The sequence below is a fragment of the Mycobacterium persicum genome, assembly GCF_002086915.1.
Taxonomy (GTDB): Bacteria; Actinomycetota; Actinomycetes; order Mycobacteriales; family Mycobacteriaceae; genus Mycobacterium; species Mycobacterium persicum.
In genome coordinates this window covers 5631077-5679079 of the sequence record NZ_MWQA01000001.1, presented here as the reverse complement: position 1 = coordinate 5679079, position 48003 = coordinate 5631077, and the positions used below count along the sequence as shown (strand labels likewise).

Here is a 48003-nt window from a genome sequence, read left to right as displayed (position 1 = left end):
GCGGAAATGGTGGCCCAGCCGGGGGACACTGTTCGGTTCCGATCCTCGGCGCCGAGCAAAGCCCGGCGCCGCAGGCCACCAACGGCGCATCGTTACGCAGCAGCGTGTTCCGATCCTCGGCGCCGAGCAAAGCCCGGCGCCGCTTTTTGGCTGGCTGGGTGGTGCCGCCTTTGTCGGGGAAGTTCCGATCCTCGGCGCCGAGCAAAGCCCGGCGCCGCCTGGTCGGCGTACAGCTGATCGGTGGCGTCCTCGTCGTTCCGATCCTCGGCGCCGAGCAAAGCCCGGCGCCGCCCTTCGCGAACAGCTATTTTTCGGCGACCGCGACAATCATCAACTTATCAACAAACCGTTCTGCGCTTTGGGAGCCCGAATCCTCGGGCGGATCTACTACGGGTCGCACGTCTAACCCGGGTCCGCCCCTTCACAAAATGACTGGGTGCCGCCAGTCGACCTCTGGCCCACGGCCAAGGGTCACCACGTAGCGACGGTACGGCTCACGCAGTCTATAGACGGCTACCCGATCGGATTTCGGGTCGATAACCTTCTCAACGTCATTTATCAGCAGGCGGACTTCGCGCATTTCCAGCTGACATTCGAAAACTGACTTTTGGACACGCTGACCGTACCCCTCGCAAACCTTCGCTATCCCGCGAAGACGACGCTCCCCGTCAGGTGACGCCGTGCTGATGTCATAGGCCACTAGTATCTCCATCTCACCGCCCTGTCGTTCTATATGGGAAATAATGCGTCAGATCGCCGCGAAGGTGCCGTGCCAGAAGAAGCGCCTGAAGTCCCGGCACTTTCCGCCGTTCAACGTCCTGGTCGACCACGCGATGCGGAATTGCCGTCCGTAGATGAGAGTCGAAGGCAGCAAGAAATGTTGTACGACTGTCGTCCCTCAGCCGCCATGCACCAGTGGGATCAACGCTGAAGGACTTCGTGCTCAACTGCCGGCGGTTGATGAGGGTCAGAACCAAACGATCAACGAACGGGGCCCGCAGTTCCTCCATCAGGTCGAGCGCAAGCGATGGCCGTCCGGGCCGGACTGGGTGAAGGTAACCAACCTGTGGGTCGAGCCCTACATGCTCAGCTGCGGCCACACACTGAGTCCGAAGCAATGCATAACCAAAGGACAAGAGCGCGTTGACAGGGTCCAGTGGCGGATGCCGTACTCTACCCGGGAACGTGAAGCCTTCGGGTGAAAGGAGACTGGACCATTCCGCGAAGTATCGTTTAGCTCCGATGCCCTCAATCCCTCGAAGCGAATCGAGATCGCCTGCAAATCTTGCCCTTTCGGCAAATATAGCGAGTTCGTCACCAGCCTCACGAAGCGCCTTGCTATGCGATGATCTATCCTTTGCCGCGTCAAGCAACACAACACGGGAGTTGAGCAGTTTAGCCGCAACGATGGTCCGCGCGATGTCGACGGATCGGTCGGTATCCACTGCAGCACGCCACTGCTCCATTCGCAGTAGGACATTTCCATGAGTGGGCGCACATAATCCGAACCGGAATCGACCACCGCTCGTCAACCACGAAACGTCAATTCCGTCTTCAGCACACCTGGCCATCACCGCTGTAGACAACGTGATATTTCCGAAGCAGACAATTGACTCGATGCTGCGCACTGGTGCCCGCACCGTCGGCTGGTCGGGCCGACGTACCTCGAACGAGTCGTGGTCGAGCGCGACAAACGTCCCCACCGTGGTGAGATAGAGACTGCGGCGCTTGTCGGCGATCAGGGCCACCAGGTCGCTCCGTGAAGACCACGCTGACGGTGTGAATCGCCAACCAACCTCGGCATGCACCACGCATTCAGCGAACATGCCGGGCACCGAGCATCATTCGCCGGTCGAGGAAGCGACTTCTGTTCGCAACGTGCGTCGCGGATCTCAGCCGCCGCGCGGTGTACGGCGGTTCTCAGCTCCTCGCTGGAGGTATCGACATCGCAAAATGTGTTGGTCGCGGCCAGGTAGATCCGTCCATACATTATTGGTATCGCGAGCATCTCCTCCAAGCAGATCGCCTGTCCCACAAGCTGTATCGCCGCCGCGTGATGTGACCGCCTTCCCGACTTGTGCTCGATCGGAATAGCTCGCTTGCCCTCCACTACGATGCGGTCACAACGGCCACGCAAATGGTGAACATGTGACGCAACCGCCACGGCCCAGTAAACCTGGACGCCGTGGCGGCTCTCATGGCCAACGGTGTCGACACGTTGATGCTCAAGATGGCCACGGGTCGTGTCATCGTTGTCGGTGAAGTGCTGCTCGTGATGGATAATGGCCCACTGACGCGGACAGTAGACCCAATGCTCGATTTCAGATAGCAGCACCCAGTCGCCGTCAATCACCGATCAGTGTATGGGTGACGCCAAGTGAATCGAGACCGTCCACGTCCACATCGACTTTGTAGTCGCTGAACTGACGTGCGGGGCCTTCCACCTTGCGTGTGATTGATATACGACCGAACAGCCGGTCGGGATGGCATCGCCCGTAGCGGTCTTCATGGCTGAAGATGTGGATTCCCCGGCAACCCGTCATACCCCGCGACGACGACCGATCGAGTGACCACATGCGCTGCAGCGCATCCCAGAAGACTTCGAGGTCTTCCTCGCCGAAACCCGTCTTGTCAGCAAGCGAGGGAGTTACGAACCCCTGTACGCGGAAAAGCGCGTACGGCACGATGTGTTTCGAGCCCATCTCACGATCCTTGCCGCCCTTCTCGCCGGTAGCAAGCTTCTCCAAATCCGATTCCTTTGTCACCGCGACCCGGGTAATCGTCAATTCAGATGGCAGAACGGGTTCGACGCTTCTGCTGATACCGGTAATCTGAATCGGGCCGCGAAGCTGACCCGCAGGATGGTCGCCTGTCGACATTACAGCGCCGAAGGCGCGGACATCGTAATAGCGCCGGGCAAGTTCAGCACCAACTTTCTGTTGTTCGGCCGCAGGGCGCTTGTTATTCGGCTTCATGCCAAGAGCTTCCGATGCGACGCGGTGCCGCTGATTGAGGGCAACTGCCTCGCCGACATAGATTTCGAAGCCCTCGCGGCCTACATAAGCATCCCCAATGAATGATCGGACTTTGCGCTTTACCGCCACATCGCTGACCCAGGCGTAGCCGGTTTCGGGATCACTGCGCGGCGCATTCCCATTGTCCGGGTCTCCGTTTGGGTTGCCGCCGGTGACGTCATATAGCATCAGGAAATCGTGTCGCCTCCCGATATCGAGATGAGCGGGCTTTGTCATATCACTCCTCCTTAGCGGTTGTTTCATCGGTATCTGCCTGCGCGCGATGGAAGCGCGCTTGTCGTTCGTCCCAATAGCCGAGCGCGAAGTCGGCTTGTTCCTCCAGCCTGAGTGTGACAGGCCAGCCCCCCGCCTCGATCAGCAATGCGACCAGGTCCGCTAACCGGCGGGAGATTGCGATCTGGGCGCCCTTGCCGCGGTCCGATCGACCGGCCTTCGCCAGATGGTGATTGGCGGTTTTGAAGAGACCTGCGAAGACTCTTTTCGGCGTCGTCGAGGCGCTGGCATAGTAGCGGTCGACGATCGTGCGGTTAATGTCGTAGCCGAGTGCGGCGTGCTGCGCAGCTTCGAGCTGTGCAAGCATTCGGCCGCAAAGCACCGCAGCCGTGTTGGGTTCGCCCATTCGATCCTCCTTCAGGTTCACGTAGAGATTCAGACATGCGAGGCGGCCGCCGACCGCAGTCCAGTCGATGTTGTCGCCGTTGCGAGGGGCTGGTACGGCCCTGCAACGGTCAATTAGCGCCGCCAACACGGAGCGCGGCAGTGGCGTCCCGGCCACTGCTGCGCGGACGAGCGCTTCAACAACCCGGTCCTTACGCGCCTTTCGCGCACTACCTTCGCCGGGCGGAACAGCAGCCTCGGCAAGATGCCAGATCGCGGGCCACCATGTGTGTCCGTCTCGCCCAGGTCGGGCGATGAGGTCAAGCCAGCGTTGTGTGCGCCTCTCGATCTCGGCGAGCGTGCTGACATGGTCAAAGCGGACAACAACACGACCCTCGGTCAACGACAGCCCAAGTAGGCGAAAACTATCCGATGGCGCGAGTCCAGGCCGGCCGGTCCAGGGTCTGCCGAGCAGAGCCGCGACATCGTCTTCATGCGGCGCGGCGATGATGTTGAACGGATCGAATGCCACGTCGGCGGCCAGCCACCATACGAATGTCAACTCGCCAATTCGCCTGTGGTGATGGTCATCCGCCAACAACCAGTTGAGTGCCTGGTGGCTGCGGATCGCCACGGGAACGGAGATCTGAGACCCACTGGACTGCTCGGCGTTGTAGCGCAATGCGGAACGAAAGTTTGCTGAAATCAGCTTTTGCGCCGTTCCACGCTTTACGAAGACATCCGGCGTTTTCCTCACCAAGGCTGAGTAGGTGTTCGAAACCTGGCATACGCCCTCGGTGCCGCCGCTGAGGTCGCCGCTCGTGATTTCCGCCCACCAATTACGGACCGTGGCCAACTCGTTCGGATCAACGCCGTTGACTCTGAAGCTGATAAGGGCGCTCGCTTCCTTTCTCTCGCCTCTGGAGTCGGCCTCAAATCTGAGACCCCGACTGAGAAACTCACCAATCGCGCGGTCGCGGTCAGAGACAAAACGAGCAATCGCATCAAACACGTACGCTACTGAGCTGTCTTGGTTCCGTAGCGCTTTCGCTGCTTCATCGAGCCGATCGATGAATGCGACACGAGCCTTCTGCGCGTTGCTCTTTGCCCTCTCGCTATCGTTCTTCGGCAGGCCAAGGACGTATTGGCCATTGTCGCATGCCAACAATGCGCGGATGCCACTCGTTCGGCCCAGCTCTGGAACAACTCGCACCGTTTCATCCGGACCGGTGTCGGTGATGCCCAAGCACCGCCCCGCGCTGTCAAGATCGACGATGAATCGAACTCGCTTGCGCTGATAGCCGATTGGAGGCAATCGATCCTCAGCTACAAGCCGACCGTAAAGATCATCAAGGCTTCGCAGGAGCATCATCGATCCTTCAGCCGCAGTGGAACCGGAATTTCATCAAGCACCCCATCGGTAACGGTCGCATTGAAGAACTCTGGCTTGGTTAGACTTCCGTCATCGCCGTGATAGCCCAAGTCGAGGCTCATCGGGCCGATTGGAATGGTCAGGCCCGAAAGTGGTCGCGTTATAGTCAGATCCGCAGGAGCAAACGATGCGGCGTACTCACGTAACCCGAGATATGGCGGCGAAAAGAAGGCACCACGCTCAACCCGTCGACGGAACTGGTCACGGTACTTGGCAACTGGGTCTGATGTGTGGGCCCGAAGGGATGGCCTCGCGAAGATGACATAGTCGACGTCTCTGAGGAAAAGGTTGTGTCGTTGTGTCCGGTCTTCCAGCACATCGATTCTGCCGTCGCGGCTTGCGCGCTTCTTCACCTCGTTGCGGGTCATCGAAACCCATTTCGGCTCGGCGAGCACCCAGATCCTGGTTACAATCCAGTCGAACTCTGGCTTCCAGAAAATCGATGAGAGCACACCTACCGCAGCGGGTGGTGTCATTACTGGGTAGGACACTCGTTCCGTGGCGTACTCGGGCCGCGTGAAGCAGGCAAACGGACCCCATACACGTACCGCGACTTCAAACGGATGACGGTTCACCAGATCAAAGCCTCCATTTCCTTATCGACCGAAAGCCCAAAGACACTGTCATACGGGCCATGCCAGACCAACACGCCAGCTTCGCGTTCTTCCACGAGCCCGGTTTCTTTGCAGCGGTTCAGCTCTCGGTCGCGAAGCGATACTGTGAACGGCTGGTGCTGCCTCAGAAAATGGCGCCGCGATGGTGGATCGTCCGGTAACATGATCGCCGTCGGATCGAAATCTCCATAGGGTACGAGCACAGGGGTAGTTTCCTGGGCGATCACGCGGTAGCTCTCGGCTACCTTTGTAAAATTCAGCGACTCGCGCTCGCGTTGAATTTCCAGTCTGTCCAGCTTGTCACGCGTGGCATGAATCAGCCGGTCGTAGTACGTTTCCAGCGTCTCGGGCGCGAATGGGTCGGCCCCCGAACGCAGAAGGTCGCGGGTGATTTGCGTGCCGATCTTGTATTCGTCAGGCGGAACATGGCCGTCGACCGGATCGATGAGAACCAGCTCGCCCCGGTCCGCGAGCCCATGCCGATTAACCCGCCCTGCGACCTGCACAACGGCAGGCAACGGCCCATACGCCCGGATGGCAACCGGGAAGTCGACATCGATGCCTGCTTCGACAACCTGCGTCGACACCAACGTGCACGGCCTACCTTCTCGAAGTCGCGCCAGGACCGCGTCGAGCACGTCGACCCGATGTTTCGGGCATAACCGACTCGAAAGGTGGGCCAGCCCAGCCCGCCCAACTAAGCGGCCACAGACCTCCCGGGCATCCGCGATGGTGTTAAGGACGACAAGACATTGCCCGCGGTGTCCGTCGCTCTCCGCGGCAACTCGTGACGCAAAGTCGTCCCATGAGAGCCGATCTGGGACAACGTGCGCGTCGGTGCGGTCGAAGACTTTGTTCCGATTTGCGACGTCGAGCAAGGCTCGGCGCTCGACTCCCTCGGCACTGCCAATCTTGTGGAACGGCGGCTGTGTTGCCGTTGTGAGGATAACCGAGCATCCGTACAACCTGACGAGTTCTCTGAGGACATCGAGCGTTGGGTCAAGCAATCGCCACGGCAACGACTGCACCTCGTCCAAGACGATGACGGATCGCGCCAAGCGATGCAGTTTCCGAGTCCGACTGGGATTGTTGCCGAACAGCGACTCCAACAACTGGACTGTCGTCGTCACGATGACGGTTGCGTCCCAATTCTCAGCCGCGAGGCGAGACCAGAGGCCGGTGCCGGATTGCGACTCACCCCGTGCGAACACTCCGGTGTGATGTTCAAGGACCACGGGCGCACCAGGCCCATCGTCAAGCAGTGTGCGGTAGACGTTTGCTACCTGCTCGGTCACCGAGACGAAGGGAACGGCGGTCACCACACGGCGAAGTCGGTTGACGTTCGCATGCCGCAGAGCGAACGCCAGCGCTGCAATCGTCTTGCCCGAACCCGTCGGTGCTGTGAGCTCGAACCATCCCGGGGGGGCAGAAGCCTTCGACGTCACCTCGCCGAACATCGCGGTTCGCGCCGGGGTCACCGGGTCGTGTTGACGTTCCGCCAGCGTGAGTTTGCGCCTGGCCTCGCAGCGATCGTCGAGAGCGCTGAGCCCGAGTGGCTGTGGGAATTCCCACCGGCCCCCCCGAAAGTGCTCCTCGGTGTCGAGCCTGTCGGCATCCACCAACGCAGAGAACACCATGCGAAGCCAGAACTCCATCCGCCGCATGCCAACCGCATCAGCCCGGGATCCGGGACGGAACTGCGGCGGTATTAGCGCCTGCGCCTCGGGACGTGTCAGGCCGAGCGTCTCGACGTGGTCGATCGCGGCTTGCTGGCCCACAGTCGGCTCATTACCCATTCTCGAGCCCACATCGGTCGCGTCCGGTATCCCACCGTGATGACCGACGATTACGGGCGCGAATGTTCCTAGTCCCCAAGTGGTGCAGAGGAATGCGCCCGCGTGCTTGTGATCGACCGTCGACAGTTTGTTCCCGGCATCGGCCGCAGCAAGGTACCGCTGCCACGCAGGATCAGCTTTGCCAAGATCGTGCAGCTCCCCCACCAATCGGCAGGCATCAGCCGAGCCGAATGCCTCGCCGAATGCGCCAGCCCGTCGCCCGGTTCCCACCAGATGGTCGGCCAACGAATGCCACAGGCCGCTGTCATTGCGCGAGTGTGCCGCGAGCACAGGTGGCGTGTGACCGTGCTCGGCTGGCCCGCCCATGGTTGGGATCGTTTGAGCCATGGCCGCAGCGTAAGGCAAGGGTGTGACAAGTCGTGCCGGATTCGCCTGGGCCGGGTTTCACCAGGTGACGGCGCGGAGAACGTTCGATCACACCGCTGGCGGCTCGATCCGCTCGATCGTGGTGCTCCGGTCGATAGACCGCTCGAAGGACGCGACCTTGCCGACACCGGTGCTCTCAGCGCGCGCGACGAGGTAGGCCTGCGCGACGTCGATGCGCTCGCTCTCGTAGACCTCGATCGCGCGCCGCAACAGGGCCGGAGTCCACGCTGAGTATCGAGCCGTTGCCGACGAGCGACCGTATCGCCTGAGCAATCTGGTCACGCGGCGGTTCATAGAACGACTCCACCACGTCCACCGTTTCCGCGACCACCAGGTCGGTCAGGAGTAAGCCCGGTTTGGTCGCCAGGTAGGCAGTCGCGCGTGCCGCTATGCCTGGCGGGTCGCCAGTCAAGTGTCGGACCACGACGTTCGCGTCGACGAACGCGCTCAACGTCGACCCGCCGCCCGTTTCGTCCTGGTGCGGCGGATCACCGCATCCCAGGCAACATTGCGCTTTGCCGCGGGTACGCGGATCGTGCCGGCCAGGGCGAGAAAGTCCGGTGCGCGGGCAACCACCGCTCGACGGCCCTCAAGCCGGAAGACGACCTGATCGCCCGGCTTCAGGGCCGAGCGCATCACCCACCGCTTGGAGAACCGTCACCCGCCCTTTCGACGTCATCGTGGCCGCAGCGTCCATCGCGCTTACCTAACCAATAAAGGTAGGGATACCTCCCCGCGATACCCGCCCCCGAGCCACCCGTACCCTCATAACCTGTGGAGCTGCTCGTCGCTGCCAATCCCGACACCGGTTCCCGACTTCCGTACCTGATCCGGGTGCCGGTGGGAGCGGGCCTGGTCTTCGCCACGTCGGATGTGTGGCCGCGCACCAAGGCGCTGTATTGCCATCGGCTCGACATCGCCTGGCCCGACGACGCCGTCATCGTCGACCGGGTCGAGCTGCGCAGCTGCAGTCGCCGCGGCGCGGCCATCGACGTCGTCGCTGCCCGCTCGCGGGAGAACCGATCCCAACTGGTGCACACGATGGCTCGCGGCCGCGAGGTGGTGTTCTGGCAAAGCCCCAAGACCCGCAAACAGTCCCGCCCGGGCGTGCGCACCCCCGCGGCCCGCGCCGCCGGTATCGAAGAACTCGACATCATCGTCGATTCCCACGAACGCTATCCCTACACGTTTACCGACAAGCCCGCGCGGACGACACGCGAAGCCCTTGCCTGCGGCGACTACGGACTCAAGGTCGCCGGGCAGCTCGTCGCAGCGGTCGAGCGTAAAGCGCTGTCGGACTTCACCTCTGGCGTGCTCGATGGCACGCTGAAATATCAGCTCACCGAGCTGGCGGCGCTGCCCCGGGCCGCGGTGGTGATCGAGGAGCGGTATTCGGAGATCTTTGCGCTGAGCTATGCCCGCCCGGCCGCGGTCGCCGACGGACTCGCCGAGTTACAGATCAGCTTCCCGACGGTGCCGATGGTGTTCTGCCAAACCCGCAAGCTCGCCCAGGAATACACCTACCGCTATCTTGCCGCCGCTCTGGCCTGGTTCATCGACGACGCCGGCGCCGCAACGGTTTTCGAGCCGGCCCCGGCCAATCCCGAGCCGAGCAGTGCCGAACTGCGCGCGTGGGCGATAGCCGTGGGTCTGCCGGTGTCCGACCGTGGGCGGCTGCGCCCGGAGATTCTGCGGGCGTGGCGGCAGGCTCATGAAGGGTCAGTCGCCGCCACCAGCATCGGACTTCGCGGCTGATCCCGTGGTTCTCGGGCCCACCGCACCATGCAAGAACTCGTCGAAAACAGCGTCGTGCTCGACGGCGAAGGCCTGCTCGAACGTCGCGCTGGGGCTGCTGGTCAGGTACCGCTTTGTGCACTCGAGCGCGGCCTGGGGCGCTTCGATGATGGTGCGTGCCATAGCCAAAGCGTCGTCCAGCACGCGGGCCGGTTCGCTGATGCGGTTGACGAGGCCGATGCGCAATGCCTCATGGGCATCGATGCGTCGTCCGGTGAGACACAGGTCGCGTGCGATGCCCATGCCAACGATCCACTGAAGCGGCGTAAACAACGGCGGTGCACCGAATTTGATCTCGGGATGTCCGAATACCGCACTGGCCGAAGCGATCCGAAAGTCACATAGCACACAGAGGTCCATGCCGCCGGCCACCGCCGGCCCGTTGACGGCGGCCACCAGCGGCTTGGGGAAGTGCCACACCGCCAGGTGGTAACGACGCGAGCTGTCCCGGATGCGCGCCGCAAGGTCGGCTTTCGCGAACTCGTCGAGGTCGAAGCCAGCGCAAAAGGTCGATCCCGCGCCGGTGAGCACTACCGCACGGATCGCCGGATCCGTCGCCCAGCCATCGAGCTGTTCGGTGATCTCGTTGCGAAGCTCGATCGACAACGCGTTACGCCGCTCTGGACGGCTCAGGGTCAGCGTCGCGACGCCGTCGTCGGCTAGCTGGGTGACAATGTGCCGGGTCATCGCTCCTCCACAGGTATCTAAACTTGCATCATGCCACTTGGGAGTGACTACCAGGGTCAAGATTGCGCGCTCGCTCGGGCGCTGGCGATCCTCGGCGAGCGCTGGACGCTGCTGATCATCCGCGACGCCTTCCACGGATTGACCCGCTACGACGAGTTCCTGCGCAGTCTCGGGCTGGCAACCAACATCTTGAGTGCCCGGCTGCAGAAATTGCTGGAGCACGGCGTGCTGGAGCGGACGGGGCCACGCGGTTCCTACCACCTGACCCAGAAGGGCCGCGACCTGTTTCCGGTGGTGTTGACGCTGATGGCCTGGGCTGACCGCTACGAGCAGGGACCCGCGGGGCCCGAGGTGGCGATCCTGCACACCGGCTGCGATCAGCCGGCCGGCGGCGGGCTGCGGTGCGAGCACTGCGGAGATCCCATCACCCTGCGCGATCTGCGGGTGGTGCCGGCGCCCGGCGCGGTCGGACCGGACGGCCGGCCGACCACCCTGACGCCGCCGCAACTGGCGGCGTGGGGGGCTCGTCCGGCACCAGATTGAATCCTGCGCCGCGGGTTGCCCTTTAGCTTGCACCATGCAAGTATTGGAGAACAACGACCACCGCCCGGAGAAGCTCATGTCGATCAGTCCACAGCTCGGCCGGGCGCACCGCGTCGACGTCCCGGCGGGCACGATCAACTACCGCGACCGCGGTAGCGGCTCACCGATGGTGTTCGTCCACGGCGTAGGCGTCAACGGCGACCTGTGGCGCCACGTGGCGCCACGGCTGGCAGCCAGCCACCGCTGCATCACCCCCGACCTGCCGTGGGGCTCCCATTCGATCCCGCTGAAACCCGATGCCGACCTGTCCTTGCCCGGCATGGCGCGAATCACCGCCGACTTCCTGGACGCCCTGGACCTCGACGACGTCACGATCGTCGCCAACGACACCGGTGGTGCCGTCGCACAAGCGCTGGTGAGCAGCCACCCCCAGCGAATCACCCGCCTGATACTCACCTCGTGCGACGCGTTCGAGAAGTTCCCACCCACGCCACAGAAGTACCTGAAGCTGACGTCACGCTCGCGGCTGCTCACCTGGATCGTGGCATACACCGTGCGGTTCAAGCCAATTCAGCGACTTCCGACCGCGTACGGGTTTGTCACGTCACGGGCGATGCCCAGCGACATCATGCGCTCCTTCACCGGCCCGGTGCGCGCCAACCCCGGCGTCAGGCGTGATTTCCGGCGCATGCTCCGATCGGTCGACACGAGATACACCTTCGAAGCCGCGGCTCGACTCGCCGGCTTCGACAAACCCGCGCTGGTGTTGTGGGCCAGCGACGACAAGATCTTCCCGCGCCAGCATGGACAACGGCTGGCAAAGCTGTTGCCGCAGGGCCGATTTGACCTGATCGCCGACAGCCGCACCTTCATTCCCGAAGAGCAGCCCGACCGGCTGGTCGCCGCGATCGAAAACTTCCTCGCCGCACACCCGGTTGTCGCCGAACCGCGGTCGGGCTAGCGCCGACCCGCAGCGACCTGCGCGCCCGCCTACCGCCGGGTCTCACGCTTCCTCGGCGATGGCCCCCACGACGCCGTCGCCGTTCAAAGCCGACGCGTCCGGCGGCACCTCGAACGACGGCAGTGCGGCTTCGGCCGAGGCAAACGCGTTGCGCGCCGCCTCCATCCGCTTCAGCGCAGCGTCGGTGAACACCGACAACCCGAGTTCGTGGTTATAACCGTGAATTTCTTTGACGTCGAGCTGGGCCAGGAAGTAAACGATCTCCTTGGACACCACCTGCCCCGGCACCAGCACCGGGAATCCTGGCGGATAGGGCACCACGAACGTCGTCGACACCAGCGTCCGTCCTTCAGCAAGCCGCCGCCCGGCCATGCCGATCTGCACGTATTCCCGGTCGGACTCTTCGTAGCCGGCGTAGAAGGCGGCTCGGGTGTCGCCGTAGACACTGTTGTCGTCGGGGCGGAAGGCCACGTCGAACTCGCTGAAGTCGGGTAGGTGCGGCAGATCCTGGGTGACCTCCTCGACCCGGCGCTGGTGCAGCGCCCAGTCGGCGGCGCTGGCCGCCTTCTGGGTCCGGTCGAAGTCGATGGCTATCCGGCGCAGCACGTCGAGCAGATAGTGCACACTCGACCACGTCACGCCGATGGTGAAGATCAGCAGCACACTGTTGATCGACGTCTTGTTGATCTGAATACCGAACCGCTCCATCAGGATCTTCTCGCGGAAGTCGTACCCGTTCATCCCGGTCGCACCGATGAACAGGGTGACCCGCGTCGCGTCCAACACGAACTGATCAGACCGCCACGCCTCGTTCCATTCGGCCAGCGCCCCTTGCCGGACCTGGCGGTAGGAGCTGACCGAGGAGGCCCGGAATTCCTCCGGAACCAGGTCGGACTCGTCGAGGATGCGGAACCACTTGCTGATCAGCCGGTCTTTGCGGACCCGGTGCCGAAAGACCAGCGCCATGTCGTAGACCTGCCGGACCAACTGGAAACCCTCGATGTCCACCTGCCGGCGCGCCAGATCCAGCGAGGCCAGCAGCTGCTGGTTCGGCGACGTCGAGGTGTGGGTCAAGAACGCCTCACCGAACGCGTCCCGGGCCAGTGCGTTGAAGTCCTGATCGCGGACGTGGATCATCGACGCCTGCCGCAGCGCCGACAACGACTTGTGGGTGGAATGCGTCGCATACACCCTTACCCGCGCGCGAGCAGGGTCGGGCAGCAACCGGCGATCCAGCCACTCCGACCGGTCGACCCCTTCCATCGACGCCGACCATTGCCGGTATTCCTTGGCGTATTCCTCCGAGGCCAACATGTCCTCGAGGTGCTCGGCGGCCACCATCGCGGTCCGTTGCCGGGCCCACGGCACGGCGGTGGCAAACGCGTACCACGCCTCGTCCCAGAGGAAGCAGATGTCCGGCTTGATCGCCAGCACCTCCTCCATCACCCGCCGCGGGTTGTAGACGACACCGTCGAAGGTGCAGTTGGTCAGCAGCAGCATGCGCACCTTGTGCAGCTGCCCGGCCGCTTCCAGGTCCAGCAGCGCCTTCTTGATGGTGCGCAGCGACACCGCTCCGTAGATGGCGAACTGCGGCAACGGATAGGCGTCCAGGTACAGCGGGTACGCGCCGGCCAGCACCAGCCCGTAGTGATGCGACTTGTGGCAGTTTCGATCGATCAGCACGATGTCGCCGGGCCGGGTCAGCGATTGGACGACGATCTTGTTGGCCGTCGACGTTCCGTTGGTGACGAAGTAGGTGTGGTTGGCGTTCCAGGTGACCGCGGCCTTGTCCATCGCCTTCTTGATGTTGCCGTGCGGGTCCAGCAACGAGTCCAGGCCGCCTGAGGTGGTCGAGGTCTCGGCCATGAAGATGTTGCGGCCGTAGAACTCACCCATATCCTGCAGCGACTTGGAGTTGAAGATGCTGGCGCCGCGCGCGACGGGCAGCGCGTGGAATTGTCCGACGGGCGCGGCGGCGTAGGCGCGCAGCGCGTCGAAAAACGGTGTCGCGAACCGATTCCGGAGCCCGGCAAGCACCGTGCTGTGCAGGTCGGTGACGTCGTTGAGCCGGTAGAAGGTCCGGTCGTAGACGTCGGGCTCGTCGCCATCGCCCGCCGCGATGGACTCGTCGGTGAGCAGGTAGAGGTCGATGTGGGGCCGCAGCTCCCTGATCCATTCACCACATTCGATCCAGTCATGCGGGCGATCGGGAATCACTACCGCGCCCTCGGCGTCGTTAGGCCCCAGCAGCGTGTTCATCAGCGGCAACCGGTCCCGGGACCGCAGCGGCAGGTCGTGGCGGATGATCGCGGCCTGGATCTCGCCGTTGAGCGCAACCGCGGTGATGGCGTCCTCGACGCTGGGGGCCACCAGGATCTCGAACTGGACGTCGTCGGCGGGGTTGCGCAGCTCCCGCAGACACTCGACGAGGCTCTCCGGAGCCGTGGGGGGCGCGTCGTCGGCCAGCAACACCGTGTAGAACTGCTGCTGTTTGGCCTGGGCCACCAGTTCCTGATCGGCCAGCGGCGCCGAGATGTCGAACAACGCTGTCCGGTCGCCGTACTCACTGAGCAGGCGCACGGCCAGCGATACCTCTTCGGTGAGCCGCACGGTGGACTTGCTCTCGAGATGGGCGCGGAAGGTCGCCAAATTGTCCGCGCCCGGATACAGCCAGTACCGCTCGTAGGCGCCGATGCGGTCCATCAGCCGCTTGACCTTCGCCATGTCGTGGGTGATGTCCAACCCGGCGAGGTCCACCTCGGCCAGGTGGCGGCACGCGTCGTCGAGCAGGTTCCATGTGTCGATGCGTGCGTACGACGGGTTGGCCACTGCCGCCAACGCCGAGACGCGAAGTCGTCGCGGGCGGGAGCTGTCTCGGTACATGTCGTCACCTGTTCTTGTGGTGCGGTAGCGCCATTCGGTGCAACTTGTCATTATCGCGCGCGGGACGGACATAGTGGCCGGTACCAACACACCGGCAGTTCGACGGTGTCCGACTGCGGCAACGCATGCCGCGAGGTTACGCCGAAGACGCCGCCGGCGGGAGGGCATTGCCCGCCGTGGCGGCTCGCGAACCGGCTCCGGTGGCCGCGTCAATCCCCACGGCGCGAACAGTCCGCCGACGTCTCGTAACCACTTGAGCCGTCTACTGTTTGCTTCAGGTGGCCCCGGCCATGTGGACACCGTATGGTACAGCGCTCACGAGCGTGACCGTCAAGGTGGCGCCACCGGGCAGGGTGAAGCTGCGTTGCTCACCGGGGAGCGCACCGGTGACCGCGGCGCCCAGCGGGGAGCGGGGCGAGTAGACCTCCACGTCGCCGTGCTCGGCGCCGCGGGCGCCCAGCAGGAATGTTTCGGTGTCGCCGGTGTCGCCGGTGTCGCCGGTGTCGTGGTAGCGGACCGTCAAAACCATGCCTGGTTCGGCGATCCCGTCGTCGGGCGGGTCCTCGCCGACGTCGGCCCTGACCGACAGGTCGTGAATCTGGCGAATCCGGGTTTGCCACGCTCGGTGCACGTCAGGGGGACCGGCCCGCACCGGTTCGCCCAGCCGGGGGCCGGCCAGTTGCGGAAACTGTGCGCCGGTGGCGATCACGGCGGCCTCGGTCATCAACGGTGCGCGGCGGCGCCCGCGCACCGCAATACCGTTGGCTGCGTTGACAATTTCGGCTACTTCCAGCGTGCGCAGCGTCGCCCCGCGGTTCAGCACCGCGCGACCCAGAGCCGCCACGAAGCGGGCTGGGTCGATGAAACGCTGTCCGTTGACGCTGAGCCCGACCCGGACCGCCCGGGACGCCAACGGCACTTGCTCCCGCAGTGCCGCACCCGTCAATACGGTGATATCCGTTGTCTGGCCGGCTTTTCCGAGCTCCTGCAGGTCTTCCCGGAATCGTTGTGCCGCTGCGGTCGAGTCGAATACCGCGGTGTCAATCCGCTCGACGCCGGCCATCACACACCTCCATGAACTGAACTCCTGCTTGGTATTTCCCATGCTGGCGGAACGGGCGCCGCGGCACTTGGCGTAGCCGGTCAATCACCCGAGGAGCCATTGCGGTTCTGCGACAACACGCCTCAACGAAGCGCGGCCCTCGGACCGATACGGCGACAGCTCCTTGCCGACGGCTGCGGCCGGCCGGAGGGTGCGCGGTCGGCAACCACCCAGACGCCGGCCAGCAACACCGCTGTCACGGCGGCCATGCTCAGCCACGCCGACAATCCGGCCGCCACCGCATCGTCCAGCGCGGTCCTGACTGGCAGGCCGACGTGGTAACCGTTCTCATCTACCCAGATGTCAACGGAATCACCGGCTTTCACGCCCCGCGGCGCATCCACCGGACCTGCGTGCTCGACTCCCCCGGCAACCCAGCGGGCCGGCACGCTGACCGTCTGCGGATCGGCAAGCTCCTGATGGTCCGCCTTGTCGCTGGTGACCACCGCGGTGACCGACTGACGGGTTTGCGCCTGCTGGGCGTAGAAGCGGCTACGGGATTCGTGCTCTTCGGTGCCCACGGCCACCGCGATCGGCAGGCCGCCCAGCACCACCACCGCGACCCAAATCGCAAGCAGCACCTGGAATCCGCGGCCGGTAGGCATGCGACGGGCCCACGCCACAAGCGGGTGCGGCCGGCGCAGGATGTAGGTGTCCATCGAGGCGTCGGCGCCTGATGCACGGCCGGCGAGCCGGCGCCGGTCGGAACACGGGGTGGTCATCGGACATTCCTATCGACGGGTTTGTCGGAGGGTGACAACTCCAGGGTGGCGTCGACAGGCGCCGCACTGTTTGCCGAAGTTCGACAACCAGGCCGGCGCGCGTTGTCGGGTTGCTACAGGGGCTGGTCAGGATCGGTGGCCGCCAGCTCGATCGTCATGGCCAACCGCTTCTTGGCGTCGTCCAGCGACAACGTGGTGATCTCGGCCATCTTCCGCAGCCGGTAACGCACGGTGTTCTCGTGCACGCCCAGACGCTCACCGGCCCGTGCCGGGTCGCCCTGCTCCTCCAGCCAGGCCCGCAGCGTGGGCACGTACTCGGTGGCGTTAGCTCGGTCGTGGCGGCGCAGCTCGGCCACCGGCCCGCGGTCCGGCAACCTCCCGGACCTGGCCGCGGTGCGCAGCCGTTGCAGCAGGATGTCATCCCAGGACTGGTCGTATGCCGGTGAGGCGGCGCTGTCCGGGGACAGCTGGTGCAGCGCCAGACACTCGTCGGCCTCCTGGCGCGCCGCGACGAGATCGGCCACCTCGGCCGGTCCGCTGATGCCGGCCCACACCCGCATCCCCTCGGGCAGGGCCGCCCGGACACCGCTGACCCAGCGCCGCGCGGTTGCCGGCTGATCGCCGGGCAGCACGGTATAGACGGTGTTGCCCGCCAACGCGCTGCGTCCCGGCCGAGACCAACCGAACCCCGTGGTGGCCCGCTCGAAAGCCAACAGCAGCGCGGCATCACGGTCGGCGCCGACGAACGCCCGCAACGCAACAACCCGCAGCGGACCGCGCGGCAATCCCAGCCTGCTGGCGACCGTGGCGGCGTCAATGGTGCCCTCCAGCAGTTGAATCACCAGTTCGGATTCGACCTGGCGCTCCAAGTCGGCGCTGGCCCGCGACCGCAGCAGGTGCAAGGCCACGGTATGCGCGCCGTCGGTCAATGCGGCGCGCTCGGCGCCGCTCAACGGAGCCGAACACGCCACCCATACCGACCCCAGGACTTCGCGTCCGGAGCGCACGGCCACCACCATGCGCCCGGTCAGGCCATGTTCGCTGTCTGCGGCAACGTAGAGCGGATCCCCGGACGTGGCCAGGTGAGCCAAAACTCCGTGCTGGTCCAGGAGCACGCGCAGCTGCTCCGGCGTCTGGCGCCCCAGGATGGTGGCGACCCGCGCGGGGTCGGCGCCTTGCTGCAGCCGCGAGTACGCCAGTACCCGCAACAGCCGATCTTCGATGGTCACCGCTCCACCGGTAGCCTCGGCCAGGCTGTCGGCCAGCGCGAACAGATCCGTGGGACCACGACCAGACGCTGTTTCGCGGCCCTCCAACACCAACCCGTAGACGACCGCGGCGACCTCGCTCCAGGACAGCGACTCGTCGAGCACCATGACCGCTCCCGCCTCGAGGTCACCCTCCAACGTCATGGGCCGTTCGCCGTCACGGGTCAACACCACCACAGCCCGGGCCGACGCCGCCCACTGAACCGCTTCCCCGACGGAGCTCGCGCCGATCGCCAGCAACACATCGCCGACTACCGGACGGGTCGCGGCTGCCTCGTGGATCACCACACTGCGCAATTCCGTCGACCTGGGCAATGACGACCACCGCAGCCGGACCCCGTAACCACCCAAGACGTTCACCAAGCGGTCCAACGTGATCACGAGCCGCCCCTAAATTCGGACTGTTCACTCAGCGTAATTCGGAATCGAGCGGATCCCGAAAATGGCCTGCACATAGGATTTCGGCCATGGCGGCCGACCAACAGGAACAGACATGCGACCAGACATTCGACGTAGTGGTACTCGGGGCGGGGCCGGGGGGCCAGAATGTCGCGGACCGCGCTCGGGCGGCCGGCCTGGACGTCGCAGTGGTCGAACGTGAGCTCGTCGGCGGCGAGTGTTCATATTGGGCCTGCGTGCCCAGCAAGTCGCTGCTGCGTCCGGTCCGCGCGGTCTCTGACGCGCGCCGGGTCGAGGGGGCGCGCGAGGCGGTCACCGGTTCGATCGACCCGGCCGGTGTCTTCGGCCGCCGCGACCGCTATGTGAACGACTGGGACGACACCAGCCAGATCGACTGGGTGGCCGGTATCGGAGCGACGCTGGTCCGTGGACATGGACGGTTGGACGGTCCGCGACGAGTTGTGGTCACCACCCCCAGCGGCAGGGAGGTGGCGCTGGCCGTCCGGCACGCGGTTGTCATCTGCACCGGAAGCCGGACGGCGATTCCCGACTTGCCCGGCCTGGTCGAAGCTCGACCCTGGACCAACCGCGAAGCCAACGACAGTAGCGATGTCCCGAACCGGCTCGCCGTTGTCGGGGCCGGCGGCGTGGGCGTCGAAATGGCAACGGCCTGGCAAGGATTGGGCTCAAAGGTGACCTTGCTGGCCAGAGGCTCGCGGCTGCTGCCGCGGATGGAGCCATTTGTGGGAGAGCTTGTCGGCCGCGGTCTGGCAGCGGCTGGTGTGGACGTGCGCACCGGTGTGACAGTCCGCGAACTCAGCCGGGCATACCCCTACTGCCCGCTGGCGCTCGCGTTGACCGACGGCACCGAGCTGGAGGTGGACGAAATACTGTTTGCCACCGGCCGAAAGCCCCTCACCGACCATATCGGCTTGGAAACAGTCGGATTAACCCCCGGCAGCTGGCTCGATGTCGACGACACCTGCTGCGTGCACGCCGTCGACGATGGTTGGCTCTACGCGGCCGGCGATGTCAATCACCGTGCGCTGCTGACCCATCAGGGCAAATACCAAGCGCGCATTGCCGGCGCGGCCATCGGCGCCCGTGCCGCGGGCACGCCGTTGGACACCGCGCCATGGGGCGTTCATGCGACCACCGCAGACCATCACGCCGTGCCGCAGGCCCTCTTTACCGACCCCGAAGTCGCCGCGGTCGGGCTCACGGAGGAACGGGCGGTGCAGGCCGGGCATCGAGTCAAGGCCATCGACGTCGAAATCGGGGACGTCGTCATGGGAGCCAAGCTGTATGCCGACGGGTACACGGGCCGGGCGCGGATGGTGGTCGACGTCGATCGCGGCCACCTGCTCGGTGTGACCATGGTCGGCCCGGGTGTCACCGAGCTACTGCACTCGGCCACCATCGCCGTCGCCGGCCAGGTGCCCATCGACCGGTTGTGGCACGCCGTACCATGCTTCCCGACCGTCAGCGAATTATGGCTGAGACTTCTTGAGGCCTACCGCGATTCGTTTTTCGTGGTCGTTTGAGAGCCGAGCCGACAAACCGGGGCGGGTCAGCGGTCCAGCTCGTCGTCGCTGTCGATGATCCGCCGGTTGCCCAACGTGCTGTCGACCCAGCGCAGCATCGGAAGCTGTGGGAATTGCGGAAATTCCCAGCGACGCGCGGGCAGGTCGGTGACGTCGCCCAGAGATCGCACCACGGCCTGGGTCAGGCCCATGATGGCCGCCATCACCGGCAGCAGCGGCTGCAGCGGCTTGGCCGCCGAGCGGACCGTGCTGATCCGGCGGGCCAGGATCAGGCGCTCGATGCTGTGATACAGCCAAGCGCCGACGCCCAGCGCATAGATCGACAGCGCCGAGGCGACAATGGCCCAGCCGTAGGCAGCGCAGATCACCGCGCCCAGCACCACCGCCGCGGCCATCCAGGCGGCGATCACGACGCGCAATTCGAGTCTGCTCATGAACACGATCCTTGGTTTTCCGGCAGGCGTTCCGCATCTCCAGGCACCGCCTGGCGGACCGCGTGAGCGGCCGCGCGGATCTGCGGCGTCACCAGCATGACTTGCCCCAGCACTCCGTTGACGAAGCCGGGCGACTCGTCGGTGGACAGTTCCTTGGCCAGCTCGACGGCCTCGTCGACGGCTACCGGTTCGGGGACGTCGTCGGCATGCAGCAATTCCCACACCGAGACCCGCAGGATGGCGCGATCCACCGCAGGCAGCCGATCCAGCGTCCAGCCCTGCAGATGCGCGGCGATCAGGTCGTCGATGTGGGCGGCATCCTCACTGACGCCGCGCGCCACCGCTGCCGTGTAGGGATGCAACGGCGCGACTTCCGGCTTGGCTGCCGCCAGTGCGGTGCGGGACTCGACCACCTCGAGCGGGCTCATGCCACGCGCCTCGGCCTCGAACAACAGGTCCACCGCGCGCTTGCGGGCCTGATGGCGTCCTTTCACCGGCTTTCCCGGTTTTGCGTCGGGCATGCTCAGGCGTTGACCCTGCCCAGGTAGCTGCCGTCGCGCGAATCGACCTTCAGCTTGTCACCGGTGTTGATGAACAGCGGCACCTGGATCTGGGCGCCGGTCTCCAGCGTGGCCGGCTTGGTGCCGGCGCTGGACCGGTCACCCTGCAGGCCCGGCTCGGTGTGGGTGACCTCGAGCTCGACGGTCACCGGCAGCTCAATGTACAGCGGTGCCCCGTTGTGGAAGGCCACCTGCACCGGCATGCCCTCCAGCAGAAACCGCGCGGCGTCGCCGACCAGCGACTCCGGCAGCGGGTGCTGCTCATAGTCCTGACTGTCCATGAACACGAAGTCCGCGCCGTCGCGGTACAGGTAGGTGGTGTCGCGGCGGTCCACGGTGGCGGTTTCCACCTTCACCCCGGCGTTGTAGGTCTTGTCGACGACCTTGCCCGACAGCACGTTCTTCAGCTTGGTGCGCACGAACGCCGGCCCCTTGCCCGGCTTGACGTGCTGAAACTCGACGATCTGCCACAGCTGCCCATCGATCGCCAGGACAAGTCCGTTCTTGAAGTCAGCGGTGGTCGCCACGGTCTGCTAAATCTCCTACAAAATGGCCAGTTCCTTGGGGAACCGGGTCAACAATTCCGGGGTCTGTCCGGCGGTTTCTGAGGCGCCTGGCGTCTTGGAGGGCACTACCAATGTGTCCTCGATGCGGACACCGCCGCGGCCGGGTAGATAGACGCCGGGCTCCACGGTCACCACGGAGCCCGCAAGTAGTGTACCGGCGGATGTCGCCCCGATGCCCGGCGCTTCGTGTATCTGCAGGCCAACGCCGTGTCCCAGACCGTGGCCGAAATTGTCGCCGTAACCCGCGTCGGTGATCAACTGGCGCGCGGCGGCGTCGACCTCACGCAGCTCGGCACCCGGGCGCAACGCCTCGCGACCGGCCCGCTGCGCCTGGGAGACCAGCTGGTAGAGCTCCAGCTGCCAGTCGGCCGCCTTGCCCAGCACGAAGGTGCGGGTCATGTCGGAGTGATAGCCGGCGACCAGCGCGCCGAAGTCGATCTTGACGAAATCACCCGTGGCCAGCACCGCGTCGGTGGGGCGGTGGTGCGGGATGGCCGAATTCGGTCCGGCCGCCACGATCGTCTCGAACGACACCGCGTCGGCGCCGTGATCGAACATCAGCGCTTCCAGGTCGCGGGCTACCTCCCGCTCGGTGCGTCCCGGGCGCAGACCGCCGCGCCGCACCAGGTCGGTCAGCGCGGCGTCGGCCGCTTCGCAGGCCAGCCGCAGCAATGCCAGCTCACCGGCATCCTTGACCTCCCGCAGCGTCTCCACCGTCCCGGAAGCCCGGACCAGCTCGGTATTGGTGTCCTGCAGACCGGCCGTCAGGGCATCCAAACCGTCCACCGTGACCACATGGCTCTCGAAACCCAGCCTGCCGACGCCGCATTCGGCCGCCCGGCAGCTCAGCTGACGGCCGAGCGCCCGCTCGATGACCACCTCGAGGTCGGGGGCCTGCTGGGCAGCCTGAGTCCGGTACCTGCCGTCGGTGGCCAACACCGCTTCGCGTTCGTCGGCGAACACCAGCAACGCGCCGTTGGAGCCGCTGAAACCGGATAGATATCGGACATTTATCAGGTCGGTGACCAGCAACGCATCCAGTCCGGCGGCAACGATTTTGGCTTTCAGGTTGTGTCGACGCTGGGAATGTGTCACGACCGTTGACGGTACAGCTACGCTGAACTCCCATGACTAACTGGATGCTGCGCGGACTGGTGTTCGCCGCCGCGATGGTCGTTCTACGTCTCTTTCAGGGGGCGCTGATCAACGCCTGGCAGACTCAGGCCGGATTGATCAGCATGGTGCTTCTCGCGTTGTACATCATCGCCGTCGTGGTGTGGGGGCTCGTCGACGGAAACGCCGACGCCAAAGCCAATCCGGACCCCGACCGCCGCCAAGACCTGGCCATGACCTGGCTGCTGGCCGGCCTGGCCGCCGGAGTGCTCAGCGGCGCGGTGACCTGGCTCATCGCCGTTTTCTACAACGGCGTCTACGCCGGCGGTCTGATCAACGAGCTGACGACGTTTGCGGCCTTCACCGCGCTCATCGTGTTCCTGTTCGCGATCACCGGGGTGGCCGTCGCCCGCTGGCGTATCGACCGCAACGCGCCCCCACCCCCCGCGCACGACGGATCCAGGGGTCGTGGCGATACCGACGTATTCTCCGCGGTGCGCGCCGACGAGACACCGACCGGAGAGATCCAGGCCCCAGGGGCGCAGGCGCAGGCCACCGCCCCCACCGCCGTTGCCACCGTCGAACGCGAAGCACCCACCGAGACGATCGCCACCGCAGAGCACGAGTCACCGACCGAGGTGATCCGGACCGGCGAGTCCGAGGCGCCCACCGAGACGATCCCCACCAGCGACTCTGAAGCACACACCGAGGCGATCCGTCTCGACGACGACCAGACCAACCCCGTTCACAAGCCCAAACCGGACTAGCGCTCGGCGGTGTTCGCCAGGTAGCGCAGGGCGAGCAGGTAGCCCTGGACACCGAGGCCGACGATCACACCGGTGGCGACCGGGCTGAGGAAGGAGTGCCGCCGGAACTCCTCGCGGGCATGGACATTGGAGATATGCACCTCGATCAGGGGTGCGCTCAATTCCGCGCAGGCGTCGCGTAATGCCACCGAGGTGTGCGTCAGGCCGCCGGCATTGAGAATCACCGGTTCTGCGGCGTCGGCGGCCCGATGGATCCATTCCAATAGTTGAGATTCGCTATCGCTTTGTCGCACAACGGCTTTGAGTCCGAGTTCGGCGGCTTCCCGTTCGATCAGAGCGGCCAGCTCAGCGTGGGTGGTGCTGCCGTAGACGGCGGGCTCGCGCTGGCCCAGCCGGCCCAGGTTCGGACCGTTGATCACGTTCACCGTCACACTCATGTGGCACAGACTCCCGCATAGGCGCTCACCAGCAGTCCCGGGTCCGGCGCCACCAACCGCCCCGGCCTGGCCAGTCCGTCCAGGACCACGAACCGAAGCACACCGGCCCGCGTTTTCTTGTCGCCGGACATGATCTCCAGCAACTGCGGCAGCGCGTCCGGGTCGTAGCTGACCGGCAGCCCCAGCGACGACAAGATCGTGCGATGGCGTTGCGCGGTGGCCTCATCCAGCCGTCCGGCAAGCCTGGCGAGCTCGGCCGCGAACACCAACCCGACCGACACCGCGGCGCCGTGCCGCCACCGGTAGCGCTCCCGCCGCTCGATCGCGTGGCCCAACGTGTGGCCGTAGTTGAGGATTTCGCGCAGCTCGGATTCCTTCTCGTCGACCGCGACGACCTCGGCCTTGACGAGGACCGCCCGGCGGATCAGCTCCGGCAGCACCTCGCCCTTCGGGTTCAGGGCAGCCTCCGGGTCGGCTTCGATGAGGTCCAGGATCACCGGGTCCGCGATGAACCCGGCCTTGACGACTTCGGCCATCCCGCAGGCGATTTCGTTGTGCGGTAAGGTCTGCAGCGTCGCCAGGTCGGCGAGCACGGCAAGCGGCTGGTGAAACGCCCCGACCAGGTTTTTGCCCGCATCGGTGTTGATGCCCGTCTTGCCGCCGACGGCCGCGTCCACCATGCCCAAAAGCGTGGTGGGCACGTGCACGATCGACACGCCACGCAACCAGGTGGCCGCCGCGAAGCCGGCGACGTCGGTGGCGGCTCCCCCGCCGAGGCTGACCAGAGCGTCTTTGCGGCCGAGTCCGATGCGGCCCAACACTTCCCAGATGAATCCGACGACCGGCAGGTCCTTGCCGGCCTCGGCGTCGGGTATTTCGATACGGTGTGCGTCGATGCCCTTGTCGGCCAGGCGGTTGCGGATGGCCTCGGCGGTGTCGGCCAGCACGGGTTGATGCAGGATGGCGACCTTGTGCCGGCCGGCCAGCAACTCGTCCAGTTGCGTGAGAACGCCGGTGCCGATCACCACCGGGTAGGGCGGGTCGACGGCAACATGCACCGTCGCGGACGTGCCGGTTTCGGTCATGTTGCCGCCTGAGTAGGTGTCTGACTGGGCGTGTGCAGCCGCGAGACGATGTAGCGCACCACCGCCCCGGGGTTGCGGCGGTTGGTGTCCACCCGGATGGTGGCGACGCGGCGGTACAGCGGAACCCGTTTGGCCATCAGGGCCCGGTACCGCTCGGCCCGGTCGGGCCCGGCCAGCAGCGGCCGCACGGTGTTGCCGCCGGTGCGCCGCACCCCTTCGGCCGCGCTGATCTCCAAGTAGACGACGGTGTGGCCGGCCAGGGCCGCACACACGCCCGGGCTGGTGACCGCGCCGCCGCCCAGCGACAACACTCCGTCGTGGTCGGCAAGTGCCGCGCGCACCACGTCTTCCTCGATGCGCCGGAACTCCTGCTCCCCGTCGGCGGCGAAGATGTCGGCGATGCTGCGCCCGGTCTGCTGCTCGATGGCTGCGTCGGTGTCGAGCAGACCGACCCCGAGGGCTTTGGCCAGCCGCCGGCCGATGGTGGACTTGCCGGATCCGGGCAGTCCCACGAGTACTGCTATTGGTGCCATCTGATTACCTACCTGGCTATCCCGACACTCGGGCGGCCGGTAACTGGCGGTCGGCGACCGCGCGCTGGTAGGCCTCGATGTTGCGGCGGGTTTCGGTCAGCGAATCGCCGCCGAATTTCTCCAGGGCCGCGCGCGCCAGCACCAGCGCCACCATCGCCTCGGCCACCACTCCGGCGGCCGGTACGGCGCACACGTCGGAGCGCTGGTGAATGGCGACCGCCTCGTCGCCGGTGGCCAGGTCGACGGTGGCCAGTGCCCGCGGCACGGTGGAGATGGGCTTCATCGCGGCGCGCACCCGCAGCGGCTGGCCGTTGGTCATCCCGCCTTCCAGCCCGCCGGCCCGGTTGGTAGAGCGGACCACACCGTCGGACCCGGGGTACATCTCGTCGTGGGCGCGGCTGCCGCGGCGGCGCGCGGTCTCGAACCCGTCACCGATCTCCACACCCTTGATCGCCTGAATGCCCATCACGGCCGCGGCGAGTTGGCTGTCGAGCCTGTTGTCGCCGCTGGTGAACGATCCCACCCCCACCGGCAGCCCCAGCGCCACCACCTCCACCACGCCGCCCAGGGTGTCGCCGTCTTTCTTGGCCGCTTCGATCTCGGCGATCATGGCTTGCTCGGCAGCCTTGCCGAATGCGCGGACCGGGCTGGCATCGATGGCGGCCAGGTGTTCGGGCCCGGGCGGCGGGCCGTCGTAGGGCACCGACGGGCCGATGGAAATCACATGGGACAGCACATCGACGCCCAGCGCTTGTTTGAGGAACTGCCGCGCGACGGTTCCGGCGGCCACCCGAGCGGCGGTCTCACGGGCACTGGCGCGCTCGAGCACCGGCCGGGCGTCGTCGAAGCCGAACTTGAGCATGCCGGCGTAGTCGGCGTGGCCCGGGCGGGGTCGGGTGAGCGGCGCGTTGCGGGCGCTGTTTTCGAGCTCCGCCGGGTCGACGGGATCGGGGGCCATCACGGTTTCCCACTTCGGCCATTCGGTGTTGCCGATCTCGATGGCGATGGGCCCGCCCAGCGTGCTGCCGTGGCGCACGCCGGACAATACGGTCACCGCGTCCCGTTCGAAGGTCATCCGGGCGCCGCGGCCGTAGCCCAATCGGCGGCGGGCCAGCTGATCGGCGATCTCGGTCGAGGTGACGTTTACTCCGGCGACCATGCCATCGACCACGGCCACCAACGCCCGGCCATGGGACTCGCCCGCGGTGATCCAGCGCAACACCCGAACATCTTCCCATGTGGACGCGGTGTGCTCGCTGACCGGCTGGAGGCCGTATGTCGCCGACAACTGTCGGTTCCGACGACTAGCGGACTGCGCCGGGCGATGCGATGATCAGCCCGACCTCGAGGCAGCCGGCCAACAAACGGCGGTCATAGGTCACAAACGCGGTCAGCTCCCGCTTGATCTGCGTGGCCGCTGCGAGGTGAATCGCGTCGAGCGAGCGCAGGGTGGCCGGGCCGATCGTTTCGGCGAGATTCATCACCGGCGCGGTGAGCGGAAGAATATCGAGCCCGTCCAGTAGGTAGCGTGCACGTTCGACGTGGGCCGGGTCCCCGTACCGGGCAACGACTCTCATCAACTCGACTCGTCCGAGTGCGCTCGTCGCCGCGAATTCGCCCTGTTCTCGTTGCGAAGTCAGCCAGCTGCGCAGATCGGCCGTCTCCGGTTCAGCGATGAGCAATTTGGTCAGAGCCGACGTATCCAGGTAAATCACTGCTCGTCGCGCATCTCGTCGAGAACATCGGACAGAGTGCGCTTGCGATCCGGCGCCGGTGTTGCTGTCACCTCGAAAAGGTTCTGCGGGCGTGGGGCCGCAATCACGGTGCCTGATTCGATCAGGGCTTCGCGAGAACGCTCTGCCGCCCGCACCGGAACAAGTCGGGCGACGAGCCGCCCGTTATTGGTGATGCCGAGTTCCTCGCCAGCTTCCACCCGGGCGAGATACCGCGATGCGTGCTGCCGGAGCTCTCGGACCCCAATCACTTCCACGGCTACCCATGGTAGCACTCAATGTGCTACAAATCCGGTTGGGCGCACGCAACCCCCAGCTCACATCACTACCAGTGCCAGTGCGCCGGCGGTGGCCAGACACATCGACGGGCCGTGCGGCAAGGTGGCGGCGCTGTCGGCGCCGCCGATAATCCGGGCAACCAGGCCGCACACCGCCGTGAGCAGCGGCGCCGCCAGCGCCGCCAGAAACCACACGTCGGCACCGAAGCAGCCGGTCAACCCGCCCACGCCGAACGCCAGCTTGACGTCACCGGCGCCCATCGCCGCCGGGGTGACCAGGTGCACCAGCAGGTACACCCCGGCCAACGCGGCCGCGCCGGCCAGCGCCGGCACGCCCCGGCCCGCAACCAGCGCGCCGAGCAGGATCACCGCGGCCCCGGGCACGGTCAACGCGTTAGGTAACCGCCGCTCCCGAACGTCGTAGCCGCACAGCGCCCCCATCCACAGCGCAACCGCCGCCCCCAGCGTGCCCATCCACATCTCGGGGCACGCTAGTCCAGCTCCGCCAATGCGCAAGTCATCGCCTCACGAGGCGCGGGCATCCCGGTGAATTGCTCCACCTGAGCGAACGCCTGATGCAGCAGCATCTGCAGTCCACTGATCGCCCGGCCGCCAGCCTCCGTCACCGCAGCGGCCAGCGGTGTGGGCCACGGGTGATAGATCGCGTCCAACAGGACGGGGACGCCGGCCAACGTCGGGGTGTAGCGCGCGGCTACGTCCGCCGGCAGCGTGCTGACCAGCACTTGCGCGGCGGCGACCTGGTCGGCCAACCCGGCGTCGTCCAGGGCGCAGAACCGGCTGGTCACGCCGGCCTGCCTTCCCAGGTCGACCAGACGGGCCGCTTTCCCGGGATTGCGTGCCACCACGGTGATGCCGGTGACGCCGAGTTGGGCCAGCCCGACGACCGCGGCCGGGGCGGTGCCGCCGGACCCCAGCACCACCGCGTCTCCGGAAGCCGCGCCGAGAGCGCCGGTCACCCCGTCGATGTCGGTGTTGTCGGCCCGCCACCCGCGCGGCGTGCGCACCAGCGTGTTGGCCGAACCAACCTGCTCGGCGCGGGCGGTTCGCTCGTCGGCGAACCGCAGGGCGGCGAACTTGCCCGGCATGGTCACCGATACGCCGACCCACTCCGGCCCGAACCCGCCGACCACGGCCGGCAATTGCTCGGCCGTGCACTCGATGCGCTCATAGGTCCAGTCGTTCAGACCCAGCGCGCGATAGGCGGCCAGGTGCAGTTGCGGGGACCGGGAGTGGGCGATCGGCGAACCGAGAACCCCGGCTTTCCTGGCTTTTCTAGCGGGTGCTGTCGAGGACACCGTTGTGTTTAGCCAGTTCGATGTTGGCCAGATGCTGCTGATAATCCCGGGTGAACAGCGTCGTGCCCTGAGAGTCGATGGTGACGAAATACAGCCAGTCCCCGGGTGCCGGATGTTCGGCTGCGTGCAGCGCGTCCACCCCGGGCGAGCAGATCGCGGTCGCCGGCAGCCCCTCGGCCATGTAGGTGTTCCACGGCGTGCGCAGCGCGCGGTCGGCGTCGCTGGTGGCCACTTCCCGGCGATCCAGCGAGTAATTCACGGTGGAGTCGAACTCCAGCGTGCGGTGTTCGTGCAGGCGGTTGTAGATGACCTGCGCCACCTTCGGGAAATCCTGGACGCTGGATTCCTGCTGTACCAGCGAGGCCACCACCAGGATGTCGTAGGGTGACAGGCCCAGCGACGTGGCGGTGTCCACCAAACCCGCCTTGGCGTATTCGACGGCGCCGGCGCTGATCAGCGACGACAGGATGGCGCCCGCCGAGGCCGACGGATCGACGTTGAAGGTGCCCGGCGCGATGAGCCCCTCGATGCGGCGATGGTCATCGCCGAGCTCGATCACCGGCTCAACCGCCCACGGCGGCACCGAGAGCATCGCCGGGGTGTTCTTGGTTGCCGCGGCACGCAGGTCGGCCACCGCAACACAGTGTTTGTTCCCGTCGAGATCCACACACGTCGCCCGCGAGATCAACGTGAGGATTCCGGGGGTCACCACGTTGGTCTTCATGTCGGTGGTGTCGTCGAGCTGACGTCCTTCCGGGATGACCAGCCTGCCCACCCTGCTCTTCGGGTCGGCCAGCCGCGCGACCGCGTTGGCTGCCGGAATCTCGGTGCGCATCCGGTAGTAGCCGGGCTGAATCGACGAAATCGCCTCGTTGCCGTGCGCGGCGTCGACGAACGCCCGAACCGTTTTCACCACGCCGTGCTTGTACAGCGTCTCCCCGACCGCCGTGGTCGAGTCGCCTGCCTCGATCTGAATCACGAGGTCGCGCTTGCCGGTTCCGGTGTAGTCGTTTCCGGCGCCCAGCATCAGGTGCCAGAGCTTGCCGCCGAAAATCACGGCCGTCGCCACGACCGCGACCAGCACGCTGAAGGCCAATCCGCCCAAGATGCGCCGCCGTCTTCTGCGGCTGTGGCTGCGCTTGCGCCGGTCTGCTCTGCTCATCCGGTGCCGGTGCGGCCCCACCGCCACCGGCTCGGCCCGCTGACGGTCGACGTCCTCAGCCATCGGCCACGTTCCCGGTTACCGGTCCGGGCGCGGTACTGCGGCGTTGATCCAGCCACGCCTGCAGGATTGCCACGGCGGCCGCCTGGTCGATCACCGCACGTTGGTCTTTGGCCCGAATGCCCGCCTGGCGCAGTGATCGCTGCGCGCTCACGGTGGTCAGCCGCTCGTCGGCAAGCCGCACCGGTATCGGGACAATGCGCTGTGCCAGCGCATCGGCCAGGTCGATCGCATCCTGGGCGGCGGGGCCGATGCGGTCGGCCAGCGTGCGCGGCAGTCCGACCACCACCTCGACGGCCGGCAGTTCGGCGGCCAGCGCCACCAGCCGGCGCAGGTGCTTGCCGGAGCGGTCGCGGCGCACTGTTTCCACGGGAGTGGCCAAGATGCCGTCAGGATCGCTGCACGCCACACCGATCCGCACGCTTCCCACATCAATGCCGAGGCGTCGTCCCGGTCCGGGGTCTGAGTCGCCGGGCCGGTCGGGCTGGCGGTGAAGTGGGGCGCTCACTCAACCGACCCGGGCTATCGCGGCGATCTCGGAGCGGACCGCGTCGAGCGCGGCGTCGATGCCGGCCGGTTTCTTTCCGGAGCCCTGGGCCAGGTCGGCCTTGCCGCCGCCGCGGCCGTCGACGGCCACGGCCAGCTGTTTGATCAACTCGTTGGCGCGGATCCCCAGGTCCTGGGCGGCCGGATTGGCGGCGACGGCATAGGGCACGCTGTCGTTCTCGCCTTCGGCGATCAGCGCGATCACCGCCGGATCGCTGCCCAGCCGGCCGCGGATATCGCCGACCAGGGAACGTAAATCGGCCGAGGTGATGCCGCCCGACATGCGCTGTGCCACCACCCGGACGTTACCGATGCGTTCGGCGCCGGCGGCGGCGTTGACCGCGGCTGCCCGCGCATTCGCCAGCCGGACGCGTTCCAGCTCCTTCTCGGCGGCCTTGAGCCGATCCACCAGGTTGGCCACTCGCGTGGGGACTTCGTCGGAGGGCACCTTCAGCGACGAAGCGAGCCCCGCCATCAGGGCGCGCTCCTTGGCCAGGTGACGGAAGGAGTCGAGCCCGACGTAGGCCTCCACCCGGCGTACCCCGGAGCCGATCGACGATTCGCCCAGGATGGTCACCGGCCCGATCTGCGCCGAGCTCTCGACGTGGGTGCCCCCGCACAGCTCCAGCGAGAACGGCCCACCGATTTCGACGACCCGGACTTCGTCGGGGTAGCTTTCGCCGAAGAGCGCCATCGCGCCCATCGCCTTAGCCTTGTCGAGCTGCTCGGTGAAGGTGTGCACTTCGAAATCGGCCTGCACGGCTTCGTTGGTCACCTCTTCGATGTGGGTCCGCTGGTCTTCGGTGAGCGGCCCCTGCCAGTTGAAGTCGAACCGCAGATAGCCCGGTCGGTTCAGCGAGCCGGCCTGAACCGCGTTGGGCCCCAGCACTTGTCGCAATGCGGCGTGCACCATGTGGGTCCCCGAGTGACCTTGCGTGGCGCCTTTGCGCCAGCCAGAGTCCACCGCGGCGATCACGGTGTCGCCCTCGACGAATTCCCCGGACTCCACGTTAACCCGGTGCACGTGAAGGGTTTTGGCGATCTTCTGCACGTCGGTAACGGCCGCGCGGGCGCTGGCCCCCGAGCCGGTTCCGCTAATGGCGCCGGCGTCGGCGACCTGGCCGCCCGACTCGGCGTACAGCGGGGTGCGGTCCAACACCAACTCCACCCGATCGGCCGCCACAGCGTCGCCGTGGGCGACGACCGGAACCCGCTTGCCGTCGACAAAGATGCCCAGGATTCGTGCCTCCGAGGCAAGTTCGTCGAATCCGGTGAATTCGGTGGGTCCGGCGTCGACCAGTTCCCGATAGGCGGTGAGGTCGGCGTGCGCGTGTTTGCGCGCGGCTGCGTCGGCCTTGGCTCGGCGACGCTGCTCTGCCATCAGCTCGCGGAAGCCGCTCTCGTCGACCGCCAGCCCGGATTCGGCCGCCATCTCCAGGGTGAGCTCGATCGGGAAGCCGTAGGTGTCGTGCAAGGTGAAGGCGTCCGCACCGGAAACCACCGTGGCGCCCTTGGCTTTGGTGGTGCCGGCGACCTCGTCGAACAGCCTGGAACCCGACGCCAGCGTGCGATTGAAAGCCGTCTCCTCGGCGACGGCGATGCGGTTGATCCGGTCGAAGTCGCTGACCAGTTCGGGATACGACGGACCCATCGCGTCGCGCACGGTGGCCATCAGTTCGCCGACGATCGGGGTATCGATGTTGAGAAGCTTGGCCGACCGGATGACACGGCGCAGCAGCCGGCGCAACACGTAGCCGCGGCCGTCGTTGCCGGGGCTTACACCGTCGCCGATCAGGATCGCTGCGGTGCGGCTGTGGTCGGCGATGATGCGGTACCGCACGTCGTCGGCGTGATTTCCGGCGTCGTAGGGGCGCGAGGCGCGCGCGGCGACGGCATCGATGACCGGTCGCAGGAGGTCGGTCTCGTAGACGTTGTGCACGTCTTGCAATACCAGCGCGACCCGCTCGACCCCCATGCCGGTGTCGATGTTCTTGCGGGGCAGCGGACCCAGGATCTCGTAGTCCTCTTTGGTGGTTCCCTCGCCGCGCTCGTTCTGCATGAAGACGAGGTTCCACACCTCGAGGTAGCGGTCCTCGTTGACGATCGGCCCGCCTTCGGGCCCGTAGTCGGGACCGCGGTCGTAGTAGATCTCCGATGACGGCCCGCACGGCCCGGGAATGCCCATGGACCAGTAGTTGTCGGCCATGCCGCGGCGCTGGATCCGCTCGGGCGGCAGACCGGCGACTTCCCGCCACAGGCCGGCGGCCTCGTCGTCGTCGAGATAGACTGTGGCCCAAAGCCTTTCCGGGTCCAGCCCGTATCCGCCGGCGGCAACAGCGTTGGTCAGCAGCGACCAGGCCAGTTCGATCGCCCCGCGCTTGAAGTAGTCGCCGAACGAGAAATTGCCGGCCATCTGGAAGAAGGTGTTGTGCCGGGTGGTGATGCCCACCTCGTCGATGTCGGGGGTGCGGATGCACTTTTGGATGCTGGTGGCCGTGGGGTACGGCGGTGTGCGCTGTCCCAGGAAGTAGGGCACGAATTGGACCATGCCGGCGTTGACGAACAACAGATTGGGGTCGTCGAGGATCACCGATGCGCTGGGCACCTCGGTGTGACCGGCCTTCACAAAATGATCGAGGAACCGTTTCCTGATCTCGTGTGTCTGCACTGTGGTCGCTTCCCTAAGTTTCCTCGGTCGGATTCAATACCAGCCTATTCGCCGGTCTATTAGACGGCTTTCCAGAGAACGCTTGGTGCCCGGCTTAGCCTTTCACAAAACTCAAACGCACCGAGCGTCGCGGATTATCCCGGTTCAGGTCGACCAGAACGACGCTTTGCCAGGTACCCAGCAGCGGCTCGCCGCCCGCGACCGGCACCGTTAGCGACGGGGCAACCAGGGCCGGCAGCACGTGGTCGGCGCCGTGACCGGCAGATCCGTGCGCATGCCGATAGCGGTCGTCGCGCGGCAGCAGTCGTTCCAGGGTGTCGACCAGGTCATCGTCCGAGCCGGCGCCGGTCTCGATGATCGCGACTCCGGCCGTCGCATGCGGAACGAACACGTTGCACAACCCGTCACCGTGCGACGCGCAGAAGCCGCGCACCGCGTCGGTGAGATCGACAATGCGGCGACGCGCGGTGTCAACGTCGAGCACATCGGTATCCACCCGCCTAGCCTACCGGGACGGATTTCACGGCCCGGCGATCCAAGTGACGATCGGAGGAGGGGCCCAAGATTTTATTGCCACGGCTGTTCGGTAGGAGGAAGGTATTCGGTGAGACCGGTGGCGCCACCGGGGCGCCGCCCCGACATAGGAGGGGCCGATCGTGTACGCACGCTCTACCACCATCCAGGCACAACCCTTGTCGGTCGACATTGGAATCGCGCACGTTCGCGATGTCGTGATGCCCGCTCTGCAGGCGATCAACGGATATGTCGGGTTGTCGCTGCTGGTTGACCGACAGTCGGGTACCTGCATCGCCACCAGCGCCTGGGAGACCCTGGAGGCAATGCGCGCCAGCGCCGAGCGGGTCGCTCCCGTCCGGGATCGGGCCGCGATGATGTTCTCCGGCAACGCGCGGGTCGAGGAATGGAATATCGCCATGCTGCACCGCGACCATCACTCGCATCCCGGAGCATGCGTGCGGGCCACCTGGCTCAAGGTGGTGCCCGATCAGATCGAGCGATCGCTGGACTTTTACGGCATGCATGTGTTGCCCGAGATGGAGGGGTTGGACGGGTTCTGCAGTGCCAGCCTGATGGTTGACCATCCCGCCTGCCGGCGCGCAGTGTCATGCACCACGTTCGACACGATGGACGCGATGGCCCGCAACCGCGACCAGGCGACCGAGTTGCGCAGCAGGCGGGTCCGCGAATTGGGCGCCGAGGTGCTTGACGTGGCCGAGTTCGAGCTGGCGATCGCCCACCTACGCGTACCTGAGCTGGTCTGACGTCTGACCCGGCGTCGAGTGTGCGCCGGTGGCGTCGAGCGTGCGCCGGTGGCGTCGAGCGTGCGCCGGTGGCGTGTTCAGGGCCCGTCGGCCGCCGTAGTTACACTTTGAAAACCATACGCGCACACTCGAAGCCGCGGATGCACATTCGATGCCTGCTCGATCCCTCCGCGCTGCCGTCAAGGCAGGGCGTCACCCGGAAAGCCTCGGCAAGGGTGTACCTCGTAGGTGAATACGCCCGCGGCGACGCCCGGGTCATCGTTCATGATCGCCGCGGTGTCGTCCACCGTCGCCGCGAACACCCCGATGCCGCAGACGTCAGACCCGTCGGTGACCGGCAGCACCACCGCCAGCACACCCTCGTCGCGCAATCCGAAGTTGCGGCGCCCGTGCTCCCAGACGATGGCCGGCGCCGCCCCGTCACCGAACTTCGGTCCCTGCTTGAGGATGACGACGCTATAGGGCTTGGCGGTGGGCAGCAGTTGGTTCATCTCGTCGTCGGTGAAGACCTTCATGCCCGTCCCCGTTTCTTGCGGATGATCGCCCGTAGCCGGTCCAGCCGGCCGGCCATATCCCGTTCGCCACCGCGACCGGTGGGCCGATAGTAGTCCACACCCACCAGCTCGTCCGGCGGATACTGTTGAGCCACAACACCATCCGGGTCGTCGTGAGAGTACTTGTAGCCCTGCGCGTTGCCCAGCGCTGCGGCACCGGAGTAGTGCCCGTCGCGCAGATGAGCCGGGACCAGGCCGGCTTTGCCGGCCTTGATGTCGGCCATCGCCGCGGCCAAGGCCGTGGTGACCGCGTTGGACTTCGGCGCGGTGGCCAAGTGCACCGTGGCGTGGGCCAGCGTCAACTGAGCCTCCGGCATGCCGATCAGTGCCACGGTCTGAGCGGCAGCGACCGCGGTCTGCAGCGCGGTCGGGTCGGCCATGCCGATGTCCTCGCTGGCCAGAATCATCAGCCGCCGCGCGATGAACCGGGGGTCCTCGCCGGCGACGAGCATGCGGGCCAAATAGTGCAGTGCGGCGTCGACGTCGGAACCGCGCACTGACTTGATGAAGGCGCTGACGACGTCGTAGTGCTGGTCACCGTCGCGGTCGTAGCGGACGGCGGCCCGGTCCAGGGAGTGTTCGATCGCCTCGACGGTGACCTGCTCGGTGGCCTCAGCAGCCACCTCCAGCGCGGTCAGCGCCCGGCGCGCGTCCCCGGCGGCCAATTGCACCAGCAACTCGACGGCCTCGGGCGTCACCACCATGCGCCCCCCGAACCCGCGGGGATCCTCGATCGCACGCTGCACGACGATCCGAATGTCGTCGGGGGTCAGCGGCCGTAGCTGCAGGATCAACGATCGCGACAGCAGCGGGGCCACCACCGCGAAGGAGGGATTCTCGGTAGTCGCGGCGACCAACAACACCACCCGGTTCTCCACCGCCGACAGCAGTGCGTCCTGCTGAGTCTTGGAAAACCGGTGCACCTCGTCGATGAACAGCACCGTTTGCTCACCGGCAAGAAGCCCCCGCCGCGCCTCGTCGATGACGGCCCGGACTTCCTTGACCCCGGCCGACAACGCCGACAGCGCCTCAAACCGGCGTCCGGTGGCCTGCGAGACCAGCGCTGCCAGCGTCGTCTTGCCGCTTCCGGGCGGACCGTAGAGGATCACCGACGCCACGCCCGACCCCTCGACCAGGCGGCGCAGCGGCGACCCCGCCGCCAGCAGATGGTCCTGCCCGACGACTTCATCGAGCGACGCGGGACGCATCCGCACCGCCAGCGGCGCGCCGGCTGACACGTCGAGGCCATGATCGGTCGGCTTCGGTGCGCCGGGCAGGTCGAACAGACCGTCGGACACGCTTCAGACATACCACGCGAGCACTGAGGAAGCCGAGGCGTCGCACGCGCCGGGTCGCTACCCGAAAAAGAAAAAGGAGCACCACCAACCCGCGCGCCTCCGGCCCACATTTGCTAAGTTCCGGTTTGCTAATTCCACGCGCATACCAGGCGAGAGCGAACGACCAGCCACTTAGGACAGCGATGAGCCAGCCGCCAGAACACCCAGGCACTCCGGCCGACCCCCAGGGCGGCGAACACAGCACCGCGGGCTACCCGCCGCCTCCCCCGCCGCCGGGTTACGGGACCACGCCGCCGCCGCCGGGTTACGGCGCGCCTCCGCCGCCCGGTTACGGCGCACCGCCACCCGGTTACGGCGCACCGCCTCCCCCACCACCCGGTTATGGCCCGCCGCCCGGCGGCTACTCGGCTCCCGGCTACAGCGCCCCGCCCCCGCCTCCCGGCTATGGCCCGCCGGGAGCACCTGCGCCGGGCTACCCGCCTCAGCCGGGTTTCGGGGGACCGCCGAAGTCGGGCTTCAACGTGGGCGAAGCGATCAGTTGGGCGTGGAACAAGTTCACCAAGAACGTCGCGGCGCTGGTCGTGCCGCTGGTCATCTACGGCCTGGCGATTACCGCGGTGATCGGTATCCCGCTGGCGATCGCCTTCGCGACCGCGCAAAAAACGTCGACCACCGTTGTCGAGTACGACTACAGCTACCACAGCACGTCCGCAGAGTTTTCCGCGATCGGCTGGATCCTCACGATCATCGGCTACATCGCCGTGTTCTTCGTGGTGGCCTACATGCATGCCGGCCTGGTCAGGGGCTGCCTCGACATTGCCGACGGCAAGCCGGTCAGCATCGGAACGTTCTTCAAGCCGCGCAATGTGGGCACTGTGGTGCTCACCTCATTCCTGCTGGCCGTCGCGGCCATGGTGCTGTCGTGCACCATTGTCGGGCCGTTGGTCTTGGCTTTCTTCGCCCAATTCGCGATTGCGTTCGTCGTCGACAGATCCCTGTCGCCGATCGAGTCGATCAAGGCCAGCATCGCGACCGTTCGGGGCGAACTCGGAAACAGCGCGCTGTCCTGGCTGGTGCAGTATGCGGCCGTGCTGATCGGCGAACTCGCATGCTTGGTAGGCTTGGTTGTCGGCGTTCCGGTTGCCGCGCTGGTCCAGGTCTACACCTACCGCAAGCTGACGGGTGGCCAGGTGGTGCCGATCGAGCAGTCGGCACCCCCGGGCGGCTATCCGCCCGCACCACCGCCAGGGCAGCAGTACGCATAAGCCCGGCCGGAACCAGCGGGTTCGGCGCAGCGAACGCTGTGTAGGCGAGGGCAGTCCCTGATGTTGCGACAGTAATGGCGCCCGCCGACGTGACGTGGGGAACGGGTCGAGCGGTGGCCGATGCCGACCACCTGCTGGACGGTTACCGCACCGCGCGAGCCCAGCAATCGCTCTTCGACCTGCGTGACGGTCCGGGAACCGGCTACGACGAGTTCGTCGACGCCGACGGGAAGGTGCGGCCGGCCTGGACGGAGCTGGCCGACACCGTCGCCGAGCGCGGCAGAGGGGGGCTGGACCGGCTGCGCACGATCGTGCACAGCCTGATCGACCACGACGGCATCAGCTACACGGGGGCCGATTCCACCCGCGACGAGCACGGCGCCCACGGCCTGGAGCCCGGACCTTGGCGCCTGGACACGCTGCCGCTGGTGGTGTCAGCCGACGACTGGGCCGTCCTGGAGGCCGGCCTGGTGCAGCGGTCACGCCTGCTCGATGCCGTGCTGGCGGACCTCTACGGACCCCGCAGCCTGCTCACCGAGGGCGTGCTGCCCGCCGAGTTGGTATTCGCCCATCCCGGTTATGTGCGCCCGGCTAACGGGATCACGGTGCCGGGGCACCAACTTTTCCTGCACGCCTGCGATCTCAGCCGGATGCCCGACGGCAGCTATCGAGTCAACGCCGACTGGACGCAGGCGCCCTCGGGGGCAGGTTATGCGCTGGCCGATCGGCGGGTGATCGCCCACGCGATCCCGGACTTGTACGAAAGGATTGCGCCGCGGCCCACGACCCCGTTTGCCCAAGCGTTGCGGCTGGCGTTGATCGACGCGGCTCCCGACGTCGCCCAAGACCCGGTGGTGGTGGTGCTCAGCCCGGGCATCTATTCCGAGACGGCCTTCGATCAGGCGTATCTGGCGACGCTGTTGGGTTTCCCGCTGGTGGAAAGTGCGGACCTGGTGGTGCGCGACGGCAAGCTGTGGATGCGCTCGCTGGGAACCCTCAAACGCGTGGACGTGGTGTTGCGCCGCGTCGACGCCGACTACGCCGATCCGCTGGATCTGCGCGCCGATTCCCGGCTCGGCGTGGTCGGTCTGGTGGAGGCCCAGCACCGCGGCACCGTGACCGTGGTCAACACGCTGGGCAGCGGCATCCTGGAAAGCCCCGGCCTGCTGCGGTTTCTGCCCGAGCTGGCCCGGCGCTTACTGGGCGAAGACCCGTTGTTGCCGACAGCTCCGGTCTACTGGGGCGGCATCGCCAGTGAACGCTCACACCTGCTGGCCAATCTCTCCTCGCTGCTGGTCAGATCCACGGTTGGCAGGAAAACCCTCGCCGGGCCAGCACTTTCGTCTCGGCAGCTGGCCAAGCTGGCGGCGTGTGTCGAGGCGATGCCGTGGCAGTGGCTCGGCCAGGAGTTGCCGGCGTTCTCCTCGGCGCCCACCGACCACGCCGGGATGCTGACCTCGGCCGGCGTCGGCATGCGGTTGTTCACGGTCGCCCAACGCGGCGGCTATGCGCCGATGATCGGCGGCCTGGGCTACGTACTGGCGCCCGGCGCGGCCGCATACATGCTGAAATCCGTTGCAGCAAAGGATGTTTGGGTGCGGCCGACAGAGCGGGCGATTGCTGAGGCGGTGACGGTCACCACCTGGCCGCCGTCGCTCCTCCCGGCCAAGACCGGCGCGGGCACCCGTGCGGTCAGCTCCCCGCGGGTGCTCTCGGACCTGTTCTGGATGGGGCGTTACGGCGAGCGCGCCGAGAACATGGCACGGTTGCTGATCGTGGCCCGGGAGCGCTATCACGTCTTCCGCCACCAGCAGCACACCGAGGAAAGCGAGTGCGTGCCGGTGCTCATGGCCGCGCTCGGCCAGATCACCGGAACCGACACCGGGGCCGCTCACGACCACGCCGAGATGATCGCCGTCGCCCCCTCGATGCTGTGGTCGATGACCGTGGACCTGGAGCGGCCGGGATCCCTAGTCCAGTCGGTGGAAGGGCTGGCGCTGTGCGCCAGGGCGGTGCGCGACCAGCTGTCCAACGACACCTGGATGGTGCTGGCCGGCGTCGAGCGCGCCGTCGCGTTGCGGTCGGACCCGCCGCAGTCACTCGCCGAGGCCGACGCCCTGCTCGCCGAGGCTCAGGCGCAGACCCTGGCCGGGATGTTGACGCTGTCCGGGGTGGCCGCCGAGTCGATGGTGCGCGACGCGGGCTGGACGATGATGGACATCGGCAAGCGGATCGAGCGTGGCCTCTGGCTGACCGCGCTGTTGGCGGACACGCTGACCACGGTTCGTGGCGTGGCCGCCGAACAAACCATCATCGAGTCGACGCTGGAGGCCTGTGAGTCCTCGGTCAGCTACCGGCGCCGCACCGTGGGCAAGGTCAGCGTCGCCGCGGTCACCGACCTGATGCTGTTCGACCCGCAGAACCCGCGGTCGCTGGTGTATCAGCTGGAGCGGCTGCGGGCCGACCTCAAGGACCTTCCCGGCTCGTCGGGATCGTCGCGTCCCGAGCGGATGGTCGACGAGATCAACATCCGGCTGCGCCGCTCGGATCCAGCCGAGCTGGAGGGCGTCGTCGACGGGCGCCGCGCGGATCTGGCCGACCTGCTGACCGCAATACATGCCGCGTTGCGCGACGTTGCCGACGTGATCACCGCGACACAGTTGAAGCTGCCCGGGGGCATGCAGCAGCTGTGGGGGCCCGAGGAACGGCGGACGATGCCGGCCTAATTCGCCTGTCCCATTATCGAACGGGTAGTGGCAATCCCGAAAGCTGGACCGCGCGAAGGGATAGCATTTCCTGCCGATTGGTCGATGGCGATGGCGCAACCGCGCGCCGACATGCTCCGGCACCGGTTAGGAAATCAGCAGCCATCGGTCGGGATTCGCCTCTCCCCATTCGGGCGACCGCTACACTGCGCTCCACCGCGCATCATGTGGGTTGGCTGGCTCTGGCGACGCAACAGCCCGCGTGCCTGCAAATCCGGATGGGTTATCCGTTGACGGCGGATTCGTCGATGACGGTGTGGATGAACTGCATCTTCGCCAAAACCGCGGCCGGCAGCACAAAGGGGTACAGGTCGTCGCGGCCCATCGACCGGTTCACCATGTTCAGCGACCAGGACAACGGCAGCCACATGTCGATGATGGCGGGAAAAGCGCTGGGGCCCAATGCCGGCCGGTCGAAGGTTGCCGACGCCGGGGCAAAACCGCACCAGGCCGCGGTGTCCAGGGCATCGCGGATGTGCAGGTAGTGGGCAAACGTCTCGGCCCAATCCTCGGCGGGGTGCATGGTCGCATACGACGACACGTAGCCGTCCTGCCAACCCGGCGGCGCGCCGTCACGGTAATGCCGGTCCAGCGCCTGCTGGTAGTCGGCGTCCGGGTCGCCGAACAACTCGGTGAAGCGCGCCCGGTGGTCGCCGGACGGGTCGATCAGCCGGTAGAAGTAGTAGTGCCCGATCTCGTGACGGAAGTGGCCGAGCAGGGTTCGGTACGGCTCGTCCATCTCCACCCGCAGCTGTTCGCGGTGGACGTCGTCGCCCTCGGCGAGGTCCAGGGTGATGACGCCGTCGGCGTGCCCGGTGATCACCTGCTCGTGCGCACTGGACAAGAGCCGGAATGCCAGCCCGTGGTCGGGATCCTGGTCGCGTCCGACGATCGGCAGCTTCAGCTCGTGCAACTCGGCGATCAGCCGCCGCTTGGCCGCCTCGGCTCGGGCGAACCCCGCCAGACCCACGGTGTCGACGTCGTTGGGCCGCTCGACAGTCAGCGCACACGACGTGCACAACCCATTGGGCTGGTTCACCGGAACCAGCCAATTACATTGGGCGAGGTGCAAATTGGCGCACAGTTGATACTCCTCGGCGGGCACCGCCCCGGCGTGCCCGGTGGCGCCGCGCTCGGCGATCACCAACAGTGCCATCTGGTCGAGAGAAAAACCCAGCGCACTGCCGCAGGACAGGCACACGGAGTTCTCGAAGGTCAGGCGCTGGCCGCAACTGGGACAGTGAAAGTCACGCATCGAGCGCTTCACCGCCGAAGGGCACGACGTCGACCCCGACGTCGATCACGGTGTGCTCGGAGTTGGTGTAGATAATGCCGCGCAACGGCGGCACATCTGCGTAATCACGGCCACGGCCGACCACGATGTAACGCTCGTCGATCAGTTGGTCGTTGGTGGGATCGAGACCCAGCCATTCGAACTGGCCCGGCTGTTGGGGCGTCCACACCGCCGCCCAGGCATGGGTGGCGTCAGTACCGATCATCCGATCCTTTCCCGGCGGCGGGTCGGTAGCCAGATAACCGGACACGTAGCAGGCTGCCAGCCCGTTGGCGCGCAGGCAGGCGATCGCCAACCTGGCAAAGTCCTGGCATACCCCTTCCCGGGCAGTCAGCACCTCGTCGACCTTGGTGGAAACGGTGGTCGACCCGGAACGGTAGGTGAAGTCGGTATAGATCCGCGTCGTCAGCTCGCGCAGTACCTCGACCAACGGGCGGCCCGGAACGAAGCTGGGAGCGGCGTACTTTCGCACCTCGTCGGTGATCTCCGGCGGGTCCAAGTCCAGCGCGAAGTCGACTGCCAGCGCACCGCGCGGCGCACCCGGCCGAGCGGCCTCCCACGGCTGCAGCGCCGGACCGCTGGTATAGAGCCCGGATGCCGGCGGCGCCACGTCGACGATGGAGTCGCCGGTAATGGTCAGGGACCGGTGCGGTTCGGTGACATGGAAATAAGAGCTGATGTTGCCGTAGGTGTCGCGGCTGGTGGAGCTGTCGGCGGGGGCGGGATCGATGGTCAGCCGGTGTGCGACACAGCGCTGGCGCGGCGAGCTGCGCGGGGTGAGAAACCCGCGGCCGTAGGAGCTGGTCACCACGTCGGAGTAGCGGTATTCGGTGCGGTGCGTGACTCGATAACGCTTGACGGCCGGCGAGTCGAACCGCGCGTCAGCAGGCCCATCAAACGGCAGGGACAACAACTCACTCCTGACTTCTCGACGCCCAACCCGCGACCGCCACGCCGGCCACGGGACGAATCCCGCACCACCGGCACCCTATCGCCGAACACCAGCACGCCGTCCCGAAGGAGCTGGCAGACCTTACTTTCGCGGGCTGGGGAGGTCGATCAGCTCCTGTAAGTCGTCGGCGCAGGCGCACACGATGTCGGCCAGCACCACCTGATTCTTGTCGCGGGCCCCGGCCTCCAGTTCCGCTGCGCGGTCTCTGGCCGCGCTGGCATGGGCGCCGGCCGCTGCGGGTTCGTCGTCGGCAACGGCCATACCGGCGGAGAGCTCGGTCAGGGCGATGTGCAGCGGACCCGGGACTTGTCCCCGGTGGAGCCGGGTGACCGCACGAGATAGCTGCAGCACGCCGCTGACCAGCATCGCCAATCGCGCCGACTGTTGTTCGATGCCGAGCAGGGTGTTGCGCGCAATCCAGCGGCGCGGAGCCCGGGTGGCCACGACCGCGGTGGTGCGGGCCTCGGCCAGCCTGCTGAGCTGGTCATGCAGCCGGTCGTAGGCCGACATCGGCCAGTCCGGAGCGGCGCGGGAAGGATCATCCAGCACGTCGGCCACCTCGACCAGCGTCTCGCGCAGTGCCGCCAACACATCGGCGCGGGCATCGCACAGGATCTGCACCGGGTCGGGCGGAAACAACAACACCGCGAACACCAGAGCCAAGCCGCCGCCGATCACCGCGTCGAACAGGCGCTCGGCTACGACACCGGCGGTACCGGCGAATACCAGCACCAGCACCGACGAGACCGCGGTCTGGTTGACGAACATCAGGCCTTGGGCGATGAAGCCGCGTCCGCTCAGCACCGCGACGCACAGCGCGACGAAGACCGCCACCGCCATGGTGGTCGGTCCGGCGCCCAGCAGGGCGTGTACCCCGGCTCCGAGCACGATCCCCAGCGCCACCCCGATGATCATCTGCGCCGCCCGTCGGGCCCGCAGAACATTGGTCGCCGACATGCACACCACGGCCGAGATCGGCGCGAAGAACGGCTGCCGGTGGTGCAGCACGTCGTGAGTCAGATACCAGGCCAGGCCGGCCGCCACCGAGGTCTGGGTGATCGGCCACACCACGGCGCGCAGACGCTGCACCGCCGCCGGGCCGCCGTCAGCCACCAGGGCAAGCCGCGAAGTCCTCATCAGGGTTGCTTACCGCAGGACGGGATGCGCCGCGCACCCGCCTCGGGCGTGTCTCCTAAGCGCGGTCAGCCGGTTTGGGCTTGGCGTCAATTCCGGATTCCTTGCGCTGCTGGGCGGTGATCGGCGCGGGCGCGTTGGTCAGCGGGTCGACGCCGCCGCCGGTCTTGGGGAACGCGATCACCTCACGGATCGAATCGGCCCCGGCCAGCAGCGCCGTGATCCGGTCCCAACCGAACGCGATCCCGCCGTGAGGCGGGGCACCAAACATGAAGGCTTCCAACAGGAAACCGAACTTCTCTTCGGCCTCCGCCTTGTCCAGACCCATCACCGCGAACACCCGCTCCTGGACGTCGCGGCGGTGGATACGCACCGAGCCGCCACCGATCTCGTGGCCGTTGCAGACGATGTCGTAGGCGTCGGCCAGCACGCCGCCCGGATCGGAGTCGATGCGGTCCTCGAACTCGGGCTTGGGCGCGGTGAACGCATGGTGCACCGCTGTCCACGCCCCCGAGCCGACCGCGACGTCACCGGCGGCCGTGGCGTCGTCGGCGGGCTCGAACAGCGGCGGGTCGACCACCCAGACGAAGGCCCAGGCGTCGGGATCGATGAGGTCGAGCCGGTGGGCGATCTCGCTGCGCGCCGCCCCCAGCAGGGCCCGCGACGACTTCGCCGGGCCCGCCGAGAAGAAGATGCAGTCGCCGGGTTGGGCCCCGACGTGGGCGGCCAGACCGTCGCGCTCACCGTCGGACAGATTCTTGGCCACCGGCCCACCCAGCGTGCCGTCCTCGCCGACCAGCACGTAGGCCAGCCCGCGGTGCCCGCGCTGCTTGGCCCACTCCTGCCAGCCGTCCAGCGTCCGCCGCGGCTGCGACGCTCCGCCGGGCATCACCACGGCGCCGACGTAGGGCGCCTGGAAGACCCGAAATGTGGTGTCTTGGAAGAACTCCGTACACTCGACAAGCTCGACACCGAACCGCATGTCGGGTTTGTCGGAGCCGAAGCGCCGCATGGCTTCGGCGTAGCTGATCCGCGGGATCGGCGTCGGAATCCGGTAGCCGATCAACTCCCACAGCGCGGTCAGGATCTCCTCGGAAATCGCGATGATGTCCTCGGCGTCAACGAAACTCAGCTCCATGTCGAGCTGGGTGAATTCGGGCTGGCGGTCGGCGCGGAAATCCTCGTCCCGGTAGCAGCGGGCGATCTGGTAGTAGCGCTCCATCCCGGCCACCATCAACAACTGCTTGAACAGCTGCGGGCTCTGCGGCAAAGCGTAGAACGAACCCGGGTGCAACCGGGCCGGCACCAGGAAGTCGCGCGCCCCTTCCGGGGTGGAGCGGGTGATCGTCGGGGTTTCGATCTCGACGAAGTCGTGGCGCGCCAGCACGTTGCGGGCTGCGGCATTGACCTTGGAGCGCAATCGAATTGCCGATGCCGGGCCGTCGCGGCGCAGGTCGAGGTAGCGGTACTTCAACCGCAGTTCCTCCCCCGCGGGCTCGTCGAGCTGGAACGGCAGCGGCGCGCATTCGCCGAGCACCGTCAGGGCGGTGGCATTGACCTCGATATCGCCGGTGGCGATCTCGGGGTTGGCGTTGCCTTCCGGACGGATCTCGACCACGCCGGAGACCGTGATGCAGAATTCCGCGCGCAGCCGATGCGCCTTGGCCAGCACCTGAGGATCGCGGAAGACCACCTGCGCCACTCCGGAGGCATCGCGCAGATCGATGAAGATGACACCGCCGTGGTCGCGGCGCCGAGCCACCCAGCCGGCCAAGGTCACCTGCTGCCCGGCGTCGCGATCCCGTAGTGAACCAGCGCCGTGGCTGCGCAGCACAAGACTCCCTTTCACGCGGTTGGAATGACTGCCCAGTCTAAATGGCCGCCTCCGCGGGCCAACGAACCCGGTACTTTATGGCTCATCGCCTCCAACATCGCTGTGGTCGGTCCCGGCGCCGTCGGCACGACGGTCGCCGCGCTGCTGCATTCGGCCGGCCACCGGGTGCTGTTGTGCGGCCACACCCCTCGCGGCGGCATCGAACTGCGGCCCGACGGCGCGGATCCCATCGTGGTGCCCGGTCCGGTACACACAGATCCCGACGACGTCGCCGGCCCGGTCGAGGTGGTGATCCTGGCGGTCAAAGCCACCCAGAATGACGACGCCCACGACTGGCTGGCCCGCCTGTGCGACGAGCACACCGTGGTGGCCGTCCTGCAAAACGGGGTGGAACAGGTCGAGCAGGTGCAGCCGCACTGCCCGTCGTCGACCGTCGTGCCCGGCAGCGTGTGGTTTTCCGCGGAGACCCAACCGGAGGGCTGGGTGCGATTGCGCGGCGAGGCCGCACTGGTGCTGCCGACCGGGCCGACGGCGGAAGCCGTGGCCGAACTGCTGCGCGACGCGGGCGCCCGGGTGGACTGCGACCCCGATTTCACCACGGTGCTGTGGCGCAAACTCGTGCTCAACGCGCTGGCCGGATTGATGGCGCTGTCCGGGCGACGGTCCGGAATGTTCCGCCGCGACGACGTCGCCGCGTTGTCGCGCCGCTATGTCGCCGAATGCCTGACGGTCGCGCGCGCCGAGGGTGCCCGGCTCGGCGACGACGCGGTCGAGGAGATGGTGAATCTGTTCCGGTCTGCCCCCGAGGACATGGGCACCTCGATCCTGGCCGACCGGGAAGCCCATCGGCGCCTGGAATGGGACTTGCGCAACGGAGTGATCGTCCGCAAGGCCCGCGTCCACGGCCTGGCAACCCCGATCAGCGATGTCGTGGTGCCGCTGTTGGCCGCGGCCAGCGACGGCCCGGGCTGACCGGTCGGTCAACGTAAAGCGCCGCGCGATAAGCTTCGGTTATCGTCCGAGTCAAAGAAGCGATCGTCTTCGTCGCGGTGAAAGCTGGTGCAACTCGGTGGGTTTCGGGCACCATCGAAGCTCGATTACTCGGGCGGACGGCGCCGAAGGCAGCACCGACATCAGCCACGCGAACAGCAGCACCACATGACGGATCGCAAGATCGGACTCAAGCCGGTCGGAGCCGGGATCGCCATCGCCGCCATGGGCGTCGCGGCCGGCGCTGTCCTCGGTCACGACGAGGGCGGCCGCACACACGCGATAACGCACGAGGTTTTGTTTCAAGAGTCGCACGCCTCGATCCACTCGGCGTGCTTCACCATCGTCGCCGACCACATCCCCGACTAGGGCACGTAACAGCATTTGCCGCTCAGCCGGCTATCGGCCGGCTATGGCGATCCGTTCTTTCCCGGGGTGCCCAGCGTGCCGGCGCTGCCGCCTTTGCCTCCGCTTCCGCCGTTGACGCCGTTGCCGCCGTTGCCGCCATCGCCGTATACGGACGGGGCGAACATGCCGTTGGCCGCTATTCCGGCGTTGCCGCCGTTGCCGCCATTAGCAGCCCCGACGCCGCTACCCGCGTCGCCGCCGTTGCCACCCGAGCCGATGATGCCGCCGCCGTCGGCGCCGGCACCGCCATCGCCGCCGGTACCGGTGGGAGCCGCGCCGCCGTGCCCGCCGGCCCCGCCCATCCCGACCCCACCCCCAACCGCAAAGCCGCCGTTGCCGCCGGCGCCGCCGGTGCCGCCGGTTCCGGTGGCGGCCCCACCATCCCCACCGGCGCCGCCACCGTAGAAGCCCCAAAGCGTGGTGACGCTACTCCCGTTGCCTCCCGCGCCGCCGGTGCCGCCGATCCCGCTGGCGGCCCCACCATCCCCGCCTGCGCCGCCGTAAAACAGCCCAAACCCGAGGATGTCGAAGAAAGGAGGAGTGAGACCGCCGCCACCGCCGGCCCCACCGATTCCAGTGGTAGCTGCGCCGCCGGCACCGCCGTCGCCCGCCAGCACTATGGCGATCGCAGCGATGCCGTAAGAAGCGCCGGCACCGCCGAAACCGCCGTCGCCACCACTAGTTCCGGCACCGCCGTGCCCGCCGTCGCCGCCGATGCCGACGCCGGCTACCACGGGGCTGTAGGCGATGCCCAGGCCGCCGTTACCGCCGCCTCCGCCGCCTCCCGTGGAAGCATCGCCGCCATGCCCGCCGGCTCCGCCCACCGCCGCGAACAGACTCCCGGCGGTGCCGCCGCCACCGCCGCCACCGCCGAATCCGCTGGTGCCCGGACCGCCGGCGCCGCCGGCCCCGGCAAAGGCCGCGAGTGCGCCGGAGGCGTCGCCGCCGTCACCTCCCTGACCGCCGTTGACCCCGGCGCCCGTGCCGGCGTGCCCGCCTTCACCGCCCACTGCAACCAACAGACTCTCTCCATTTCCGCCGTCGCCGCCGAACCCGCCGGTACCCGGGCCTCCGGCACCTCCGGCCCCGCCAATTGCTGCGAGTACGCCGTAAGCGCTGCCGCCGGCACCTCCATTGCCGCCGCTGACCGCGAGGCCGATGCCGGCGT

The 48003-nt window shown here is 66.8% G+C and carries 47 protein-coding genes; 10 read left to right on the top strand and 37 right to left on the bottom strand.

The window, feature by feature from the left end:
- Positions 1-421 precede the first annotated feature (421 nt).
- From cas2 to B4U45_RS25840, 9 genes are all read right to left on the bottom strand, one after another.
- Entirely contained in the window at positions 422-712 is a 291-nt protein-coding gene (gene cas2 / locus B4U45_RS30595) for a CRISPR-associated endonuclease Cas2 (protein ID WP_082275408.1), read from the bottom strand.
- A 1-nt stretch (position 713) separates the two neighbouring features.
- Positions 714-1748: a type I-C CRISPR-associated endonuclease Cas1c gene (gene cas1c / locus B4U45_RS25875; protein WP_158006337.1), complete on the bottom strand. Its 1035-nt coding sequence runs from the start codon at positions 1746-1748 to the stop codon at positions 714-716.
- Positions 1739-2353, bottom strand: a complete 615-nt coding sequence (gene cas4 / locus B4U45_RS25870; protein WP_082275410.1) for a CRISPR-associated protein Cas4 — start codon at positions 2351-2353, stop codon at positions 1739-1741. Before cas4 ends, cas1c begins: the two co-directional genes overlap by 10 nt.
- On the bottom strand, positions 2346-3251 hold the full coding sequence (gene cas7c / locus B4U45_RS25865; protein WP_075547202.1) for a type I-C CRISPR-associated protein Cas7/Csd2: 906 nt from the start codon (positions 3249-3251) through the stop codon (positions 2346-2348). The genes cas4 and cas7c overlap by 8 nt, the downstream gene beginning before the upstream one ends.
- A 1-nt stretch (position 3252) precedes the next feature.
- Positions 3253-5001, bottom strand: a complete 1749-nt coding sequence (cas8c, locus tag B4U45_RS25860; protein WP_075547203.1) for a type I-C CRISPR-associated protein Cas8c/Csd1 — start codon at positions 4999-5001, stop codon at positions 3253-3255.
- On the bottom strand, positions 5001-5639 hold the full coding sequence (gene cas5c, locus B4U45_RS25855) for a type I-C CRISPR-associated protein Cas5c (RefSeq protein WP_089025250.1): 639 nt from the start codon (positions 5637-5639) through the stop codon (positions 5001-5003). The genes cas8c and cas5c overlap by 1 nt, the downstream gene beginning before the upstream one ends.
- Positions 5636-7840, bottom strand: coding sequence for a CRISPR-associated helicase Cas3' (gene cas3 / locus B4U45_RS25850; protein WP_183155375.1), 2205 nt, complete (start codon positions 7838-7840; stop codon positions 5636-5638). Before cas3 ends, cas5c begins: the two co-directional genes overlap by 4 nt.
- Before the next feature lie 108 nt (positions 7841-7948).
- Positions 7949-8110, bottom strand: coding sequence for a hypothetical protein (locus tag B4U45_RS25845; protein ID WP_158006338.1), 162 nt, complete (start codon positions 8108-8110; stop codon positions 7949-7951).
- 237 nt (positions 8111-8347) lie between these two features.
- On the bottom strand, positions 8348-8536 hold the full coding sequence (locus B4U45_RS25840) for a hypothetical protein (RefSeq protein WP_075547206.1): 189 nt from the start codon (positions 8534-8536) through the stop codon (positions 8348-8350).
- Positions 8537-8674: 138 nt separating this feature from the next.
- On the opposite strand from B4U45_RS25840, the gene B4U45_RS25835 reads away from it, so the two are divergent.
- Positions 8675-9655: an ERCC4 domain-containing protein gene (locus B4U45_RS25835; protein ID WP_075547207.1), complete on the top strand. Its 981-nt coding sequence runs from the start codon at positions 8675-8677 to the stop codon at positions 9653-9655.
- Here B4U45_RS25835 and B4U45_RS25830 read toward each other — a convergent pair.
- Entirely contained in the window at positions 9620-10381 is a 762-nt protein-coding gene (locus B4U45_RS25830) for an enoyl-CoA hydratase/isomerase family protein (protein ID WP_075547208.1), read from the bottom strand. The genes B4U45_RS25835 and B4U45_RS25830 overlap by 36 nt on opposite strands.
- A gap of 30 nt (positions 10382-10411) precedes the next feature.
- On the opposite strand from B4U45_RS25830, the gene B4U45_RS25825 reads away from it, so the two are divergent.
- Both B4U45_RS25825 and B4U45_RS25820 read left to right on the top strand, forming a co-directional pair.
- Complete coding sequence (locus B4U45_RS25825) at positions 10412-10924, top strand: winged helix-turn-helix transcriptional regulator (RefSeq protein WP_075547209.1); 513 nt, start codon at positions 10412-10414, stop codon at positions 10922-10924.
- Between the two features lie 43 nt (positions 10925-10967).
- On the top strand, positions 10968-11885 hold the full coding sequence (locus B4U45_RS25820) for an alpha/beta fold hydrolase (RefSeq protein ID WP_158006339.1): 918 nt from the start codon (positions 10968-10970) through the stop codon (positions 11883-11885).
- 42 nt (positions 11886-11927) lie between these two features.
- Here B4U45_RS25820 and B4U45_RS25815 read toward each other — a convergent pair whose 3' ends face one another.
- The 4 genes from B4U45_RS25815 to B4U45_RS25800 form a co-directional block, all read right to left on the bottom strand.
- The gene (locus B4U45_RS25815; protein ID WP_075547210.1) at positions 11928-14768 is read right to left on the bottom strand and encodes an aminotransferase class I/II-fold pyridoxal phosphate-dependent enzyme; all 2841 of its coding nucleotides are present in this window, start codon (positions 14766-14768) and stop codon (positions 11928-11930) included.
- A 274-nt stretch (positions 14769-15042) separates the two neighbouring features.
- Positions 15043-15831 (bottom strand): FAD-dependent oxidoreductase, encoded by a 789-nt coding sequence (locus B4U45_RS30190; protein WP_082275417.1) that lies wholly within the window; start codon positions 15829-15831, stop codon positions 15043-15045.
- Between the two features lie 122 nt (positions 15832-15953).
- Positions 15954-16592 (bottom strand): Rv1733c family protein, encoded by a 639-nt coding sequence (locus B4U45_RS25805; RefSeq protein WP_075547212.1) that lies wholly within the window; start codon positions 16590-16592, stop codon positions 15954-15956.
- A 113-nt stretch (positions 16593-16705) separates the two neighbouring features.
- Entirely contained in the window at positions 16706-18241 is a 1536-nt protein-coding gene (locus tag B4U45_RS25800; RefSeq protein WP_075547213.1) for a PucR family transcriptional regulator, read from the bottom strand.
- 86 nt (positions 18242-18327) lie between these two features.
- Between B4U45_RS25800 and B4U45_RS25795 the strand changes: the two genes are divergently transcribed.
- Positions 18328-19803 carry a dihydrolipoyl dehydrogenase family protein gene (locus tag B4U45_RS25795; RefSeq protein WP_219859546.1) on the top strand — a complete coding sequence of 492 codons (1476 nt, stop codon included), beginning with the start codon at positions 18328-18330 and terminating at the stop codon, positions 19801-19803.
- Between the two features lie 26 nt (positions 19804-19829).
- Here the strand turns inward: B4U45_RS25795 and B4U45_RS25790 are convergent, their stop codons facing one another.
- From B4U45_RS25790 to B4U45_RS25775, 4 genes are read right to left on the bottom strand one after another with little or no spacing between them, the layout of a single operon-like run.
- Entirely contained in the window at positions 19830-20237 is a 408-nt protein-coding gene (locus tag B4U45_RS25790; protein ID WP_075547215.1) for an antitermination protein NusB, read from the bottom strand.
- Complete coding sequence (nusB, locus tag B4U45_RS25785; RefSeq protein ID WP_083155401.1) at positions 20234-20758, bottom strand: transcription antitermination factor NusB; 525 nt, start codon at positions 20756-20758, stop codon at positions 20234-20236. Before nusB ends, B4U45_RS25790 begins: the two co-directional genes overlap by 4 nt.
- Before the next feature lie 2 nt (positions 20759-20760).
- Positions 20761-21324, bottom strand: a complete 564-nt coding sequence (gene efp, locus B4U45_RS25780) for an elongation factor P (protein WP_075547217.1) — start codon at positions 21322-21324, stop codon at positions 20761-20763.
- Between the two features lie 15 nt (positions 21325-21339).
- Positions 21340-22458 carry a M24 family metallopeptidase gene (locus B4U45_RS25775; protein WP_075547218.1) on the bottom strand — a complete coding sequence of 373 codons (1119 nt, stop codon included), beginning with the start codon at positions 22456-22458 and terminating at the stop codon, positions 21340-21342.
- A gap of 32 nt (positions 22459-22490) precedes the next feature.
- Between B4U45_RS25775 and B4U45_RS25770 the strand changes: the two genes are divergently transcribed.
- Positions 22491-23243, top strand: coding sequence for a B-4DMT family transporter (locus tag B4U45_RS25770; RefSeq protein ID WP_075547219.1), 753 nt, complete (start codon positions 22491-22493; stop codon positions 23241-23243).
- On the opposite strand, the gene aroQ is transcribed toward B4U45_RS25770, so the two are convergent.
- The 12 genes from aroQ to B4U45_RS25710 all read right to left on the bottom strand — a co-directional run bounded on the left by aroQ (position 23240) and on the right by B4U45_RS25710 (position 33545).
- Positions 23240-23680 carry a type II 3-dehydroquinate dehydratase gene (gene aroQ, locus B4U45_RS25765; RefSeq protein WP_075547220.1) on the bottom strand — a complete coding sequence of 147 codons (441 nt, stop codon included), beginning with the start codon at positions 23678-23680 and terminating at the stop codon, positions 23240-23242. The genes B4U45_RS25770 and aroQ overlap by 4 nt on opposite strands.
- Complete coding sequence (aroB, locus tag B4U45_RS25760) at positions 23677-24765, bottom strand: 3-dehydroquinate synthase (RefSeq protein WP_075547221.1); 1089 nt, start codon at positions 24763-24765, stop codon at positions 23677-23679. The genes aroQ and aroB overlap by 4 nt, the downstream gene beginning before the upstream one ends.
- Positions 24762-25298: a shikimate kinase gene (locus tag B4U45_RS25755; protein ID WP_075547222.1), complete on the bottom strand. Its 537-nt coding sequence runs from the start codon at positions 25296-25298 to the stop codon at positions 24762-24764. The genes aroB and B4U45_RS25755 overlap by 4 nt, the downstream gene beginning before the upstream one ends.
- Positions 25299-25314: 16 nt before the next feature.
- A complete protein-coding gene (gene aroC / locus B4U45_RS25750) occupies positions 25315-26520 on the bottom strand; it encodes a chorismate synthase (RefSeq protein WP_075547244.1) in 1206 nt (401 codons plus the stop codon).
- 82 nt (positions 26521-26602) lie between these two features.
- Complete coding sequence (locus tag B4U45_RS25745; RefSeq protein WP_075547223.1) at positions 26603-27013, bottom strand: type II toxin-antitoxin system VapC family toxin; 411 nt, start codon at positions 27011-27013, stop codon at positions 26603-26605.
- On the bottom strand, positions 27010-27288 hold the full coding sequence (locus B4U45_RS25740) for a type II toxin-antitoxin system Phd/YefM family antitoxin (RefSeq protein ID WP_075547224.1): 279 nt from the start codon (positions 27286-27288) through the stop codon (positions 27010-27012). Before B4U45_RS25740 ends, B4U45_RS25745 begins: the two co-directional genes overlap by 4 nt.
- Positions 27289-27348: 60 nt before the next feature.
- Positions 27349-27783 (bottom strand): prepilin peptidase, encoded by a 435-nt coding sequence (locus B4U45_RS25735; RefSeq protein ID WP_075547225.1) that lies wholly within the window; start codon positions 27781-27783, stop codon positions 27349-27351.
- 17 nt (positions 27784-27800) lie between these two features.
- The gene (locus B4U45_RS25730) at positions 27801-28625 is read right to left on the bottom strand and encodes a shikimate dehydrogenase (protein ID WP_099222651.1); all 825 of its coding nucleotides are present in this window, start codon (positions 28623-28625) and stop codon (positions 27801-27803) included.
- Entirely contained in the window at positions 28603-29850 is a 1248-nt protein-coding gene (gene mltG, locus B4U45_RS25725) for an endolytic transglycosylase MltG (protein WP_083155768.1), read from the bottom strand. The genes B4U45_RS25730 and mltG overlap by 23 nt, the downstream gene beginning before the upstream one ends.
- A complete protein-coding gene (ruvX, locus tag B4U45_RS25720) occupies positions 29843-30355 on the bottom strand; it encodes a Holliday junction resolvase RuvX (RefSeq protein ID WP_075547228.1) in 513 nt (170 codons plus the stop codon). Before ruvX ends, mltG begins: the two co-directional genes overlap by 8 nt.
- Positions 30356-33061: an alanine--tRNA ligase gene (alaS, locus tag B4U45_RS25715; RefSeq protein WP_083155767.1), complete on the bottom strand. Its 2706-nt coding sequence runs from the start codon at positions 33059-33061 to the stop codon at positions 30356-30358.
- Between the two features lie 94 nt (positions 33062-33155).
- Positions 33156-33545: a secondary thiamine-phosphate synthase enzyme YjbQ gene (locus B4U45_RS25710; protein ID WP_183154992.1), complete on the bottom strand. Its 390-nt coding sequence runs from the start codon at positions 33543-33545 to the stop codon at positions 33156-33158.
- Between the two features lie 172 nt (positions 33546-33717).
- Between B4U45_RS25710 and B4U45_RS25705 the strand changes: the two genes are divergently transcribed.
- A complete protein-coding gene (locus B4U45_RS25705) occupies positions 33718-34341 on the top strand; it encodes a hypothetical protein (RefSeq protein WP_075513417.1) in 624 nt (207 codons plus the stop codon).
- Between the two features lie 179 nt (positions 34342-34520).
- Here the strand turns inward: B4U45_RS25705 and B4U45_RS25700 are convergent, their stop codons facing one another.
- Both B4U45_RS25700 and B4U45_RS25695 read right to left on the bottom strand, forming a co-directional pair.
- Positions 34521-34856, bottom strand: a complete 336-nt coding sequence (locus B4U45_RS25700; protein WP_075547231.1) for a YciI family protein — start codon at positions 34854-34856, stop codon at positions 34521-34523.
- Positions 34853-36193, bottom strand: coding sequence for a replication-associated recombination protein A (locus B4U45_RS25695; protein WP_083155760.1), 1341 nt, complete (start codon positions 36191-36193; stop codon positions 34853-34855). The genes B4U45_RS25700 and B4U45_RS25695 overlap by 4 nt, the downstream gene beginning before the upstream one ends.
- 182 nt (positions 36194-36375) lie before the next feature.
- Between B4U45_RS25695 and B4U45_RS25690 the strand changes: the two genes are divergently transcribed.
- Positions 36376-37458 (top strand): hypothetical protein, encoded by a 1083-nt coding sequence (locus tag B4U45_RS25690; protein ID WP_075547233.1) that lies wholly within the window; start codon positions 36376-36378, stop codon positions 37456-37458.
- 74 nt (positions 37459-37532) lie between these two features.
- On the top strand, positions 37533-40184 hold the full coding sequence (locus B4U45_RS25685; protein WP_075547234.1) for a circularly permuted type 2 ATP-grasp protein: 2652 nt from the start codon (positions 37533-37535) through the stop codon (positions 40182-40184).
- Between the two features lie 262 nt (positions 40185-40446).
- Here B4U45_RS25685 and B4U45_RS25680 read toward each other — a convergent pair whose 3' ends face one another.
- The 4 genes from B4U45_RS25680 to aspS all read right to left on the bottom strand — a co-directional run bounded on the left by B4U45_RS25680 (position 40447) and on the right by aspS (position 45452).
- Positions 40447-41478, bottom strand: coding sequence for a zinc-binding metallopeptidase family protein (locus tag B4U45_RS25680; protein WP_075547245.1), 1032 nt, complete (start codon positions 41476-41478; stop codon positions 40447-40449).
- On the bottom strand, positions 41471-42421 hold the full coding sequence (locus B4U45_RS25675) for a transglutaminase family protein (protein WP_371687143.1): 951 nt from the start codon (positions 42419-42421) through the stop codon (positions 41471-41473). The genes B4U45_RS25680 and B4U45_RS25675 overlap by 8 nt, the downstream gene beginning before the upstream one ends.
- Positions 42422-42550: 129 nt before the next feature.
- Complete coding sequence (locus B4U45_RS25670; RefSeq protein WP_075547236.1) at positions 42551-43606, bottom strand: FUSC family protein; 1056 nt, start codon at positions 43604-43606, stop codon at positions 42551-42553.
- Between the two features lie 55 nt (positions 43607-43661).
- Positions 43662-45452: an aspartate--tRNA ligase gene (gene aspS / locus B4U45_RS25665; RefSeq protein ID WP_371687129.1), complete on the bottom strand. Its 1791-nt coding sequence runs from the start codon at positions 45450-45452 to the stop codon at positions 43662-43664.
- 9 nt (positions 45453-45461) lie between these two features.
- Here aspS and B4U45_RS25660 point away from each other — a divergent pair, with 9 nt between their 5' ends.
- Both B4U45_RS25660 and B4U45_RS25655 read left to right on the top strand, forming a co-directional pair.
- Entirely contained in the window at positions 45462-46409 is a 948-nt protein-coding gene (locus B4U45_RS25660) for an oxidoreductase (RefSeq protein ID WP_082275415.1), read from the top strand.
- 186 nt (positions 46410-46595) lie between these two features.
- Positions 46596-46796 (top strand): hypothetical protein, encoded by a 201-nt coding sequence (locus tag B4U45_RS25655; RefSeq protein WP_083155748.1) that lies wholly within the window; start codon positions 46596-46598, stop codon positions 46794-46796.
- 41 nt (positions 46797-46837) lie between these two features.
- Here the strand turns inward: B4U45_RS25655 and B4U45_RS25650 are convergent.
- Positions 46838-48003 (bottom strand): hypothetical protein (locus tag B4U45_RS25650; protein WP_219859545.1); only part of this gene is annotated, 1166 nt, incomplete at its 5' end.

Excerpts from the sequence above, each read along its gene's own strand:
- cas2 (WP_082275408.1), bottom strand. The coding sequence starts at position 712 with ATGGAGATACTAGTGGCCTATGACATCAGCACGGCGTCACCTGACGGG.
- cas7c (WP_075547202.1), bottom strand. The coding sequence starts at position 3,251 with ATGACAAAGCCCGCTCATCTCGATATCGGGAGGCGACACGATTTCCTG.
- cas8c (WP_075547203.1), bottom strand. The coding sequence starts at position 5,001 with ATGCTCCTGCGAAGCCTTGATGATCTTTACGGTCGGCTTGTAGCTGAG.
- cas3 (WP_183155375.1), bottom strand. The coding sequence starts at position 7,840 with ATGGGCGGGCCAGCCGAGCACGGTCACACGCCACCTGTGCTCGCGGCA.
- B4U45_RS25840 (WP_075547206.1), bottom strand. The coding sequence starts at position 8,536 with ATGCGCTCGGCCCTGAAGCCGGGCGATCAGGTCGTCTTCCGGCTTGAG.
- B4U45_RS25830 (WP_075547208.1), bottom strand. The coding sequence starts at position 10,381 with ATGACCCGGCACATTGTCACCCAGCTAGCCGACGACGGCGTCGCGACG.
- B4U45_RS25825 (WP_075547209.1), top strand. The coding sequence starts at position 10,412 with ATGCCACTTGGGAGTGACTACCAGGGTCAAGATTGCGCGCTCGCTCGG.
- B4U45_RS25815 (WP_075547210.1), bottom strand. The coding sequence starts at position 14,768 with ATGTACCGAGACAGCTCCCGCCCGCGACGACTTCGCGTCTCGGCGTTG.
- B4U45_RS30190 (WP_082275417.1), bottom strand. The coding sequence starts at position 15,831 with ATGGCCGGCGTCGAGCGGATTGACACCGCGGTATTCGACTCGACCGCA.
- B4U45_RS25805 (WP_075547212.1), bottom strand. The coding sequence starts at position 16,592 with ATGACCACCCCGTGTTCCGACCGGCGCCGGCTCGCCGGCCGTGCATCA.
- B4U45_RS25795 (WP_219859546.1), top strand. The coding sequence starts at position 18,328 with ATGGCGGCCGACCAACAGGAACAGACATGCGACCAGACATTCGACGTA.
- B4U45_RS25790 (WP_075547215.1), bottom strand. The coding sequence starts at position 20,237 with ATGAGCAGACTCGAATTGCGCGTCGTGATCGCCGCCTGGATGGCCGCG.
- nusB (WP_083155401.1), bottom strand. The coding sequence starts at position 20,758 with ATGCCCGACGCAAAACCGGGAAAGCCGGTGAAAGGACGCCATCAGGCC.
- B4U45_RS25770 (WP_075547219.1), top strand. The coding sequence starts at position 22,491 with ATGACTAACTGGATGCTGCGCGGACTGGTGTTCGCCGCCGCGATGGTC.
- aroQ (WP_075547220.1), bottom strand. The coding sequence starts at position 23,680 with ATGAGTGTGACGGTGAACGTGATCAACGGTCCGAACCTGGGCCGGCTG.
- aroB (WP_075547221.1), bottom strand. The coding sequence starts at position 24,765 with ATGACCGAAACCGGCACGTCCGCGACGGTGCATGTTGCCGTCGACCCG.
- B4U45_RS25755 (WP_075547222.1), bottom strand. The coding sequence starts at position 25,298 with ATGGCACCAATAGCAGTACTCGTGGGACTGCCCGGATCCGGCAAGTCC.
- B4U45_RS25735 (WP_075547225.1), bottom strand. The coding sequence starts at position 27,783 with ATGGGCACGCTGGGGGCGGCGGTTGCGCTGTGGATGGGGGCGCTGTGC.
- mltG (WP_083155768.1), bottom strand. The coding sequence starts at position 29,850 with ATGGCTGAGGACGTCGACCGTCAGCGGGCCGAGCCGGTGGCGGTGGGG.
- B4U45_RS25700 (WP_075547231.1), bottom strand. The coding sequence starts at position 34,856 with ATGAAGGTCTTCACCGACGACGAGATGAACCAACTGCTGCCCACCGCC.
- B4U45_RS25690 (WP_075547233.1), top strand. The coding sequence starts at position 36,376 with ATGAGCCAGCCGCCAGAACACCCAGGCACTCCGGCCGACCCCCAGGGC.
- B4U45_RS25685 (WP_075547234.1), top strand. The coding sequence starts at position 37,533 with ATGGCGCCCGCCGACGTGACGTGGGGAACGGGTCGAGCGGTGGCCGAT.
- B4U45_RS25680 (WP_075547245.1), bottom strand. The coding sequence starts at position 41,478 with ATGCGTGACTTTCACTGTCCCAGTTGCGGCCAGCGCCTGACCTTCGAG.
- B4U45_RS25670 (WP_075547236.1), bottom strand. The coding sequence starts at position 43,606 with ATGAGGACTTCGCGGCTTGCCCTGGTGGCTGACGGCGGCCCGGCGGCG.
- B4U45_RS25660 (WP_082275415.1), top strand. The coding sequence starts at position 45,462 with ATGACTGCCCAGTCTAAATGGCCGCCTCCGCGGGCCAACGAACCCGGT.
- B4U45_RS25655 (WP_083155748.1), top strand. The coding sequence starts at position 46,596 with ATGACGGATCGCAAGATCGGACTCAAGCCGGTCGGAGCCGGGATCGCC.